Source organism: Amycolatopsis decaplanina DSM 44594, from assembly GCF_000342005.1.
In the GTDB taxonomy this organism is placed as follows: domain Bacteria; phylum Actinomycetota; class Actinomycetes; order Mycobacteriales; family Pseudonocardiaceae; genus Amycolatopsis; species Amycolatopsis decaplanina.
In genome coordinates this window covers 224083-274135 of record NZ_AOHO01000019.1, presented here as the reverse complement: position 1 = coordinate 274135, position 50053 = coordinate 224083, and the positions used below count along the sequence as shown (strand labels likewise).

Genomic DNA, 50053 nt, shown 5'->3' with positions numbered 1-50053 from the left:
CTTTCCGGGCCAGACCCTGCAAGGTCTCCGTCCACACACATCATCATCACTGTGGCTTTCGCGACGTTGGCGGAGCCGGTGGCGGTGGCGGGGCGCATGGCCGACCACCTGAGCGGCGGACCGTGGTGGGCCTCGTGAGTGGTAAAGACGGTTAGAACCGTCCTTACCACTCNGGGGAGCCGGTCGCGTTGGTTGCTGGATCGTTGAACGATCTGGCACTATCGGCGGGGTGCCTGCACCCACCGGAGCCCAGCATCTCGTCGACGCGCTGACCGCTCTGGGGACCGAAGTCGTCTTCGGTCTCCCCGGGGTGCACAACCTGCCGTTATGGGAGGCGCTGGCCGATACGGACATCCGGCTCGTCGGGGTCCGGCACGAGCAGACGGCCGGGTACGCGGCCGACGGTTACGCCCGCGCGACGGGGAAGCTCGGCGTCGCCCTGGTGACCACGGGGCCCGGCGCGGCGAACACGCTCGCCGCCGCCGGCGAGGCCATGGCTTCGGCCGCGCCCGTCCTCATCATCGCGACCGACATCCCGTCCACGCTGCGGCGGCCCGGGGTGGTCCGAGGCGTGCTGCACGAGACATCGGATCAGCAGGCGATGTTCGCGCCGGTCACCAAGGCCGGGTTCACCGTCCCGAGTGCCGACCAGGTCGCCGCCACCCTCCACCGCGCCGCCCGGCTCGCGCTCCAGCCGCAGAGCGGGCCGGTCTACCTCGGCATCCCCACGGACTTCCTGTCGGAGCGGACGCCCGCGCGCCGTCCGCCGAGGTCGCACGCCCGGCCGTCCGAGATCCCGGATCTCACCGAGGCCGAGGCCTTGCTGGCCGCCGCCGACCGGCCGCTGATCTGGGCGGGAGGCGGCGCGCTGCGCGCCGAGGCGGGCGAGGCGATCGGGAAACTCGCCGAACGGCTGGCCGCGCCGGTGCTCACCACGTTCGGCGCTCGCGGGCTCCTGCCGGTCGATCATCCCTGTCTCGCCCCCAATCCGGTGCACGCGCCCGAGGTCGGCGCGCTGTGGGACGAGGCCGACGTGGTTCTCGCCATCGGCACCGACTTCGACGGGCTGATGACGCAGAACTGGCTGATGCCGCAGCCGAAGAAGCTCATCGCGATCAACGTCGACCCGGACGACGCGGCCAAGAACTACCGGCCGGACATCACGCTGGTCGGGGACGCCCGGGTGCTCGTCGAGGCGCTGAAGGTCGAGGAACGGCCGGGTATCGCGGCGCTCGTCGGCAGGCTCGCCAAGGTCTCCGCCCGGGTCCGGCGGCGGATCAAGGAAGAAGAACCGCAAGCCGCGGACCTCCTGTCCACTTTGGATGAGGTGTTGCCGCCGGACGCCGTCGTGGTCGCGGACATGTGCGTGGCCGGGTATTGGATCGGCGGGTTCCATCGGGTCCGCGCGCCACGCAAGCTCGCGTATCCCATGGGCTGGGGCACGCTCGGTTACGGCTTCCCCGCCGCGCTCGGCGCGGGTGCCGCGGGCGCCGGCCGGGCGATCTGCGTCACCGGTGACGGCGGCTTCCTGTTCGGCTGCGGTGATCTCCACACGCTGGCGCAGGAACAGCTGCCGGTCACGACGATCATCGTCGACGACGGCGGCTACGGGATGCTCCGGTACGACCAGGACCGCGCCGGGCTGCCGCGCCGGGGCGTCGACTGGGACAGCCCCGATTTCGTCGGCCTGGCCAGGTCTTTCGGGGTGCACGCGGACCGCGTCTCCGGATTCGGGCGCGCGTTCCGGCGGCTGCTCGGCGAGTTCGTCGAGTCCGACGAGCCCAATGTGCTGGTCGTCCGCGCGAAGATGGCGCCGCCGCTGAACACCTCGCCGCGCTGGTATCGCAAGGGTCCTTCGTGACCGGGCTCCGCGTCGGCGTGGACATCGGCGGCACGTTCACCGATCTCTGCGTGCTCGACGAGACCGGGGTCGTCGCCGTCGGCAAAGTGCTGACGACGCACGACGAACCCGCTCGCGCTGTCGAGGAAGGTCTCAAAAGGACACTCGCCGAAGCCGGGCTGGACGCGGGCGATGTCGAGCAATTCGTGCACGGCACGACACTGGTCACGAACGCGCTGATCGAACGCAAGGGAGCGCGCACCGCGCTGCTCGCGACCGCCGGGTTCCGTGACGTGCTGGAGATGCGGCGCGAGCACCGGTACGAACTGTACGACCTGCTCATCGAACTCCCCGCCCCGCTGATCCCGCGTCACCTGCGCTTCGACGTCCCCGAGCGGATCCTCGCCGACGGAACCGTCCACACGGGACTGGACGAGGGATACGTCGCGCGCCTCGGCCGCGAACTCGACACCCGCGGGATCGACGCGGTGGCGATCTGTTTCCTGCACGCCTTCACCAATCCCGCGCACGAACGGCGGGCCGCCGAGGTGCTCCAGGACGTCGCGCCGAGGCTGCGGATCGCGCTGTCCAGCGAGGTCGTCCCCGAGATCCGCGAGTTCGAACGCGCGTCCACCACGGTCGCGAACGTGTATGTCCAGGACCTCACCGAACGCTATCTGCGTGATCTGGAAAGGCGCCTGCACGAGACCGGGGTGCGGCCGTCGCCGCACATCATGCTGTCCAACGGCGGGATCGCGACCGTCGACACGGCCGCGCGCTACCCGATCCGCATCCTCGAATCCGGTCCGGCCGGCGGCGCGCTGGCCGCGGCCGCGATCGGCGCGGGCGCCGGTGTCGAGGATCTCCTGGCCTTCGACATGGGCGGCACGACGGCGAAACTGTGCATGATCTCCGGCGGCGCGCCGCTGGTAACGCACGAGTTCGAAGTGGACCGGAAATACCGGCTGCTGCCGGGATCCGGCCTGCCGGTCAAGGTGCCGGTCACGGACATGATCGAGATCGGCGTCGGTGGCGGCTCGATCGCGCGCATCGACGCGCTCGGCCTGCTCACCGTCGGCCCGGATTCGGCGGGGTCCGAACCCGGCCCGGTCTGTTACGGACGAGGCGGCACCGAGCCGACCGTGACCGACGCCGACCTCGTGCTCGGGTATCTGGATCCGGGGTATTTCCTCGGCGGCGGAATGACTTTGGACGCCGAGGGCGCGCGTGAGGCGATCCGCTCGAAGATCGCCGGGCCGCTCGGCGTCAGCGTCGAAGAGGCCGCCTGGGGCATTCACACCAGCGTCAACGAAGACATGGCCAACGCCGCACGCGTCCACGCCGTCGAACGCGGCAAGGATCCGGCGAAGCTGCCGATGTTCACTTTCGGCGGTGCGGGACCGGTGCACGGCGTCGGCGTGGCGCGGGCGCTCGGCGCGCCCGAGGTGGTCGCGCCGCCCGCCGCCGGGGTGCTGAGCGCGGCGGGATTCCTCACCGCACCACTGGCTTTCGACTTCGTGCGTTCGGCGCGCTCAGCGGTACTCGATCTCTCCCGGGAACAGGTCGACGCGCTGTTCGCCGAGATGGAGGCCGAGGGTGCGGAACTGCTGGAGAAGTCCGGTGTGGACGGTGCGGAGGTGACGCACCGCCGGATCGCCGAGATGCGGTACTCCGGGCAAGGCTATGAGATCCGTGTGCCGGTCGAGCCGGGGGAGTGGCCGGAGTCGCTGATCGACGCGTTCACTGAGACCTATCGGACGCTGTATCGGCGGACCGGACCGGACGTCGGGATCGAGGTGCTCAACTGGCGGGTCGTTTCCAGCGGTCCGGTACCCGAGGTCACGCTGAAACTCGCGGGCGCCGAAGCCGAGGGCGACGCGCGCAAGGGGAGCCGTCCAGCGTACTTTCCCGCCAAAGGTGGCTTTGTCGACACGGCGGTGTTCGACCGGTACCTGCTCAAGCCGGGTGATCGCGTCGAGGGCCCGGCCATCGTGGAGGAACGAGAGTCCACTGTGGTCGTTCCACCGGGTGCGCACTGTGTCGTCGGCGACGACGCCAGTCTGGTGGTGACGGTGTGAGCGTGGACCCGATCCTGGTGGGGGTGCTGGGAAACCGGCTGCACTCGATCCTCACTGAACAGCAGAACGCGCTCGTCAACACGGCGTTCTCGTCCGTGGTGCGGGAATCGCTCGATCTGGCCTGCGCGGTGTTCGACTCGCGCGGTGAGATGATCGGCCAGTCCGTCGGCGGGACTCCCGGCCACATCAACGCGATGGCGACCGGGATGCACCAGTTCGTCGCCGCGTACCCGCCGGAGACGCTCGTGCCGGGGGACGTCCTGCTCACCAACGACCCGTGGCAGACGGCCGGGCAGATCAACGACATCACCGTCGCGACACCGGTGTTCCTGCGGGGGCGGCTGGTCGCGTGGTTCGCTTCCTGTTGCCACGCCCCGGATATCGGTGGGCGACTGGTCTCGGCCGAGGCGAACGAGGTCTTCGAAGAGGGACTGCGGCTGCCGATCATGAAGTTCCTCCGCGCGGGCGAGGTCAACGCGGATCTCGAACTGCTGATCCGCGCGAACGTCCGCACCCCGGAGGAGACCATCGGCGATCTGTACGCCCAGGTCACCGGGAACGAGGTCGGTGCCGCCGGCCTCTTGCGGTTGCTGGAGGAGTTCGAGCTCGACTCGCTCGACGACGTCGCGGCGGAGATCATGAACCGGTCCGAACGGGCGCTGCGGGACGCGCTGGGGAAACTGCCGGACGGCACGTACACCAGCGAACTGATGACGGACGGTTTCGACGACGAAGAGGTCGTCCTCAAGGTCGCCGTGACCGTCGACGGCGAGGAGATCCACCTCGACTTCGCCGGGTCTTCGCCGCAGAACCGACGCGGGATCAACGTCGTCCTCAACTACACCAGGGCGTACGCCTCGTTCGCCGTCAAGGCGGCCATTTCCCCGGAAGTGCCGCACAACGCGGGTTCGTTCCGGCCGGTGCACGTCACCGCGCCGGAGGGATCGGTGCTCAACTGCACGCCGCCCGCGCCGGTCGCGTCCCGGCACCTGATCGGGCATTTCCTGCCCTCGCTGCTGATCACCGCCCTGCACGAAGCGTTACCCGGCAACGCTTTGGCGCACAGCGCGGACGCGTTGTGGATGACGATCTGGCGCGGTGCGGACGCCGGGGGCCGCGAGTTCATGCTCAACGTCTTCCAGACCGGTGGAGTCGGTGCAAGGGCGACCAAGGACGGACTCAACACCACCGGATTCCCCAGCGGCTTGCGGTCCACGCCGACGGAGATCATCGAAACGATGGCGCCGTTGATCCAGCGCGAACGTGTCCTGCGTACGGACTCCGGCGGCGCCGGGCGGTGGCGCGGTGGCCTCGGCCAGTGCACGTCGATGGCCGCCCGCGGCGAAATCTCTTGGAGTGTCAACGGAAACGTCGATCGGGTGCGCCGACCGGCGTCCGGTGTGGACTCGGGACACGACGGGGCGGTGGGCCGGTTCGAACTCGCCCGCGGTGCCTTGCCTTCGAAGAGCCGGGTGAACCTGCGGCCGGACGACGTGGTGAACGTGATCCTCCCGGGCGGCGGCGGTTACGGCGACCCGCGGGAACGGGATCCGGAGGCCGTGCTCGCCGACGTCGTCGACGGATACATCTCGGTGGAAGCGGCGCGCGAACTGTACGGCGTCGAAGTCACCTATCACGGAGATCCCGAGGCGCTGGTGCGCCTTCCGGAGGACTACACGGCGGTTTCGTCGAGAGGGAGGAAATGAGCATGGGTCGGCTGGCAGGCAAGGTCGCGGTGGTCTTCGGCGGTGCCAGGGGCATCGGGCTCGCCACCGTGAAGGAGTTCGTCGCCGAAGGCGCGACCGTGTTCTCCAGCGACATCCGCGAGCCCGCGGAATCCGTCGACGGTGCCGCATACTCCCTTGTGGACGCCACCGACGAAGGACAGGTCGACGAGTTCGTGCGCGGCGTGCTCGCCGAAACCGGCCGGATCGACGTGCTCTTCAACAACGTCGGCATCCACCTCGGGAAACCCCTGGCGGACACCACACTGGCGGAATTCGACAACATCTTCGCGCTGAACGTGCGGGCCGCCTTCCTCGGCACGCGCGCGGTGCTGCCGCACATGATCGCGAACAAGGCGGGCAGCATCGTCACGACGTCGTCCAACGGCGGGGTGATGGGCCGACCCGGCGACCCGGTGTACAACGCCACCAAGCACGCGCTGGTCGGCATGATGAAGTCGATCGCCGTCGCGCACGCGCACCAGGGGATCCGTGCGAACACGGTCAACCCGGGCGCGATCGACACGGACATGCTGCGCGGCACGCTCGCGTCGCCGGAGGACTTCGAAGCCAAGCAACACCAGCTGGTCGCGAGCACGCCCGCCGGGCGGGTCGGCGAGGCGTGGGAGGTCGCGAAGGCCGTGGTCTTCCTGGCCAGTGACGAATCCAGGTTCGTCAACGGGGTCGCGCTCCCGATCGACGGCGCCAAGGCCGCCGGTGCCATGCCGGGGAACCGGTACAGCCTCGACTTCGAACTCGGTGTCAGGTAGCGCCGTGTCCACTCCTGCCGACGAGGAAACGCCGGCCCGCGACAGGCCCCTGCTCGAACGGAACGGGACCGCGGAACGGGTCGCCGAGATCCTGCGCCAGCGCATCACCGAAGGCGTCTTCCCGCCGGGGTCGAGGCTTTCCGAACCGTCGATCAGCGCCGCGCTGGGCGTTTCGCGCAACACTCTGCGCGAGTCCTTCCAGCTGCTGGCGCACGAACGGCTCGCGGTGCACGAACTCAACCGCGGCGTGTTCGTACGGGAACTGACCGCGCAGGACATCTCTGATCTCTACGTGATGCGGCGGGTCACCGAATGCGGTGCGCTGCGGCGCGCTTCCGAACTGTCCACTGTGGATCTTTCGGAGATCGCGATCGCGGTGCGGGATGGCCGTGGCGCGGCAGGCGAAGGCGACTGGCAGGCCGTCGGGACGGCGAGTATCGCGTTCCATCAGGCGGTGGGAGATCTGGCGGGCAGCGAGCGGGTCAGCACGACGATGCGCCAGGTGCTGGCGGAGACGCGGCTCTTCTTCGTGCTGGCGGAGAACACACGCGCGTTCTTCGAGCCGTTCCTGGAACGGCACGAGCGGATCCTGCGGGATCTGGAGCGAGGCCGGTTCGGGGCCGCCGAGACGGCGCTGGAGAAGTACCTGCGGGACGCGGAAAAGCAGCTTCTGGCCGCATACGACCGCCGGGGCTCGTGAGTGGTAAGGACGGTTAGAACCGTCCTTACCACTCACGAGCTTCAGCAGGTCAGGGAGGCGCCTGCCCAGTCCGCGTGGTCGGAGTCGACGCCGTCACCGCCGTCCGTGACGACCAGGTCGAGCACCTGAACCCCGCTCAGTGGCACGGAAAGCTTCTCAGCGGCCTGGCCCCGCTTGAGCACACCGGTGTTCGCCAGCCGCTTTCCGTCACCGACGATCTCGAACGCCACACTGCCCCCGGCCTTCTCGTCGTCGACCCCTACGAACGAAGTGAACGACGCGCATCCGCCGCCGAGGTAGAGCCGGACCTTCGACGGCGCGTGGACGCCCAGCCCGTCGTCGTAGGGCACCCCGCCGATGCTCATCCGGTGGCCGTCACCGGTACTCGATTCACCATTGCTGGTCCCGCGTTCCACCGGCCCGTAGCCGTTGTCCGCCGTCATGAACGCCGCCTTCGACAACGCGCTCGTCCCGGCGACCGGAGGTTTGACGAGGGGAGCGCTGCCGTTCGTGGACAACGATCGCGCACCCCAGGACGTCCGGTAGTCGAACCGTCCGGCGACCTCGACGCGGTCGCCACCGGGGGACGACGGGCGTACGGTCCAGGTCCGCTCCCACGACTTACCCGGCGCGACAGCGGGAATCCGCACTTCGGTGCCGCCGTCCGGCTTCCAGCCCGCGCCGACCGTCAGCTTCACCATGCCCGACCGCACCGGCGTCCGGCCGTCGTTGAAGACCCGCAGCGTCGCGGTGAACGGTTTGTCGACGGCGGCGTATTCGGGTGACCCCAAGGAAAGCGTCGTATGCGGCGCGGCCTTCGGCTGGTTCGACGGCCAGACGCGGAAGACCGCGGAGCCATGACCGGGCACGCCGGCCCGCAGGGTGCCGGCGGACTCGGTCTCCGCGCCGGTCCACAGATCCCGGACCCGGTAGCCGGACGCCGCGGGGGCGCCGATCTCCCCGGTGGTGGCGGACAGGGTCGCCGGCGCGCGGCCGCGATTGAACAGCACGACGACTTCAGAGCCGTCGGACATCGGCTTGGCCCACACCTCGGTGTCGCCGTCGTCGCGGATCTTGCGGCCCTGCTCGCCGCCCCAGTCCTGGTCGACCGCGAGAAGATCCTTGTTGAGCAAGATCTTCTTGGTCGCTTCGGACATCGAACGCAGGTCGTTGCCCGCCAGCAGCGGGGCGTTGAGCAGCGACCAGAGCGCGAAGTGGGACCGGTATTCCGCGTCGGTCATGCCGCCGTTGCCGACTTCGAGCATGTCCGGGTCGTTCCAGCCGCCTGGTCCGGCGTAGCCTTCGAGGCCGACCTGCTGGTCGAGGAGGTTGGTCATGCTCGACCAGGTGTCGCTGATGTCGCCGGTGGTGCGCCACAACTGCGCCCCCGCGGCCTTGCCCCATTCCCAGGGCTTGTTCTCACCCCATTCGCAGAGGGCGTAGACGATCGGGCGGCCGGTCTTCTTCAGTGCCTCGCCCATTTTCGTGTACCGCTCCAGCGCGGGGCGGCCCTGGTTGTGGCAGTTGTCGTATTTGAGGTAGTCGACTCCCCAGTCCGCGAACGTCTGTGCGTCGACCTCCTCGTGATCGAGTGAACCGGGCATGGTCCGCGCGCAGGTTTCCGTGCCCGCGCTGGTGTAGATGCCGAGTTTCAGGCCCTTTCCGTGCACGTAGTCGGCCAACGCCTTGATACCGCTGGGAAAGCGGGTCCGATGTGGCTCGTACTTCCCGTCGGGGGTGCGGTTCTTCTCGGCCCAGCAATCGTCGATGTTGACGTACTGGTAGCCCGCGGCCTTCATCCCGGACGACACCATCGCGTCCGCGGTTTCCCGGATCAGCTCTTCGGTGATGTCGCAGCCGAACTTGTTCCAGCTGTTCCAGCCCATCGGCGGGGTCGCGACAGGTGGCGGTGGACTCTCGTCGGCGGCCGCCGGAACGGCGCAGAGGGCGGTGAGCGTGCAGGCGGCGACGAGCGCGCCAGCGAGACGACGCATAAGTTCCTCCAGAATGCTCAACTTTGAACAAACTCACTCATCAAACAACAGGACTGATCGGCGTCGGTCAAGCGCCGAAGGGATGGTGTTGGAAATTCACCGGAGGTCGCGCCGACGGACCGGACAGGTACGCGCCGCGAACTGTGCACGATGGAGTGTTCGCGTCCCTGCCGGATCCGGGTGAGGATGGGGGCACGAGCACGAGGAGGAAGATCATGGTTTCGTCGGCGTCCGCGCGCAATCCGCTGTGGCATCCCTTCGCGGACATGGGAGCGGTCGACGGCGACCGGCTCGTCATCACCCGCGGCGAGGGTTCCTACGTCTGGGACGACGAGGGAAAGCGGTACTTCGACGCGACCGCGTCGCTCTGGTACGCGAACTTCGGGCACGGGCGCGAGGAGATCGCGCGGGCCGTCGCGGACCAGTTGCGGACGCTCGATTCGTACAACCTGTTCGGCTACAACGCCAACGAGCCCGCGCTGAAGCTCGCCGAGCGCGTCTCCGCGCTGACCCCCGAACCGGGCTCGAAGGTGTTCTTCGGCTCGGGCGGCGGTGACGTCATCGACACCGCGGTCAAGATCGCCCGTTCGTATTTCGCGCACACCGGGCGCCCGGAGAAGGTGCACGTCATCGGCCGGGTGCAGGGTTACCACGGCACGCATGGTTTCGGCACGGCCGTCGGCGGCATCGCGGCCAACGCGGCGGGCTTCGGGCCGCTGCCGGGCGACATCTCCCACGTGCCCTACGACAGCGCCGAAGCGCTCGAAGCGGAGATCCTGAGGGTCGGACCGGAGCGGGTCGCGGCGTTCTTCTGCGAACCGGTGATCGGTGCGGGCGGCGTCCTGCTTCCGCCGGACGGGTACATCGAGACGGTCGCCGAGATCTGCCGCAAGCACGACGTGCTGTTCGTCGCGGACTGCGTGATCGCCGCGTTCGGGCGGCTCGGTACCTGGTTCGGGATCGACCGGTGGGCCGTGAAACCGGACATGATCACGACCGCGAAGGGCATCACCGGCGGGACCATCCCGCTGGGCGCGCTGATCGTCGCGCCGAGGGTGGCCGAGCCGTTCTTCACCGGCGCGCCGGGTGCGCCGGTGCTACGGCACGGCGCGACCTACGCCGGGCATCCGGTCGCCTGCGCCGCGGGAAACGCGACGCTGGACATCTACGAGCGCGACGGCCTCATCCCGCGCGGGCGGGAACTGGAGAAACCGCTGGCGGACGCGCTTTCCGGGCTGGCTTCGCATCCGTTGGTCGCGGAGGTCCGGGCCGGGCTGGGATTCCTCGGCGCGGTCGAACTGAAGGCGGACGTCGTCGCGGCGAACCCCGGCGCGGCGAACCGGCTGCAACGGCTGGCGCGGGACGAAGGCGTCCTCGTGCGGAACCTGGCCAAGGGGATCGCGGTGTCGCCGCCGTTGATCGCCGGGGAGACGGAACTCGACCTGCTCGCGACGGCTTTGCCGCGCGCGCTCGACCGGCTGGTCTGAGCCAAAGCCTCGTGAGTGGTGAGGACGGTTCTAACCGTCCTCACCACTCACGAGGTGACGCGCACCCCCAGTGGCGGCCCTCGTGGGCCCGCCTCAGGAGAGGCAGAGTTCGTTGCCTTCCGGGTCGGCGATCGTGATCCACTCGGCGGGTCCCTGCTTGCCGCGGTACAGGAACGTCGCGCCGCGCGCGGTCAGCCGTTCGAGTTCGGCCTCGATCTTGTCCGCCCCCATCCGGATGTCGAGGTGCAGGCGGTTCTTGACCGTCTTTCCTTCCGGCACCAGCTGGAAGAGGAACCGCTGCTTCGTCTCCGGGTGGACGATCGCCGCGCCGTCCTTCCACACCAGGACACCGTTGTGCGTGGTCGTCGCTTCCTCGGGGGCGTACCCCTTGGCGAGCATCTCGCGGATGAACTCCTCGTTGCTCCGCTCGACCTGCCAGCCGAGCATCTCGGCCCACCAGTCGGCGAGGTCGTGCGGATGAGCGGAGTCCACGGTCACCTGGAAGTCATACGCCATACCGGCACGTTAACGACCCGCCCCGACAATTCCGGGCGCTCATGCCCGCTGACCACGGTGAACCGCCATTTGTCGACCCCGCCGCCGATGATCTCGGCGTAACGCCGGGCGCCGTCCGCGTTGGCGAAGCGCACCTGCTGCCCGTTGGTGAGATGGGTGATCTTGACCGCCATCCGTGCCTCCCTGAAGTCCGGTGCCGGCCCGCGGAGCTTCCCCCTCCGGGGCCGGCGCGGACAGTAGAACACATGTTCGACGGCCGCCGCCAACCCAACCCCCCGCGCGGGTCATCGCCGCATGGTCACCCGCGGCCACTTGTCCAGGCCGCGGGCGATTTCGTGCGCCCGGACGGCTCGCAGGCCCTCGGTGAGGCTCTCCTCGTCGAGTGTCGCGAAGCCGAGCCGGGCGTAGTACGGCGCGTTCCACGGCACCTCGGCGTACGTCGTCAGCGTCAGCCCCGCGAGCCCTTCGCGCGAGGCCCACTCCGCGGCGTGCTCGATCAGCCGCCGCCCGATGCCCTGTCGCGCGTGATCCGGATGGACGGACACCTGCTCGATGTGGCCGTGGCCGTCGACGACCTCGGCGAGCAGGTACGCCACCGGGCCGTCGCCCGCGTCCCACACCCAGGCCCGGCCCTCGCGTCGGAATGCCGTGAGGGCCGCGATCGACGGTGGGTCGTCGTCGGCGATCGCGGCCATGCCGAGCGCGCGGAACGGTTCGCCCGCGGCGCGTTCGATGTCCTGGAGCACGGGCAGGTCTTCGGGGACGGCGAGTCGGATCACGGATCGAGTTCTACTCGTCGCGGGGAGCGGACGCGCGCGAATTAGAGGGCGAACGACGAAACGGCCCGGTGGATCCTGCCCGCGTACGCCTTGAGCGCGATGACGGCGGCCCGTTTCGCGTCGTCGCCGATCCGGGTCGCGGGGGCGGCCAGTGTCAGCACCGCGGGCCGGTGCCCGGTGCTCGGGATCGGCACGGAGCACGACCAGACACCCTCGTCCAGCTCACCCCAGCTGACCGCGTACCGGTTCATCCCGGCGCGTTTGACCTCTTCCCGCACGCTCGGGCCGCGGCGCTGGACGATCGTCGAAAGCCGCCTCTCGCGTTCGCCCTCCGGCAGCATGGCGAGCAGCATCTTGCCCGACGCGCCGGTGCCGAGCGGGACGGAATGCCCGGGCTGGAAGGTGAAGCGCATCGCGCGTTCGCATTCGACCCGGTCCGCGCAGACCGCGGAATCGCCGAAATGCTGGAACAGCAGCACGGTCTCGCCGAGGTCGCGGGCGGCCGCCTCCATCACCGGACGGGCCAGCCGGGCGAGGTCGTTGGCCAGTTGCGCGGCCCGAGCGAGCGGCATCACCTGGCTCGTCACGTGATAGCGCCCCGTCTTGCCCTCCTCCAGGAGCTGGAGTTCCTTCAGCAGCGCGACATAGCGATACGTGGTGGCGACCGGGGTGCCGATACTCGCGGCGAGCTCGGCGACGCTCGCGTCCCAGCGGCGTTCGGAAAAGGAGAGCAGCAGCTGCAGGACTTTGCGTGAGCTGCTCGCGCCGGGGGTGCGTTTCGGCGGGGCGGTGGTATCCAGGGATCGTGCGGCAGGCGTCATCTCGACCTCTCGCCGGGGAATCACGAAGAGTCAAGAACGTAGCACATTGTGTGAATGCGGACCAGGGTCTTTGGTCCACGAACAAGCGGACTTCTTGCCGGTTTCGGACCGTAGATCGGAAATGAATCTCCCGGAGACGATCGAGGAGACGTCGGCGCACTGGTCGAGCGTATCGACGCCGAACAGGGCGCGCTGAACGTGCTGGTCGACGACATCTATGGTGCGCCCATCGAATGGGGCAAGACGGTTTTGGAGTCCACTTTGGACACCGGGCTGCGGGCACTGTGGCTGGTCATCGACGTTTCGTTCTTCCGCGACCCCGCCAAGACCGCGGTGAACCGAATGGCGTCCGCACCCGGCCACGAATTGGAACCGCATGGCGGTACCGCGGTGGCGGTCACGCCGGGCCGGTTGCGTTCCGAAGCGAGGCTCGACGCCTATCGGGTGACCGAAGAGAATTGACGCGACGAAGACGCGGCCGCATTTCGCCATTTCTGAAAGCCCGGCTTTCGTCGGCAGGGCGGTCGCGGCGCCGGCGGGTGACGCCGGAATCGCCCGCTGGAACGGGAAATCGGTGTCCAGTGGCGAATGGGCGAAGGAATACGGATTCACCGACCTCGACGTCAGCCGCTCCTACTGCCGGCGGGCGTCACCGGCTACCGCCGAGTCTCCCGGCGAAGGAAGGGCGTGAGCAGGCCGGGCGCGGCCTGCTCCGCCATCGCCAGCCCGGCGGATTCGCCGACGTCGACGACCTGGTAGCCGCCCTTGCCCGCCGCGATCGGGACCGTCACGGTGATCAATCCGGCGCGGCGCTGGAAGAACGAGCGGCTGACGACGATGCCGGTGACCCCCTCACGCCGGACCGCCACCGTCGCCCGCGCCAGCGAACCGGAACGGTTGACCAGATACCGCCCGACGATCGCGTGGCCGAGGTTGCGGTAGCGGTCCCAGCCCACCAGCGCGGCGAACGGCACCAGGCCGAGCGCGACCTGCCACATCCACGCCGGCAGGAAATCGATCCAGGCCAGGCCGGACAGCGCCGCCGCCAGGATCAGCACGCCGCCGATCGCGCGGGTGAGCCGCCGGGTCAGCGCCCGCCGCGGATGCCGGTTCAGCGGTACGGTGGCCGGGTCGAAGTTCTCCCGCAGCACCTCGGTCGCGACCTCGTGGACCCGGCCGACGGGCGCGGGCGGCAGCAGGAGCCCGCCGCCCTTGTCCCCGCCCTTGCCTTCGCGCAGCCCGCCCGCGATCGCGGTGAGCCGCGCCCCGCCCGCGATCCGCAGCGGCAGCGGTTCCTTCACCTCGACGCCGCGAAGCCGTTCCTCTTCGATGGACACCGAACGCGTGGTGATCAGCCCGCGCCGGACGTGCAGGGTGCCCTCCGTTTCGCGGGTGAGCTTGAAGTTCCAGAACGACAGCACGTAGCCGCCGACGGAAAGCAGCGAGACGACCACGAGCAGGGCGACCGCCGCGACGACGACGATCAGCCACACCGCCGTGTTCGCCAGGTCGTCCATGAGGTCCCGCAGCGGCCCGACGTTCTCCGGGGCGATGTTCAGCTGGTGCGCGAAATGCCAGACGGCGGCGAACACCGCGCCCACCACGGCGAGCCCGGACAGCGTGAACGGCGCGTACCGCACCCACTTCCGGTCGACCTCCGCCACGACCTGCTCCGGCGGCGCGGCCTCGGCTTCCGCGGAGACCTCCTTGCGGTGCAGGAGAACCGTGCGCAGCCGGTGTGCCTCGGTCTCGCTGACGGCGTCGAGCACCAGCTGGTCGCCGTTCGCGCCCTGGCCCGGCGAATGCCGTCCGGTGCCGATGCGCACGGCGCTGAGGGAGAACAAGCGGTGCTTCGGTTCCGAGGTGACGTCGACCGTGCGCACCCGGTCCAGCGGGATCGCGCGATGTTTGCGCAGCACCAGGCCCGTGGTCCATTCCACCTGGCCGCCCTCGATGCGGTACCGCGAAGTGAGCACGTGCGAGACACCGACGAGCACGGTCAGTGCGGTGATCCCCAGCCCGAACCACTCCCAGCCGTTGCCCCGGCCGAGGATCACCGTCCCGATCAGCACCGGCAGCGATTTGACGACGTCGAGCACCGGCCGGATCAGCAGCATCCGGCGATCGAGCCGGTGCCATCGGCCGACGTCGGCGTCCGGTGGTGCCTCGGTGCTCATGTCGCGTCACCGGGGGTGGCCTGCGTGGTCTTGGTGAGTTCGGCCGCCAGCGCCAGCGCGTCGGCGTGGTCGAGACCGGAGATCTTGACCGGGCCCGCGGCCGACGCCGTCGTCACGGTGATCTTCGCCAGCCGGAACAGCTGCTCGACCGGGTCGCGTTCGATGTCGACGGTCTGGATCCGCGAGATCGGCGCGATCCGCCAGTCCTGTTTGAGCCAGCCCTCCTGGGTGTACACGGCCTCGCCGGTGACCTCCCAGCGGTGGATCCGGTAGCGCCACTGCGGCATGACCAGCAGATGCAGTGGCGCGAACACGCACGAGATCGTCAACGTCACCGTGAGCCACGTCGGCGCGTCATCGCTCGTGACCACGAACACCGTCTGCGCGCCGACGAGCACCACCCAGCCGACCGCGGCCCACACCGTCCAGTAGCCGATGGCGCGCCGACTCACCCGGTTGGCGGGCGGACGCAGGCCGAGTGTCTCTTCTGTCACCTCTCCACCCTGCACCACCTCGGTGTGGACCGCCCACGACAACTGTCACTTCCCGATAGGATTTCGGCCACGGCCGGCGGAATGGATACCCCCTATCGGGGCGTTGCCACCCGTAGACGGTTGCACGCACGAAACCTGGAGGATCTGGTGGCGCTGGACCCGGAAGACCTGTACGAGGTGGACTCGGACGTCCCTGACCTCGGCGGGGCCGTGCTCCTGCACTACTTCGACGGCTTCATGGACGCGGGTTCGGCGGGCAAGCTCGTCGCCGAGCAGCTCCTGAACTCTTCCGAGCACCGGGTGATCGCGCGGTTCGACGTCGACCGCCTCATCGACTACCGCTCGCGCCGCCCGGCGATGACCTACTCCATCGACCACTGGGAGGCCTACGACGCTCCCGAACTGGTCGTCCACCTGCTGCACGACGCCGACGGCGTGCCGTTCCTGCTGCTCACCGGGCCGGAACCGGACCACGACTGGGAGCGGTTCTGCGCGGCCGTGCGCGGGCTGGTCGAACGCTGGGACGTCCGGCTCACCACCGGTTTCCACGGCATCCCGATGGGCGCGCCGCACACCCGTCCGCTCGGCGTGACCGCGCACGCGACGCGGAACGAACTGGTCGGCGAACACCGCCCGCTGCCCAACCGGATGCAGGTGCCGGGCAGCGTCGCCGGGCTGCTCGAGTTCCGCTTCGGCGAGTGGGGGCACGACGCGTCCGGGTTCGCCGCGCACGTGCCGCACTACCTGGCGGACTCGACGTACCCGAGCGCCGCGCTGAACCTGCTCGGCGCCGTCGCCGCGGCGACCGGGCTGAATCTGCCGGACGGCGATCTGCGGGAAGCCTCGCACGAGGCGGAAGCCGAGATCGCCCGTCAGGTCGCCGGATCGGAGAAGGTCGCCGACGTCGTGCGCGCCTTGGAACAGCAGTACGACACGTTCATGGAGGCGTCCGGCAAGGAAAGCCTGCTCGCGGAGTCGGTCGAGCACATGCCGACCGCCGAGGAACTGGGCAACCAGTTCGAGCGGTTCCTGGCCGAGCAGAACGGTGGCGACACCCCGGAGCGCTGAAGCACGCCTCGTGAGTGGTGAGGACGGTTCTAACCGTCCTCACCACTCACGAGGCGGTCAGTGGTCGACGGCGACCATCGCCCTCGAATGCTTCGGCCGTTCGACCTCATCGACCAGCGCGACCGCTAGGTCCGCATAGGAGAACGGTGCCGCGTCGGCCGCGCGCGGCAGTACCCGGTGGTCTCCGCTGCGGTACTCACCCGTGCGGTCGGCGTGTTCGTCGAGGATCACGGGCGGCGGCGCGATGATCACCCAGTCCAGCCCGTCGCCGGACGTGCGGAAGACCTCCAGTTCCGCCGCGTGCCCGAGCGAGAACTCGCGGTGCTCCGACGGCTGGCCCGGCTGGTCGTGGAACGCGACGCCCGGCGCGATCTCCAACGTCGATCCGATGCCGACGACGACCAGCCTCGCGACCCCGGCCCGGCCGAGGCCGTCGATCAGCGCGTGCGCGGCGGCCGGATAGAACTCCCGTGACGGGACATCCGCGCGGTAGGGGGAACTGATCGCGGCGTCGTGCCCGGCGGCGGCCTTCGCGACGTCGTCCGCGACCGTGACGTCGGCGGCGATCAAGGTGACGTTGTCCCCGGCGAGATCCGCGTGACGACCGGGATTCCGGACGGCGGCGGTGACCTGGTGCCCGCGGCCCACGGCTTCGGCGACGGCGCGTCGCCCTCCGCGTCCGCCCGCCCCGAAGATGACGATCCTGCTCATCGTGCTCCCTTTTTCCGTGCCGGTTCCCGATCACCGGCGGCGAACGCGATGCTAGGAGCGGACCCCTCGGTTACCGCAACGAAACCGGCCCCGGAAGTTCTGCACCCGTTCACTCGAACGGTGCTGGTGTATCGTCCCGGAATGCGTCACCTGGCACCCCGTTCAGCCTTGAAGACCTTGGGCCGATCCGCCCGCGGCACACTCGGCCGGGGCTTGCACCGGCTCGCCCGGCGATTCCATGATCCTTATACGGAGGAATTGGAACGGGTCGCCGCGGAACTGCGCGCGGAGATCGTCCGGCAAGGGGATCGTTGTTTCGACCGTGTCGTCGAGTTCGAAATCCGGAGCCGCCGCGACATCATCTACGCGGGCGATCAGGACGCGGCGCGGGACAGCAACCGGTTCGCCCGCGAGCAGCTGACCGGGACCCGGCACTTCGCGCGTCCACAAGAGACTCTCGCGTACGCGCTTTCCCTTGCCCCGTCAGGAGGAATGGCCCTCGAATTCGGTGTCGCGAGCGGGAACACGCTGCGCGTGATCGCCAAGGCCCGTGGCGGTGTCGAGACCTACGGGTTCGATTGGTTCCAGGGCCTGCCGGAGAACTGGCTCAACGGGATGCCCGCCGGTTCGTTCGCGCGTGACGACCTGCCGGACGTCCCCGGCGCCGAACTCGTCGTCGGTCTTTTCGCCGACACGCTTCCCGGCTTTCTGGAGCGGCACGAAGGCGTCGTCGATTTCCTCCACGTGGACGGCGATCTGTACAGCTCGGCGAAAACCGTCCTCGATCTGGTGGGCCCGCGGCTGCGGTCCGGCAGCATCGTGCACTTCGACGAGTTCTTCAATTACCCCGGCTGGCAACGGCACGAGTACAAGGCGTGGCTCGAGTACGTCGAACGCACCGGCGTCGAATTCGAGTACGTCGCCTATACCTATGCCGACAACCAGGTCACCGTGCGGATCACCTGAAACAGCTCGCGGATCTCGATCGTGCTCGGGCGGGTGCGGGCCCAGCCCGTTGACGCGCAGACCGCGCCGGGTCATCTCTTCACCCCATGAACAGGTAGCGCACCGGACCTCCTAGGTCAGTCCGTCTTCGTAGGCGCGCAGGGTGTCGATGAACAGGCGCCGTTCGGCCGGGGTCAACGGCGTGAGCGCCTTCTGCCAGGCGCGGGCACCCCGCGCGAGCCAGCCGTCGATCGCGGGCCGCATCCGTTCGGCGATGGCGACGATCCGCCGCCTCCGGTCCGCCTCGTCCTCGCGCCGGTCGAGCACGTCCTTCTTGGTCAGTTCGCCGACCATGAGGCTCACCGTGGTCGGGGCGACCTCGAGCCGTCCGGCCAGTTCGTTCACCGTCATCGGCCCGTCGAAGAGCAGGTACGACAACAGCGACAAGTGACGCGGAGCCAGCGACAGAGACTGGAGTTCGTCGGGGATCTTGATCCGCTTCGCGCGCCCGACCATACGTGGCATGAGCAGCAGCAAGGCCCGCACGGCGTCGTCGACGTCCATGTCCTCGGTTGACACCGGCCACCCTCCCGGATACCTTTGCAAGCAAAGAGGCTTTGCATGCAAAGCAAAATAGCTTTCATGATGATGCTACCTGGGGAGTGTCGTTGCTGATGACCACCGCGGACGCCGAGACGGGGCGTCCTCGCATCACCCGTGTCGCCTGCCGTCCTTCCGGAAGCCGGTATCTGGCGTACGCGCCCGACGGCGATTCGCCTTGGTACCGCGACCTTCTCGTCAGTCCACAAGCGACACTCGAGATCGATGGGGTGCCACATGCCGCGCGTGCCGTGCCGCTCGAAGGCGAAAAGCGGGGGTTCGCGCTGCACCTGCTGGAAGTCGATGCCGCCCGCGGCCGGGCGATCGCCGATCAGTTGCTCGTCCACCACGGCGAACTTCGCAAGACGCTGGCGGCCGCGCGGGCCGAACTCGACGGTGGGCCGGTCGCGGACCGCTCCGGCCTGCGGCGCGAACTGCTCGGCCATTGCGTGACCTTCTGCAACGACCTGCGCATGCATCATCTCCGCGAGGACGGCGCGTTCACCGCGATCGAGAAGGCTCATCCGGGACTCGCTCCGGCGCTGAAGCGGCTGCGCCAGGAGCACGAAACCGTGTCCCGCGCGCTGCGCGACCTCGATGAGTTGCTTCAGGGCGGGGGCGAGGTCGAAAGCGCCGCGCTGCGTGAGGAGTTCGAGCGTGTCGTGAATGGACTCGAAGAGCATTTCGCCTACGAGGAGGCGAATCTGCTCCCGGCGCTTCGTGGGACCGGCACGATGTCGCCGTGATCGTCGCGTTTTGTCACAGCTTGGGAACGAGGCGCCCGGCCGACCTGGTAACACATGACCGGGTTAGTCCGAGCGGGTGAGAGCGACGGGCCACCTGGGGGCGACACCGGTAACGAATGTCCGTTACTGGGCGACTGATCGTTGTCTGCACCGATCGGCGCGACGCCCCCGACCGGAATAGTGAGAACCGATGAAGCTTCGAAGAGCCTCACTTTTGTCTCTGGTGGCCGCTGTGGCCACGATCATGCTCGTGGCTCCCACCTCCGCCCTCGCGGCTCCGCCGACCAGCGCGGTGGAGGTCTCGCCGACAACCGTCCAACGTGGACAGACGTTCACCGTCACGCAGACCGTCTACAACGCCGACGCGACGTCGACGATCGAAGGCGGCAAGGCGACGCTCTACGGCAAGGAATCCTCGCTGCCGGGGATCGTCGATCTGGTGTCCTGCCCCGGCGCGTTCGCCTGTGACATGCTCGGCGGCAGCATCCGCGGTGGCGTCGGCACCGTGGCCCCCGGTGAGAGCAAGACCGTGGTGTTCACCTTCCGGGTCAAGGACGACGCCCCGCTGGGCAGCGTCACCCTGCAGCACCAGTTCGTCGGTGACAACTACAGCTTCGAGATCCTCGACGGCCCCGTGCTGACCATCACCGACACGCCGAGCGCCGCCGACCTCGGGGTCAAGCTGACCGCGTCCCCGCGCGGGATCCTGACGTCGTCGATCGACTACACGGTCAAGGTCACGAACGCGGGCCCGTCCGCGGCGTCGGGGATCCGGGTGGTGTCGACCCTCGGCAACGGGCTGCGCTTCACCGGCTCGTCCACTTGCTCGAACCCGAGCGGTACGAAGGTCGTCAACTGCGACTTCTCGTCGCTCGCTTCCGGAGCCAGTGCCACGGCCAAGTTCTCGGTGGCCGCGGGACTGCTGACCCTCGGGCCGGTCACGACGACCGCGACGATCACGCAGAGTTCCGTCGCCGACCCGAACGCGGCCGACAACACCGCGTCGTCGACCTGCACGGCGGTCACCGGCCTTCTGCTCAGCTGCTAGAACCGCAAGTAGCGCAAGCGAAGTACTCGTGAGTGGTAAGGACGGTTCTAACCGTCCTTACCACTCACGAGCCGCGCCGTCCGGCCCCATCCTCGCCGGACGGCGCGCGTCTGTGAGCAGCATCAGCGAGAGCAGCCCGGTGACCTCGCTGTCGTCCGGCGACAGCCGGTGGACGATCCTGGCCGGCCGGATGGCCTCGGCGGAAAGATCGCTCCGCACCAGTTCGGGGCCGGACGTGCCGGCGTAGTCCTCGTTGAAGACCAGATACAGCACGTGGAGCATGTCGTCGATCGTCGCCTGGGGAATGCCGTGACCGACGACCTGCAGGAACCCGCCGCGCGTCAACGCCTCGTCGACGGCGTGCGCGAGCTGCGTGTGGTCGCCGTCGTCCGAGGTGCTCAGGTCGACCTTCGGTACGAGAGCCATGACGCGGCGGTAGTCAGTGATCACTCCACGAGAAAGGCGGTGGAGCCGGGAACCGAGGACGACCTCTCGACGACTTGTGGGGCTGAATCGTGCGGCCCGGCGAGCGGAGAGAGATGCACTGGTACGAGGACGACGACCTGTGGGTCGGCTTCGCGGACGTGATGTTCCCGCCCGGCCGGGCCGAAGAGGCCGAACGCCTGACGGCCACGTCATCGCTGCTCGAAGTCGCAGACGGCACGAAGGTGCTCGATCTGGCGTGCGGCCCGGCGATCCACATCGTGCCGCTGGCGAAGAAGGGCGCCGACGTGACCGGCGTCGACCTCAGCCCGGCGATGCTCGAACGCGCGCGCGAGGCCTGTGAAAGCGCGGGAGTCGCCGCGAAGCTGATCCAGGCCGACATGCTCGAATACACCGAGCCCGGCGCGTACGACCTGATCATCAACATGTACACGTCGTTCGGCTATTTCACCGAGCCCGGCGACAACTTCACCGTGCTGCGAAACGCCTACGCCAGCCTCGCGCCCGGCGGCAGGCTGCTGATCGACGTGCTCGGCAAGGAGGTGCTGGCCGGCTGGGTCGGCCGTCCGAAGGCGGTCGACGTCGACGGCGGGACGGTGTTCATGCGCGACACCATCCTCGACGACTGGACCCGGCTCAAGACCGAGTGGACGCTGGTCCGCGACGGTGAGGCGAAGCGGGCGTCGATCCTGTCCTTCCTGTACAGCGCCGCGGAACTGAAGGCGCTGTTCGAGACGGCGGGCTTCACCGGCGTCGAATGCTTCGGGGATTTCGACGGCTCGCCGTACGACAACCACGCGCGCCGCCTGATCGTGCGTGGTGAACGTGCCGTCTGAACCACTCCGCCTGTTCGCGGAGCCGGACGACGAGACCGCGCGCCCGCTCCGGCTCACCGGCCCGGTGCTCCTGCTGTCGGTCGCGCTCCTGATCTCGCTGATCGCGGGCATCGCGCTCGGCCCGTCCAACGTCGCTCTCGCGGATGTCCTGCGCTACCTGGGAAAGGCGATCACCGGCGGCACCATCACCGGCGACGAGGTCACCGGGTACTCGATCGTCTGGCAGGTCCGCACGCCGCGGGTGCTGCTGGCGGCCGTGGTCGGTGCGGGGCTCGCGGTGGTCGGGGTCGCCGTGCAGGCGCTGGTCCGCAACGCCCTCGCCGATCCGTTCGTGCTCGGGATCTCTTCGGGCGCCTCGGTCGGTGCCGCCGCCGTCGTGGTGTTCGGGCTGTTCGCCGGGCTCGGCGTGCTGGCGTTGTCGACGGCCGCCTTCCTCGGCGCGCTTGGCGCGACGGCACTGGTCTATCTGGCGGCCCGCAGCAGATTCGGGCTGACGCCGTTGCGTCTCGTGCTCACCGGGGTCGCGCTCACCTACGCCTTCCAGGCCGTGATGAGCGTGCTCGTCTACCTCTCGCCCAACGGTCAGGCCGCGCAGACCGTGCTGTTCTGGCTGCTCGGCAGCCTCGGCGCGGCGACGTGGGCGTCCCTGCCGCTGGCCGCGCTCGGGGTGGCCGTCGCGATCGCGGTCCTGCTGCGGTACGGCACCGCGCTCGACGTCCTGTCCATGGGCGACGAGACCGCGATGAGCCTCGGCACCGACGCGGCCGCGTTGCGCCGCTGGCTTTTCCTGCTCACCGCGGTCGTCACCGGGTTGCTGGTGGCGGTCAGCGGCTCGATCGGGTTCGTCGGACTGGTCCTGCCGCATGTGGTGCGGATGATCGCCGGTTCGGGGCACCGCCGCGTGCTGGCACTCGCGCCGCTGGTGGGCGCGGTCTTCCTGGTGTGGGTCGATCTGCTCGCCCGCACCCTCGTCGCGCCCGAGGAGCTGCCGCTCGGGGTGATCACCGCGCTGATCGGCGTTCCGGTGTTCCTGGTCGTGATGCGGCGCCGCGGCTACGCGTTCGGAGGTCGCTGATGCTGTCCCTGCGCGAACTTTCCTTCGAGGTGGCCGGATCGACGCTGATCCGCGAGCTGCGCCTGGACGTCGGCGCGGGCGAGGTCGTCGGCCTCCTCGGTCCCAACGGCAGCGGCAAGTCGACGGCGTTGCGCTGCGTCTACCGGGCGCTGACCCCGTCCGGCGGTGCGGTCCTGCTCGACGGGGCCGACCTCGCGGAGCAGGGCCTGCGCGACACCGCCCGCCGGATCGCCGCGCTCACCCAGGACAGCAGGGCGGATCTGGACTTCACCGTCGAGGAGGTCGTCGCGCTCGGCCGCTCACCGCATCAGCGCGGCAATCTCCGGCTGTCCGCCCGCGAACGCGCGCTGTGCCGGGAAGCGTTGCGGCGAATGGACATCACTCATCTCGCCCAGCGCAGTGTGCTGACGCTTTCGGGTGGCGAACGGCAGCGGGTGCTGGTGGCGAGGGCGCTCGTCGGAGAACCGGAGGTGCTGGTCCTCGACGAGCCGACCAATCACCTCGACGTCCGCCATCAGGTGGAACTGCTGAAATTCCTGCGTGACTGCGGGCTCACCGTGTTCGTCGCGCTGCACGATCTCAACCTCGCCGCCGCCGTCTGTCACCGGATCGCGTTGCTGCGCGGCGGAACTCTCGCCGCCTGCGGCACCCCGGCCGAAGTGCTCACGCCGGAAACGGTCCGCGCCGTGTTCGGCGTCGAGGTCACGCAGGTGACCCATCCCGTGTCCGGTGCGCTCCAACTGCTTTACGACCTTCCCGCCGACGAAACCGAGGGGATCTCACGATGAAGCCGTCCAGGGTGACCGCGCTCTTCGCCGCGGCACTGCTCCTGAGCGCCTGCGGTGCCCAGGTCGAGGCCGGACCGGCCGCGCCGGCACAGGCCACGGTGACCAACTGCGGCGCGCAGGTCACCTTTCCGGCGCCGCAGCGTCCGGTGGCCTACGACGTCTCCGGTGTGGAGAAGATGTTCGCGCTCGGGCTCGCCGGCCGGATGCGCGGCTACGTGATGAATTCGCTCGGCGACCCGTCGATCGCCGGTTCGCCGTGGAAGGACGACTACGCCAAGGTCGAACGGCTGGGCACCTCGCGGGTCACGCGCGAGATCCTGGTCAACGCCAAGGCGGATTGGGTGATCGCGGGCTGGAACTCCGGGTTCAGCGAGGAACGCGGGATCACGCCGAAACGGCTGGAGCAGGTCGGCATCTCGAGTTACCTGCACACCGAGAGCTGCTGGGAGTATCCGGCCGCGAAGGCCGATGTGACACCGTTGGAGGCGCTTTACGCCGACCTGCGCAACCTCGGCGACATCTTCGGAGTTCGCCAGCGGGCCGACGAACTGGTCGCGGAACTCAAGGGGCGCTTCGACAAGGTCCGCTCCGGAGCGCCGAAGACGCCGCCCGCCAAGGTGTTCGTCTACGACTCCGGCACCGACCAGCCGTTCACCTCCGGGAAACACGCCGCTCCCAACGACATCATCGCCGCCGCGGGCGGGACGAACGTCTTCCGCGACCTGCGGGACGGCTGGGGCAGTGTCGGCTGGGAAGCGGTGGTGAAGGCCGAACCCGAGGTGATCGTCGTGGTGGACTACGCCGACCAGCCCGCTCAGGACAAGATCGCGTTCATCAAATCCGCGCCACAGCTGAAGAACACGTCGGCCGTGCGAGACAACCGGTTCCACGTCATCTCTTACGGTGACCTCGTGAGCGGCCCGCGCAACGCGGCCGGTGCCGAGTCGCTGGCCGCGTACCTGCGCTCGATCGGCCGGTGACCGCGATGTCCGCGCTGGTCCACGAACACGTCACCGACGCGATCAAGACGCCGGCGTTGATCCGGCTCGAACCGAACGTCGTGCTGATCCGCTTCGAAACCCTGAAGGTCTACGCGGCGCTCGGCGCGGTCCGGTCGCTGCTCGCCGACGGCGTCGTCCGAAAAGGACAGACCCTGATCGACAGCTCCAGCGGGATCTACGCGCTCGCGCTGGCGATGGCCTGCCACCGCTACGGCCTGCGCTGCCACATCGTCGCGTCCACCACCGTCGACCTCACCATGCGTTCGCAGCTGGAGATCCTGGGCGCGACGGTGGACCAGATGCCGCCGTCGGACGACCTCCGCCTCGACCAGCGGCGCCGGGTCGCGCGCGTGCACGACCTCCTGGAACGTCATCCGGACATGCACTGGATGCGCCAGTACCACGATCCCGTGCACTACCTGGGGTACGCCGAGGTCGCCGACCTCGTCTCCCGCGCGCTGCCGTCCGGGCCGCTCACCGTCGTCGGCAGTGTCGGCACCGGCGCGTCGACCGGAGGGATCGCGCGTTCGCTGCGTGAACGCGATCCGGATGTCCGCCTGACCGGGGTCCAGCCGTTCGGCAGCGTCACCTTCGGCAGCGAACGGTTCACCGATCCGGACGCGATCATCGCGGGGATCGGCTCCGCCATCCCGTTCGGCAACGTCGATCACGAGCTGTACGACCGGATCCACTGGCTGGACTTCGTGCACGCCATGGCCGCCACCGTCGGCCTGATGCGCGATCACGCCGTCTTCGCAGGTCTTTCCACCGGCGCCGCGTACCTCGTCGCGGGCTGGGAGGCGGCACGGAATCCGGACCGGACCCACGTCGTGATCGGTGCTGACACCGGACATCGTTACACCGCAAGGGTCTTCGCCCGGCATCGGGAGGCCGTCGACCCGGCCGGGCTCGCGCCGCGTGAGATCGCGTCGCTGGACGACCTCGCCCTGCCGTGGGCGGCGATGGACTGGCGGCGCCGCCGATTCGGGAAACCTTCGCCGCCGTTGTACCGGAAGGAGCGGGCGTCGTGACCGTCGTCCTGTTGGAAGCACTCACGTTCGGCCTGGGCAGGCTGGCCGACGCGGCGGCGGAGGCCGGGCGGAAACTGGTGCTGTTCACCGGAAACCGCGACATCTACCGATACGAACTCGGCATCCTCGGGCCGGACAGGGTCGAGGTGGCCGACATCGACACCACCGACATCGCGGCCTGCGAAACCGCGTTGCGCGCGATCCCGGACCTCGCCGGGATCATCAACTCGACCGACACCTGGGCGCTGCCGGGCGCGGAACTCACCGCCCGGCTCGGTCTGCCCGGCCCGGACGCGGCCGCAGTGCGTGTGTTGCGGGACAAGGGCGCGGTGCGCGATCTGCTGTACGAGCACGGGCTCACCCGCGGCAGGCCGGTGCCCGTCATGGTCGCCGAAGAGCTCGGGTTTCCCTTGGTGGTCAAGGATTCCTCGGGAACATCGTCACGCGGGGTGTGGCTTGTCCGCGACGAGGCGGAACTCGAACGGGCCAGGCTGGAGGCGAAGGAAACTCCGCTCAAGGGGCATCTGATCGCCGAACCGTATTTCCCGGGACCGCTCTACAGCGCGGAAACCATCACCTGGCAGGGCAGGACCCGGTTGCTCGGGATCCTCTCCCGTCAGCTGTCGCCCGAACCGGTGCGGCGTGAGGAAGCCGCCGCGTTCCCGGTGGCCTTCCCCGAGGCCGAGTACGCCGGACTGGCCGACTGGATCGGCCGGGTGCTCAAGGCTGCCGGACACGAGCAGGGCTTCGCGCACACGGAATTCGTGCTCACCGCCGACGGTCCGGAGGTCGTCGAGATCAACATCCGGATCGGCGGGGCGATGCTCGGCGAGGCGTTGTGCCGGTCGTTGGGCACCAACGTCTATTCCGCGATGATCGCCATGGCGCTGGGCGAGGAGCCCGCCTTGCTCACGCAGGAAGTCGGCGGGGGCCCTGGCGTCGGGTTCGTCCTGGCGTATCCGGCCGCGGAAGGCGTGCTGAAGGGCTGGTCAGGGCTCGACAGGCTGCCCGGTCTGCCCGGCGCGCCGGAGTGGTATCCGACGGCGAGCCCCGGTGACGAGATCCGGCACCTCGCGGATCAGCGGTCGTGCACCGGGATCGTCCTGGCCGAAGGGCCGACGGCGGAACTGGCGCTGCATCGCGCGCTCGCCGCCGCGGGCGGGATCACGCCGGAGATCGGTTCTTGAGAACTCTCTCAGATGGATAGCTCTACTTTCTGTTTTGGAAAGTGAAGCTATCCATCTGGAGGGAACTGTGGGCGAAGCAGTGGGCAGGCGTGCGGTGCTCGGGGGCGCGGCGGCGGCCGGTGTCGCGATGCTGGCCGCGAACACGGCCACGGCGCGGGAAGACCGGCGGCGGTTCGCGGGCAAGGTCGTGATCATCACGGGGGCGACCTCGGGGATCGGTCGCGAGACGGCCATCGCCTTCGCCGCGGCGGGCGCCAAGGTCGGTTTCTGCGGCAGGCGGGAAGAACTCGGCCGCGATGTCGAGCGGGAGATCCGCCGCGCGGGTGGGGAAGCGGCGTATTTCCGGGCGGATGTCCGGGTCCCGGAGCAGGTGCAGGACTTCGTGGACGGCGTCGCCCGCCGGTACGGCAGGCTCGACATCGCGTTCAACAACGCCGGGATCCACATCGGCAAGCCGCTGCACGAGATCTCTCTCGACGAGTGGGAGGACGTGCAACGCACCAATGCGCGCGGCGTGTTCCTTTCGATCAAGTACGAGGTGCCGCATCTGCTGAAGACGGGCGGCGGGGTGATCGTCTGCACCGCGTCGGCGCAGGCCGACCAGACCAGGCCGGGGCACGCCGCCTACACCTCGAGCAAACGCGCCGTGCAGGGGCTGGTGCGCGCGGCCGCGCTGGACTACGGCGCGAAGGGGATCCGGGTGCTCTCGATCGACCCGGGGACTATCGACACCCGGCTGGTGCGCCCGCCGGGTATCCCGGACGACCTGTGGGCGCAGTTCAAGAAGGCTTGGGGGCCACTGAACGTCCACGGCCTGCCGAGGATGGGCGAAGCAACGGAGATCGCTTCGGCCGTACTCGCGTTGGCGTCACCGGATTTCGCCTATCTGAGCGGGACTTCCGTTCTTGTCGACGGCGGTCTGAACACCGGGCGGCCGATGGTCATGCCGCCCGGGTTCACCCCGCCTGCCTGAGGTCTCGCCGGGCCTCGTGAGTGGTAAGGACGGTTCTAACCGTCCTTACCACTCACGAGACCCAGCAGTCAGGGGGTGGACACGCACCGGAGGGCTCGACGGTTGCCCTCAGCCGCAGCCGCCCATGATCCGGGCCAGTTCCCCGGGCAGCAGCGGGGGCTCCGGCAACGGGTTCGCGGCGGGCGCCCGCATCCCGTCGAACAGCAGCGCTAGATGGCGGCGCCAGACCTCCGGCCGGACGGCCGCGGTCGCTTCAACGGTGCGCGCGATCCCCCAGGTCACGAAGGCCATGTCCTCGAGGGTGAAGTCGGCGCGCAGGGCGCCGCTCTCCTTGGCGCGTTCGACGATCCGGGTCATGAGTTCGTAGCCGCGTTCGAGGTCTTCGGTCTGCGGGGGCCGCGTCGAGGCCAGTTCGTTGTAGCCGCGATCGGCGGCTTGCAGTTCGCAGACCCGTTCGACGAACGACGTCAACCCGGCCCAGGCGTCGTCCAGGGACAGTGCGTGTTCGGCGAGCTTCGCGACGGTCTCCGTCCGGTCGGCGAACACGGCGTTCACCAGATCCGCGCGCTGGGGGAAGTGGTTGTACAGCGTGCCGATGCTGACGCCGGCGGTCTTGGCGATCTCTTCGAGCGCGACGTCGAGGCCGCGCACCGCGTAGAGCCCCCTGGCGGCCTCGATCAGCAGGTCGCGGTTGCGCTGGGCGTCCTTCCGCAGGGGTTTGGTCATGACGGCATCGTAGCCAAGTTGAAGGTGGCCTCAAGTTGTGTGTACCTTCGAAGAAGTTGAGGGCATCCTCAAGTTAACTTCCTGGGAGGACACATGACCAAAACGCTCGCGATCTTCGGTGCCGGACCGGTGCTGGGACTCTCGCTCGCCCGTCGCTTCGGCCGCGAGGGCTTCCGTATCGCCCTCGTCGCGCGCACCACCGAGAACCTCGACGCGCTCGTCGCCGAACTCGACGACGACGGCATCGAAGCGAGCGGGTTTCTCGCAGACGTCTACGAACCGGCTCAAATCGCCGCCGCCGTCACCGCCATCGGCCGGATCGACGCGGTCGCGTTCAACCCCGGCGGCGGGACCATGGGAGAGGGCATCGTGCCGGTGCTCGAAGTGGATCCGGAGAACCTGCGGCTCATCCTGGACCGGTTCCTGGTGTCCGCGGTGGCGCTGGTGCGGGCCGTACTGCCGGGCATGACCGAGCGCGGCGACGGCGCGATCCTGTTCACCGCCGGGCAATCCGGCCTGCACCCGGCGCCGTTCCTCGGCAACGTGGGCATGGCGCAGGCCGCGCTGCGGAACTACTTCCACAATCTGAACGCCGTGCTCTCGGAGAAGGGCGTGTATGCCGGGGCCGTCAACGTCGGCGCGCTGATCGAGGGAAGCGTGCCGCATCGGGCGATCACCTCGAGCCCGTTGGACTTCGAGCCCGAGGTGATCCACCCGGACGTCTTCGCCGACGCCTTCTGGAAGCTCTACGCGACGCGTGAAGCTCCCGAGGCGCTGGTCGGTTCTTTCGGGAAGTAGCCAAGCAAGTTGGCGTGTCGGGTGGGGTGCAGGGGACTGCTGGTACGCGGCGCCGTAGAGCGGTCGGCCAAGGGGGTCGTGAGTGGCAAAGAGGGTAAGCGCCGAGGGTGTGTCTTAGGTACCTACTTGGATTCTGGCTGCGGTTGACCGCCGGGGACCGGTCCGTGAAGGCCTCCTTGAGGGACTCAGAGTCCCTCAAGGAGTCCTTCACGGACTTGGGAACACGGGCAAATGATACATAATCGGACAATTCGACGTAGTGGGCGTCCTTTATGGACGGTCGGAGAAACCTCAGGCACTGCCGCTCAAGTTCCTGGCATTGAACTTGAAGGTAGTGAAGGAGGCCTTCACGGACACCCGGACGGCACCTGCGGCCCCAGGCACACCAGTGGTCACAGCGGTGCCGCGTGAGGGCCTTGCGAGTACATGATGGCCCCCTTCCTTGCGCCTAGCGCAAGGAAGGGGGCCATCATGTACTTCGCCAGGGTGTGAAGGTCGAGTTTCCTCGGCCGAGCCGAGGGACTGGGCCCTTCACGGACTTGCCACCCTGACATGACACCTTTGACTTCCGGCTCAATAACCGTCCTTACCACTCACGACGGTGACCCCTGGTCGGTTCTTGCCGGGAAGTGACTACTTCTCGACGGCGTAAGCCTCGATCTCGACCTTCATCTTCGGGTCGAGCAACGCCGAAACCTCGACCATCGTGGCCGCGGGCAGCACATCACCGAAGGCTTCCCGGTGCGCCCGCGCCACCAGTTCGGCGTCCTTGATGTCGGTCACGTAGGTGACCGTGCGGACCACCGCGACCATGCTCGAACCGGCGTCCCGCAGCGCGGTCTCGATGATCGAAAGCACGGCCACGGCCTGTTCGTACGCGTCACCGGAACGAGCGGGCTCCCGCGCCGTCGTCCCGGAAACGTGGATGTGCTCGCCGACGCGCACCGCCCGGCTGTAACCGAATACCTGCTCGAAGTCCCCGCCGGAGGAGATGTTCACCCGCTCAGTCATGCCCCGAACGAAAGCACATCCGAGTGGGCTCGGGTGACACTGGCGCCCCGCACCGGTTCCGGTACGGGGCGCCAGTCGCCGATGCTTACTTCTCTTCGTCGCTCGGAGGCTTCTCGTTCGCGGCGGGCGGGATGGCCTTCGTCATCTCGACGATGGTCTTCCCGGCCAGGCCCGACGCGCCGTAGGTCGGGTCGCTGAGGATCTTGGTGGTTTTCTCGATCGCGTCCGCCACCTTGGGGAACCTCTTGTGCAGGTCGCCGATCGGGAAGCTGTTCCAGTAATCGAACCGCTTCAGGATGTCCGCCGCCTCGGGACGCCCCTCCAGCACCTTGGTCAGCTTCTCGCGCACCACCCTGAGGGGCATGTCGCCGAGCTTCTCCGGCTTGGGCTTCGGAGCGTCGGGCTTCGCGTCCGGGGTGGTGTCGCCCGGCTTGGGGGGCGGGCCTTCGATCGGCTTCTTGCCGCCGGGCATCGGTGTGCCACCACTGGGTTTGGGCTTGGGCAGCGTGACCTTGCCGCCGCCGAGCGTCAGCTTGACGACGTCGTCGGCCGCCCCGCGTGTCTTCGCCAGGATCTTGATCATCTCGGCGAGCTTCTTGGCGGTGTCGGCGATCTGCTTGGCGATCTTGGCGATCGCCACACCGACCGTGGTCATGATGGAGGTGATCGCCGCGATGATCGAACCGCCGAAGGTGACGGGCGCCAGCGCCACCGCCACGATCGCGGCCTTGAGGATGCCCGCCAGCGTCATGGCGATGATGTCGCGGACGATGCCGCGCACGGCGCCGATCATGGCACCGGCGATCCCCATCTGCTTGCCCGCGAAATTGATGTACTCGGCGAGCGCGTCGATCTGGGCGGCGACGCCTTCCATGTCGGCCCGGAACTTGTCGGCGGCTTCGCCGTCCCACTTCTCCATGAACTTCTTGGTGGCGGCCGCGTGGTCCTCCGACCACTCCTTCACGGCCTTGCCCTCGTTGTAGATCGCCGTCTTGGCCGCCTCGATGCCCTTCGGGTCACCCAGCAGGAAGTCCAGTGGCCAGCGGAAGATGACGATGTGCTCGATCAGCCAGCCGATCCCGGCGGTGAGCAGCGACCCGATCGGGTCGACGACCATGCCGAGGATCTCGATCGCCATTCCCGCCGAGGCCAGCCCGATGCTGAGGCTGTCACCGTCGTCGACGGCTTTTTTCAGCGAGAACGCGGAATCGAAGAAGCCCGCGCCCGCGGTGTCACCACTGCCCGCGAGGAAGCTGCGGTTCTCGTCCTTGAAGTCGTCGGCCTTGATGCCACTGCCGTTCGCGAAGTCGTTCCGGTGGTACTCGTCGCTCACTTGACCTTCACCTCGTCGATGCCCTTGCCGGCGTCGGTGATCAGCTTCTCCGACTCCTGTTCGTTGGCGTCGTACTTCTTGGCGGCCTCGCGCACCCTGTCCGAGAACTCCTGCACGTTCTCGGAGTACTTGTTCAAATGGTCCCGCGCCTTACCGCAGTGCATGCTCGCGCCGGCACCGTAGATCTGGCCGCCGAAGATGCCGAAGATGCCGGGGTCGGCCACGCAGCTGCCCACCATGTCGGCGCTCTTCCGCAGCGCGTCCTCGAGCTTGTCGAGGTGACCGGCGAACTCGTTCAGGGCTTCCGTCTTGACACCGAATCCGCTCACCACGGGCTCATTTCATCGTCGTCGGGGGCGGCAGGCCGCCGGGGTCGCGGCGCCGGCGGGTTCGGCGGCCGCACGGGGCGGCCCGGCTGCGGCGGCATCGGAGGACCGGACTGTGGCGGCGGCGGCCGGTACCCCGCCTGCGGACGCGAGTCCTCGTTGTGCGCCTCCGGAGCCCACTTGTCCTGTTCCGGGTTTTCCGGCGCGTTTTCCTCGTCCTCCACCTTCGGCAGGAACGTGCGGACCAACCGCGCGGCCTCGTCTTCGCCGTTGATCTCGGTGTACGACTCCGTGACCTTCTCGACGGTCTTGCGCTGGGCCTGGCGCACCGTCTGCATGACGAGGGAGGACAGCCGGGCCGGTCCCAGCGCGGTGGCCCGGTTGCCGAACTCGATCGCGCTCAGCGAGCCGTTGGCCTCGACCGTCACCGTCACCGAGCCGTCGGGAGAGCTCACAGTGGAGGCCGAGGCGGTGAACGCGGCTGTCAGGGCATTGGCTTTTTCTTCGAGTTTCCTGGCTTCTCGCTCCAAAAGGAGTGCGAAGTCCTCACCTGCATCGAAATTGGGTTGCATGCGTCGCCTTGGCTCGGTTGGGATCGGATCACGAGGGGAGAAGGGGAGAGGTCGACGAGGCGGAACACCCCCAGCTTCCCATCACGGAGGGTAGACCGGCCGTCCCGGCCCCGCAGGGAACCGGTAGGTCGCGAGCTGGTTCGCTGCGTATCGTTACCACCGGCCGGACACCGGGACAAGCCCGATGATCAGGGACTGCCCGAAAGGTCTGCGGGCGCGGGCGGAGGGACAAGGCGATGGAAACCGGACCGATCGTGCGGAACGCCGATCGAGACGACGTCATGGCCATCTGCCGCTTCGGCGAGGAACATGTCCGAGCCCACTACGCGCCGTTGATCGGCGAAGAAGCCGCTGCCCAGCAGGTGCGGATGTGGTGGAATGAGACGAACATCGCCGGGGCCGTCGCACGCGGTTCGGTCGTGGTCGCCGACGACGGCGGGCACCTCGCCGGTGTCGGGCAGCGCGGTCTCGACGGTGTCGAGCACGTGATCTACAAGCTCTACGTGCATCCGCGGCATCGCGGTGGCGGGCTGGGTCCGCGGCTGCTCGACGTCCTCATCGGACAGTTGCCCGCGGACGCCGGGCGGGTGTTCATCGAGCACTTCGTCGCGAACGAGCGTGCGGGGGCCTTTTACGAGCGTGAAGGTTTCACGGTGGAGCGGATCGAACCGCATTCCACAGGGGACCCTCGGCTCGGTGTGGTGTGGCGCGTCCGGGATCTTCGCTAGCGGAGGTTCCGGGCGAAGGTCCCGTCGAGCCAGCGGTCGACCTGGTGCTGACCACGCAGACGGACGACGACGAGGTCCGGATATCGGTTCTCGTCGATGACCTTGCGGACGCGAGCCCGGATGACCGGGTGATACCGCCAGGCGAGCTTGACGATGTGGTCGCGATCGGTGAAGAACGTGTGCAGCGGGCCCTCGACGTTGCCGCCCGCGATCTTCGAGCCGCGCCCGGCGCGACGTTTCAGCGTCCGGACGATGGTGCGGGCGACGGTCATGGCACGCGGATGATCGAGCCAGACCAGCACGTCCAGCCGTTCGGTCATCCGCTCCCGGACCTCTTCGCCCTGCCATTCGATGGCCCATTCGTCGCGGGCGAGGAATTCCAGGACGTCGGCCTGCCAGGTCTCCCGCACCGTCCAGCCCGGCGCGTGGAAGAAGGACTCGAACTCGACGAACGGCAATCCCATGCGCTCGCAGAGGGTCCGTGCCAGCGTCGACTTGCCGGATCCGGCGGGGCCCGCCACCGCGACCCGCCGGATCCGCCGCCCGGGAAGGGCGTCGTCCGGCCCGATGATCTCCATGCGGGAAGCATAGGAACCACCGCTACCGGTTTTCGGCGGCCTTCTTGAGGTCCTTCAGCCAGATTTCGAGGCCCTGTCCGAGCATCGCGGTGGAGTCGGGCACGTCGTTGTCGACCTGGGGGCCGGTGTGGCTCTCTTCGGTGCGGACGATGACGCCGCCGGGGACCTTGACGAAGTTCCAGACGTGGACGCCGTCGATGTGCATGCCGCCGGGGCCGTCGAGGGGACCGGTCCAGCGGACGCATTCGCCGGGCTGGAGCTGGCGGACGGTGGAAACGATGGTCACGTCACCGGGCGGGTAGGGCATGCCGGGCGGGACGGGAATGGTCCACTGGAACCGGGAATGTTTGCGCAGCGGACCGTGGTCCAGGCGTTTCATGGTGACGGGGATGACGGGGTTCTGCCAGGACGGCCAGGCCTCCACGTCGGTCTGCAGGTTCCAGATGGTGCGCAGCGGCGCCTTGATGAAGGTCTCGGTCCGGTAGTGCACCTTGGCCGACCGGTCGATGCCTTTGCCTTGGCAGGTAAGCGAAGTCGGTTTGGTGTGGTGGGCGGGGGCGGCCTGGGCGGGCGCCGTGGCGCCGAGGACGCCGGCGAGGGCCAGCGGGACCGTGAGCAGGGCGGCGCGTGTGCTGATCCGGCGGCGTGAGGTTCGTGAGGTGCCGAACATGATCCTTCTCCTTCGCTCCTGGTTAGTTAGTGCTTGTCGCTATAGTTAGAAGGTATAGCGCAAGCATGGTGAACGTCAAGAGGAAGCGTGAGAGGGTCTAACTCGGTTCGAGAAGTACGTGATGGCCCCCTTCCTTGCGCCTAGCGCAAGGAAGGGGGCCATCACGTATTTCAGGCGACCTGAGCGGCGGACCGTGGTGGGGCTCGTGAGTGGTAAGGACGGTTCTAACCGTCCTTACCACTCACGAGACTCAGGCCGACCGGCCGAGGAAAGCCAGGAACCGCGTCTGCGGGTCGGCGTCCGCCGGCGGTTTCACCCGGGGGCCGAAGGTGCCCGGCGTGCGGCTGATGATCAACCGGGCGAGCGAGAACGACGGCGCGACGATGTCGGGCTCCATGCGCACGTCCACACCGAGCGCGGAGCCGATGTCCCAGGTGTGCACCAGGGTGTCGAACGTCAGCAGCGCCAGGTAGTCCGTGACCGTCGCATCAGGACGGTTGGTCACGTACCACGCGGGAGCGGGCCGGTCGAGCATCTCGTCGGTGACGGCGGCGCCCGTCGCTTCCCGGGTCGCGCGCCATGTGGCGAGCGGGTCCGCACCGGTCAGCTCGCCGGGCTTCTCCGAACCCGCGGGCCCGTTCTCCACCGTGAATTCCCGGCCCGACACGTGATGGCGCAGAACCTCCAGCCCCCAGATGACGTGACCCGTCACGTCGCGCACCGTCCAGTGTTCGCACGCCGACGCCGCGTCCCATTGGTCCGGCCGCACGGTAGCGAGCACGGCGTCGAAGGCGTCTTGTGTCCGCAGGTAGCGATCCAAGGTTTCCATGGTTCCTTACTTCAACGTCGCGTTGATGGCGGCCGTCAGTTGTTCGGGACCCGGCACCAGGGCCTTGTCGAGCGCGAGGGCGTACGGGATGACGGTGCCGTCCGGCCTGCACACCCGCCTCGGCGGTGCCACCAGGTCGAATTCTTCGGCCGCCGTCGCGACGATCTCCGCTCCCAGCCCGCACATGCGGTTCGAGTCGTCGATCACGACCAGCCGCCCGGTCTTGTCGACCGATTTGCGCAGGCACTCCCAATCGAAGGGGTAGACCGTGCGCGGGTCGATGATCTCGATGTCGGCACGGTCGCCGAGGCTCTCCGCGACCTCGATCGCCGTGCCGACGTGCTGGCCCACCGCCACCACCGTCAGGTCGCCGCCCTCCCGGACGACATTCGCTTGCCCAAGCGGGACGATGTCCTCCTCCCCGGCGTAGGACACATCCGTCGCCCCCAGCAGTGACGAGGGAGCGAACACGGCCACCGGGTCGGGATCCTGGATCGCCGACCGCAACAGTCCGTACGCGTCCGCCGGCAGGCCCGGGACCACCGTCTTGACGCCCGCGTGGGCGAGCAGACTGTACGGGTTGTCCGAATGCTGGCCCGCCCAGCCGAAGCGCGAACCCGATCCGGACACGAGATACGTGACCGGGATCCGGACCTGGCCGCCGGTCATCAAGGAGAACTTGTGGGCCTGGTTCACGATCTGCTCGAAGACCAGGTAGATCAGCGAGGAGATCTGGAACTCGATCACGGGCTTCTTGCCCGCCATCGCCGCGCCGGTCCCGAAACTGGTGAAGGCCTGTTCGGACAACGGCGTGTCCAGCACCCGCTCCGGGCCGAATCTGGGCAGCAGTCCCGAGGTGACCCCGCTCGCTCCGACACCGACGTCTTCGCCGAGTAGGAAGACGTCTTCGTCGGCCGCCATCTCGGCGTGCAGGGCGAGGTTCATCGCGTGCATGTAGCCGAAGTTCTCCGGAGAGGGCAGCTCGCTCACAGGATCACCCCCGGCCGGACCGCGGCCGTTCCCGCGTACAGGTACATCAGTGCGTCCTTCGGATCGGGCGACGGGGCGTTCTTCGCGAACTCGACCGCCTCGTCGACGGTTTCCTTGACAGCCGCGTCGATCTCGGCGACGACGTCGTCGCCCAGCTGGTCGCCCAGTAAGGGGATCGGATCCCGCGTGCGCCAAAGGGCCACTTCGTCGGGATCGCGGAACTCGACGCCCAGAAGTTCCAGCACGGAGTGATGTCCGAAGAACCGGTACGTCCGGCATTCCAGGAACGCCGGACCTCCGCCCGCGCGAATCCCATCGAGCAGTTCCGCCGCGGCACCTGCCACCGCCTCGACGTCCATGCCGTCGACAGTGCGCGAGACCATCCCGAAGCCTTCGGCGCGCCGGGCCGCGCCCCCCGCGAGGCCCGACTCGAGTTTGAGGCTCGTCGCGTACTGGTTGTTCTCGCAGACGAACAGCACCGGCAAGGACCAGATCGCGGCCAGGTTGAAGGCTTCGAGCAGGACACCCTGGCTCATCGCCCCGTCGCCGAAGAAGCTGACGACGACCTCCGAGTCGCCGCGGGCCTTGGCCGCCCACGCGGCCCCGGAGGCGATCGCGCCGCCCGCGCCGACGATTCCGTTGGCGCCCAGGATGCCCAGCTTCATGTCCGCGGCGTGCATCGATCCGCCGCGGCCCTTGTTGAAGCCTTCGAGGGTGCCGAGGAGTTCGGCGAGCAGACGGCGCGGGTCCGCGCCCTTCGCCAGCACGTGTCCGTGTCCCCGGTGGGTGCTGGTGATGAAGTCCCGCTCGGTCAGGTTCGCGCAGATGCCGACGGCGACGGCTTCTTGCCCGATGTACGGGTGGATACCGCCGTCGATCTCCCCGGCGATGGCCATCGCCAGGCAGCGTTCTTCGAACTCCCTGATCAGTTTCATGGACCGGTACAGGGCCATCCGGTTTTCACGGGTCATTTTCGAGACAGCCCTTCTGTGGAGGTCCGGACGAGCATTCGGTCGACGTAACGAAGCAGCGCGCCGTCGTCGGGGCTCGGTACGACGATCGGGTCGAATTCGCTGCTCGGCCGTCCGGTGGGAGTAGCGGACCCGAAGAGCAGCTTCAGGATGGCGTGTTCCTCGGGGGAGTGGGCTTCGAGAGCCGAGAGCCAGTCGGCCACCGGCAGGGTGCCGATCCCGGTACCGGTGCTCCGCAGGAGTTCCACCAGGTACGTGAGGCGCATCGGTCGTTCGCCGGCCAGCACGAACCGGCTGCCGTCCCGCCGCTGTTCCAGACCGAGCCGGGCGAGCGCACCCGCCGTCTCGTCCACCGCGATCCACGGTTCCTCGATCTCGGTGTCGGGCGCGGCGCCGAGTTCGAGGATGATCCGCAGCACCCGCAGCATGATGTCCCGCGTGTTCCCTTGCCCGGTGCGCGAATCCCCGACGATCCGGGGCAGCCGGTAGATCGCCGACGGCATCCCGCGCTCGTACGCGGTGGTGATCAGCTGCTCCGCGTGCGACTTGGTCTCCGCGTATCCGCTGCGGGAACCGTTCTCCTCACCGGCGGAAATGGTCGACACGAACTGCAGCCGTTTGAGCCGGGTGGTGGCCGCCAGCCGGATCAGTTCGCGGGTGCCGCCCACGTTGGCGCCTTCGAGCTGTTCGTAGCTGGAGAGCGCGTCGACCCAGGCGCCGTTGTGGCAGATCAGGTCGATTTCGCCCGCGAGCCGCTCGAAAGCCGCACTGGTGAGCCCGAGTCCGGGCGCCGCGAGATCGCCGGGTACAACGGTGATCCGCTTTTCGTCGACGTCGTCCCACAGGCCGTAGCGGTCGAGATTCTCGCGCAGCCGCTGCCATCCCGAGTGTTCGTCGGCCGCGCGGACGAGGCAGTGCACCCGCACGTTCTCGCGCGTCAGCAACTCGCGGACCAGGTACGCCCCGACGAATCCGGTGGCCCCGGTGAGCAGAATCTCCGAGACGGCAACGGATTCACGTGGCGGCAGCGGCTCCGGGAGGACGCCGCGCAACATGGCCTCGGGATCGAACGAGCGCACGTCGGTCCGCCGCTCGCCGTTGATCTCTTCGGCCAGCTTCGCGATCGTGGGTCGCTCGAACAGCGTTCGCAGTGGCAGGTCGATCCGCAGGGTCTCCCCGATCCGGACGGCGAGTTGCGCGGCCTTCAGGGAGTGCCCGCCGACGTCGAAGAAGCTTTCGTCCCGGCCGACGGTTTCGCGGCCGAGGACCTGGGCCCAGATCGTCGCCAAGGTCTCCTCGGTCGGGTTGCGTGGTGGAGCGGTCTCGTCCTGCCGGATGTCGTCTTCAGGCTCCGGGAGTGCCCGGACGTCCAGTTTTCCGTTGATGGTCAACGGAAGTTCCGGAAGCGACACGAACGCCGCGGGCACCATGTACTCCGGCAGTTCGCGGCGCAGTCCGGCGCGCAGGGCTGTGTCGTCGAGAACGCCCGAGACCTTGAGATAGGCGACGAGCCGCTTCTGCCCGGAGCCGTCTTCACGGGCGATGACGGCGGCCTGCACGACGTCCGGACGGGCCAGCAGCGCGGCTTCGATCTCGCGGGGTTCGATGCGGAAGCCGCGGATCTTGACCTGATCGTCGACGCGTCCGAGGTACTCGAGATCACCGTCGGCGTTGTGCCGCACGATGTCTCCTGTCCGGTAAAGCCGGTCACTGGTGGTGTCGTGGTGATTGGGGACGAACTGTTCATCGGTGAGTTCCGGCTGTCCCCGATAGCCCCGTGCGACACCGGGCCCGGCCACGTGGAGTTCTCCCGGTACCCCGGTCGGCGTGAGCCGGCCGCGTTCGTCGAGGACGTACACACGCGTGTTCCCGAGCGGGCGGCCGATGGGGATTCCCTTGGCGTTCTCGGGAACAGGAGCGGGGATCGGGTGACAAGTGGCGAACGTGGTGCATTCGGTGGGGCCGTACCCGTTGAAGAGCCGCGTGCCGGGCAGCGCGGCGACGGCGCGGCGGACATGGGTGACGGACAGCGCTTCGCCGCCGACGAGCAGATGGCGGAGCCCCGTCAGCGCCGCGGTGTCCTCGTCGACGATGTGGTTGAACAACGACGAGGTGAGCCACGCCGTGCTGATCCGGTGCCGGGTGATTGCGTTCGCGAGCGGCCGGGCGGTGAGCACCCGCTCGGTGGAGATGACGCAGGTCGCGCCGGTGAGAAGGGCGCCCCAGATCTCGAAGGTCGCCGCGTCGAAGGAGATCGCCGACGCGTGCAGGACCACCTCGTCCGGGCCGAGGATTCCTTCCGGCAGCCCGGTGACCAGGCGGATGATCGCGCGGTGCTCGATCTCGACGCCTTTGGGGCGGCCGGTCGAGCCGGAGGTGTAGATGACATAAGCCAGGTCGCGCGGCTCCACTCCGGTCCCGAGTGCGGTCGGCGGTTCCTCGTCGAGTGTGGGATCGCCGATCAGGTCGGTCGCGATCACCAGCCGGGCTCCACCGTCGGCGAGCAGGAGCCGTTGGCGTTCCTCGGGATATTCGGGGTCGATCGGCAGGTACGCGGCGCCGGTCTTGAGGATGGCGAGCAAGGCGGTGATCAGCCCGATGGAACGCGGCAGGCACACGCCGATGACCGTTTCCGGTCCGGCTCCCAGTGTGCGCAACCGGTGCGCGAGCCGGTTGGACCGGACGTCGAGCTCCGCGTAGGTCACGGAGTCTTCGCCGCAGACCAGCGCTGTCGCTTGTGGACGGTGGCGGACCTGCTCGGCGAACACCGCGGGCACGGTCGCCGGGGCGGGCAGCTCCGTGGTCGTGTCGTTCCAGTCCTCCGTCAGCAGGCGGAGCTCGGAATCGTTCATCATCGACCAAGCGGAAAGCGGCCGCTCCGGCTCGGCCCCGGCGGACGCGAGCAGATGCCGGAAGTGCCGGGCGAAGCGTTCGATCGTGACCGGGTCGAATACGTCGGCGTTGTAGTCGATCCGCGCTTCCAGCACGCCGTCCCGTTCCGCCACGAGGCATTCGAGGTCGAACGGCTCTGATGGAGTGCCGGCCGGCGCGACGTCCGGCAACGGCCCGTCCACCAGCCGGAGGACGACCTGGGCGAGCGGATTGCGGCTGAAGTCCCGCCGGGGCGCCAGTTCCTCGACAAGACGCTCGAAGGGGATGTCCTGGTTCGCGTACGCGCCGAGCGTGGTCTCCCGCACGCGGCCCAGCAGTTCCGCGAAGGTGGGATCGCCGGAAAGGTCGGTGCGCAGCACCAGCAACTTGGCACCGGCCGCGGGTACTCCGACCGTGACGTCGGTGGTGCGCGCGTAGCGGGACAGGACGACGTCGAAGACCGCCAACAGCGTCATGAACAAGGTGACGTCGTGACGGCTGCTCACTCCGCGAAGTTCCTCGGCGACGACAGGGTCCACGGTGAAGGAGAGCGAGTCGGCGCGATAGGACGCCAGCGGCGGGCGTGCGCGATCCGCCGGCAGTTCCAGCGCCGCCGGCACGTCGTCGAGCTGCTTCCGCCAGTAGTCGAGTTGTCCGCGCAGTGCCTCGAAAATCGGCTCGTCGGGGTGCTCCAGCGTGTGTTCGACCAGCCGGATGAGCCTGCCGACGAGCCGGGTGGCGGTGGACCGGTCGAAAAGACCGGTGCGGAACACCAAGGAGCCGTGCAGCTTGCCGTCCTGCAGATGGGTGACCAGCTCCAGATCGAACCGGGTCGCCACACCCGCCCAGGGCACGCTGGAAATCGCGCCTTCGCCGGGCGTGGGGATTTCCCCGTTGTGCACGACCACGACGTCGAAGATCGCGTTCCGGCCGGCGTCCCGTTCCGGCCGGACCTCCGCGACCACCTGGTCGAACGGCGCCTGCTGATGCGCGTAGGCGTCGACCATCTTGGTACGCGTCACCTTCAGCAGCTCGCGGAACGACATCGACGGCGTGATGTGGGCGCGCAGCACCACGGTGTTCACGAAGAAGCCGAGGACGTCGGCGAACCGGCGGTCGTCACGACCGGCCAGCACCGTTCCGATCGTGATGTCCTCCTGTCCGGAATGGAGGGACAGCAACGCCTGGAACACCGCGGCCACGGCGCTGGACAGCGCACATCGGTTCCGCAGCGCGAAGGAGCTGAAAGCCTTCGTGAGTTCGGCGGGGAGTTCGAAATCGACGTGGTCGCCCGCGAAACCGGGATTACCCGATCGCGGCCGGTCGGTCGGCAACCGCAGCGGTTCGAAGCCGTCGAGCTCACGCCGCCAGTAGTCGATGTGTTCCGCCACCGAACCGACGCCCGCGCGCTGCGCCGCGACGTACTCCTCGTAGGTCACGTCGAGCGGCGCTGGAGTCTCCGACCGGTAGAGCGTGACGACGTCCTCGGTCACGATCTGGATGGACCGGCCGTCGGTGATGATGTGGTGGTTCACCAGGCACAGCACCGCCGATCCGTCGGCGCACTCGACGACCATCGCCCGGATGGGCGGCGCCGCCGCGAGGTCGAACGGTTCGCGGACCAGGTCGGCCGTGTGCTTCTGCCACTCGTTCTCACCAGGGCCCGCGGTCCGCCGCGCCACCGGGATGCGGAAGCCCGGGGTCGGTACGGCGGCAGGCGTCCCCGACTCGTCCACGACGAACCGCCAGCGGAGCACCGGATGCCGTTCGACGAGCGCGCCGAGCGCCCTGTCCAGCGCCTCGAAGTCGACGCCATCGTGGAACCGGAACACGATCGGGATGTTGTACGCGGCGCTGGTCCGGTCGAGTTGCTGCACCAGCCACAGCCGCTCCTGCCCGAGCGACAACCTCATCGATTTCTCCTTCATCGGGCGTTCGCGATCAGGGCCTGTTCGTCGACTTTCCCGTTGCGGGTCAGCGGGATCTCGTCGACCACCACCCACAGGGCGGGTATCGCGTAGCTCGGGAGCAGCCGCGACAGGAACGCGCGCAAGGTGCGGGGTTCCGTGTCCTCGCCGGGGTTCACGACGATGGCCGCCACGAGCTGAGGGCTTTGGTCCGCTTGCCGGGAAACGACGATCACGGCGTCGCGGATACCGGGGTGGCCGGCGAGGATGGTGCCGATCTCCTCGGTTTCGATGCGATGGCCGTCGAGTTTGATCTGCTTGTCCGCGCGGCCGAGGAAGACCACGTTTCCGTTCGGGTCGAGCCGGACCAGATCGCCCGTGCGGTACAGGCGTTCGTCCACGTCGGGGGAGAAGTGGCCGAAGCGCTGCTTCGTTTCGGTCTCGTCGTCGAGGTACCCGTCGGCCAGACCCGATCCGGCCGCGTAAAGTTCGCCGATCGCGCCGGGCGGGACGAGACGGGCGTTCCGGTCGAGCACGAAGACCTTCGTGCCGGCGATCGGCCTGCCGATGGGGAGGGGACCGTCGATCTCCGCGCTGCCGCGCACGGTGTGCGTGGTCGTGAAGGTGGTGTTCTCGGTGGGCCCGTAGCCGTTCGTGAGCACCAGGCCGGGGTGGGCATCGAGCACCTGCGCCGCCGCGTCGTGAGGTACGACTTCGCCTCCGCTCAAGAGCCAGCGGAGTCCGGCGAGCGCCTGCGGCCGGGACTTGGCGACCAGCCGGAACAGGCTGGCGGTCAGCCAGGCGACGGAGACCTTTCGCTCGCTGAAGAACTTTTCGAGCCCCCGGACCGACGGAAGCCGTCCGGGAAAGGCCTCCAGTGTCGCGCCGTTGAGCAAGGTCACCCAGATCTCGTACGTCGACGCGTCGAAGGCCAGCGGAGCCATCCGCAGGACCCGGTCACCCGGGCGCATCCGGAGCTCCGTCGTCCGAGCGAGCCGTGTCACCGCGCGGTGCGGGACGACGACGCCCTTCGGCTCGCCCGTGGATCCCGAGGTGAACGCGATGTACGCCGTCCTTTGTGGATCTTCGTGGTCGGACGCCGTCGGCTCGGGAGCCGCGTCGATTTCCTCGCCCGGGAACCAGATATCGACTCGGGTGAGCTCGCGCAGGACGGGATGGCCGGCAGTGGTGGCGTCGACCACCGCCGCCGCGGGCGCCAGCTTGCCGATGATCCGCGCCAACCGGGCGTCCGGCGCGTCGTCGTCGAATCCCGCGTAGGCGGCGCCTGCCCGGATGATCGCGAGCAGCGCCACGATCTCGCCGACCGACCTCCTGGTGGCGACGAGCACCGTGTCACCGGGCCGGACCCCGGCGCGCCGCAGGACATCGGCGTACCGATCGGCGGCCCGCGCGAGTTGCCCGTAGGTCAGCTCCGCGCTCGCGTCACGGACCGCGACCTGCTCCGGGTGCAGCCGCACCTGTTCCAGGAACAGGGTTTCGATGCCGGCCGGAGGAAGATCGGCACCGGCCAGCGCGTCGAGGATCCGGCGGCGTTCCGGCGCGATACAGCGCACGTCCTGCAGGGAACCGTCGAGGAAGGCCAGCTCGCCCACCGCGGCGGCGACGTCGGCGACGAACCCGTGCCCGGCGTCCGGTACCTCGGTGACGAACCGGACCTCCCCGGATCGCAGATCCGTGTGCAGGGAAGCGAGCACGAGATCCACCGGCCCTTCTTCGGCGACCCCGACCGGGTGGACCGACGCCAGGAAATCCTCGACGCGCGCCTGGTCGTCGAGCTGGACCCGGATCACCCTCCCGGCGACCGAGATCGCGGCCTCGCTCGCCGCCGTCCACCGGCACAGGGTCACCGCGAACGCGGCGAGCACCACCTTCGCGCGCTGGTACTCGGACGGCTCGGCCGCGAGCTCGGTCGTCAGATCGTAGGGAGTGGTGAGCGCATCAGGCATCGGCCTCGCTGCTCCCCGCGCGCTTGCGCTCCAGCCGGACATGGAGGTGATCGGGCCGCCGGAAGATGTGGCCCCGTTCCCGCAGCCGCCAGAAACCCGGCCGGACGCCGTCGAGCGAACCGCTGAGCCGGACGCCGCCGAACCGCTGCGACAAGCGCTCGAACAGCGTGTCGAACTCGGCCAAGGCCAGCTGGATGCCCAGACAGGTGTGCGGGCCGGACGAAAACGCCAGCAGCCGCTGATCGGTCCGCTCCGGGCGCCAGGAGTCCGGGTCCTCGAAAGCGTTCTCGTCGCGGCTGGCGCTGCCCAGCGACAGCAGGAGCGCGGACCGGCGCGGAACGTCGACCCCGTGCAGGTTCAGGTCGGTGGTGGCGTACCTGAGGATGGTGTGGCTCGGCGGCTCCCAGCGGAGCGTTTCGCGTACCACCTGGGTCCGGTACTCCTGGTCCGCCAGTGTCGACAGATCGACATTGTGCGCCAGTACGGCGTACATGATCTTGCCGATGGTGGCGACGCTCGTCTCGGTCCCGGCCAGCAGGAACAGTGTGGCCGTGCCCAGCATGGACTCGTCGAGCGGTTCGCCCGGCGGGAAGACGAGATCGAGGAACGGCATCCGGCCACCCTCGCGGCGGTCGGCGAGCTTGCCCTTGAGGTAGTCGATCAGCTCCGCCTTCGCCGCGAGCGCCGAGTCCAGCGAGGTCGCCGGGAACTCGATCGCGCCGGCCAGCGGCAGGACCCGGGGGCGCAGCCAGGCCGCGTCCTCCGGCGGCAACCCGAACAGCCGGGTGACCATCGCGTAGGGCACGCCGACCGCGACCCGCTCCATGAACTCGACATCGACCTCGTCCTTCGAGCCCATTTCGGCCTCGATCGAGTCGAGGACCTGGTCCACCGCGGGGATGAGGATCTCGGTGCGCAGCCGTTTCACCGACGCGCCGGCGAACAGCGGCATGAACAGCTTCCGCAGATCGCGATGACGGGGTCCGTCGGTGTCCAGCAACGTCCGGCCGAACAGCCGCCTGCTGCTGCGCATCGGGAACCCGCTGCCGACCTCGCGGTCCGCCAGCAGGGCTTGGACGTCTTCGAACCTCGTGACCAGGAAGGCGTTGAACGCCGCCGACCAGTGCACCGGATCCGAGCGCCGGAGTTCTTTATAGATGGGCCAGGGATCGGCGAGGAATTCGTCGGAACTGAAGTCCAGTTTCACCGTGGCAGAGCTCATTTGTCGCCTCCGTTGCCGACCAGTTCGGTCCGGGACTTCAACTGGCGCGCGGCCTCTTCCGAGGTGAGCCGGATGGACTCGGTGGTCCCTTCGAATCCGCCGACGAGGGCGGGCACGACCTCGTGCGCGAGCGCCGTCAGCTGGTCGAGGGTCGCGCGGTGCGAAATCCACCTGGGGACGAAGAAGTTCAGCGATACCGGGTCGCCGACACGGTCGATCAGATCGCGGATCCGGGCGGCGCACGTCGCGGCGTCCCCGACGATGAACCCGCCCGTGTCGACGAGGTTCTGCAACGTCTTGCGATGCGCGACAGGCGAATCGGGGATGGGCATGCCCAAGGTGTTCCGGTACAGGCCCCGGCGCAGCGCGGAAAAACCTTCGAGCAGTTCTTCGACACCCGCGGCGGGGGAGTCCGCGATGTGGACGAAGACGTTGCACCGGATCCGCGTCCCGCCCGCGGACTTGTTCCGATAGGACTGGACGCGCTCGATCAGCGCGCCGACCGGGTCCGGATCCATGCCCGGCCGGATGGAGCCCCAAGGCGGTGCCACGTGGACGGTCGGGGTCGTCGCGGTGTCGGTCAGGAGCTCGATACCGGCCGGGCTCAGCGATGACGCGACGACGGTCTCGATGGCTCCGGGGCCCCTCAGCGGCTGGAGCTGGAGCACGGCCTTCTTCACGGTGAACCACGGTGTCGTGGTGTTGACCGTCTCGCCGTTGAGGAGCGCTTGCACCGTTCCCAGTGCCGCCCGGAAGTGATCGCGGACCGAAGCCGGGTCCACCCCGATCATTTCCATGTCGTGGACGTAGGTCCCCGTCCCGACGCCCAGGATCGCCCGGCCGGCGGTGAGGTGGTCGAGCAGCACGATCCGTTCGGCGACATGCAGGGGGTGGTGATAGGGCAGCGGTATCACGCCGGTGGCGAAGTGAATACGACGTGTCTCGCGGGCCAGCGCCGCCATCAGCATTTCAGGTGAGCTGAGCGTGCTCCAGCCGCTGGAATGGTGCTCACCGAGCCAGATCTCGTCGAAACCCAGGTCGTCGACGAGCCCGCACAGTTCGATATCGCGGTGCAGCGACGCGTGCGGGCTGACCGAAGGGTCGTGAAAGGGAGGCAGGAAGCAGCCGAAGGCCTTTGCGTGCATGATGACTGGAACCCCTTAATCGGTTGTGCGGGGAGAGATCGACGACGGCGTTGCCTCAGGCGGACGGCACCTGCTCCAGCAGGTAGTCGCAGAACTTGTCCACAGTGGTCAGATCTTCGTTCTCTTCGAGGTCGATGAACACATCGAGCTTCGTCTCGATCTTCTCGATGAGCGCCAGGTACTCGATGGAGCTCATGCCCGTCTCGGGGAACTCGGTGTCCGCTTCGATGGTCTGGTTCTCCAGAACGCCGCCCGCGACCTCGGTCAGGAGGGAGAAGATCTGCTGACGCAATTCCGCTCGCGCGTCTTCCGCGTGCATGTTTCCCCTTTGCTGAATCCGCGCGCGAAGGCGCGGATGGATGAGTGCTGAATGATGATTTCGCCGCATTCGAACGCGGCGATTCATTCGATGATCAAGACAGCGAAAGTCACACCAGTGTGCTCGCTGTCGTGCCTCCCAGTGCGCCCGGATGTCCATCCATGCGGGCGATTCCACACCATTGTGTCCCGAAGCGTCCGCGATCCGCAACAGTCCGCGACGCCGGTCTCCCTCATCATTCGGCGGGTTAGGTGACGAAAAGGCTTCGCGTGGAATGAAGTGAAGGGGACTTTCCGTGCGTCGTTCGCACGGAAAGTCCCCTTCGGGCAGGCTCGGCTCAGCGCTTGCGCTTCTGCAGCAGTTCCGCGAACTGCCGCCAATCTTCCGCTCGTGCCCTGGCGAGTTCGGAGATCAATTCCAGCCGGTGTTCCGGGATGTTCCTGGCCACTTGATCCCACTCGTCCCGGTCGTTCAGATGGCCGTCCAGCAGCCGTACCAAGGTTCGTCCCGACTCGGTGTAGCGGATGGTGGGGTCCGATCGGAGCCGCTCCACCGCCGCTTGAGCGTCGGCTCCCGTGGTGTGGGGATCGACGCCTTCGGCCTGTCGAGAGCGTGGCCTCGTCGAGGCGCGTGCCTGGTCCTCGCCGTGGCGGTGCCGATGGCGTACGTCGTGCGCCGTCGCGAGGGAAATGCCCGCGCCACGCGCGATTTCCCGGATCGAAGCGGACGGGTTGCCGGTGAGCAGCTCGTGAGCGCGACGCCGCCCCTGTGCCGGATCCAGCGCGCGGACGCGGCCGTCACGGCCGACATGGGCGTTCGACTGGGGAACTTCCCCACTCGAACGCCGGCGCAGTTTGCCGACCGTCTTGTGCGACAGGCCGGTGACCGCCGCGATCGCCCGGTCGGACCAGTGGGGGCGGACGTCGAGGATCCGGCAGGCGGCGGTCTTGCGGTCGGCGAGGGAAAGCGGCAGCCCGTGTGCGGTGTTCGACTTCACCGCGAGGATGAAGGCGGCTTGTTCGTCCCCGTCGAAGAACTGAACGTTGATCGACGTGGCGTTCTTCAGCTTCGCGGCCTGCAGCCGATGCGTCCCGTCGATCACCCGCATCGTGGGACGGTGCACGAGAATCGGCGGAAGCGGGGCCTCCGTCTCCGCGAGCACCTGCGCGTACGCGGGATCCACGCCCGCCGCCCTCGGGGAGCCTTGCACGGACAACTTGTCGAGCGGGACCTCGACAACCTCGCCGAGCGGCGGATCCGAGCTGACGGCGGCCCACTCGTCTTCCCTCCTGGCTGCGGGGATCTGCGTGCCGTCCGCAGTTTTCTCCTTATGCCAGTTTAACATCCTCTAGCCCCCAGAGCACTTGGTGAATATCAAACCTTTTCAATATTCGAGCTGGTGCGAGTCGTTGTCAAGGTCCGTGAGTCGTAGTCGGTGAGGACTCGGCGTCGCCTGGGTGTTCGACCACCGACTCGGCGTGCGCGGGTCCAAGGTGACTTTCGCCGGGTACTGTGGAGTTCTCAGCTACTGTCCGTCGTCGCGCTGCCGAACGGAACCGAATCACTTGACGGGAGCGCGTCGCCACGCAACCTCTCCAACGAAATTCCGGCGGCGGATAGCGGGACAATTGCTTTCGTGATCGCTTTTCCGTATTTCGCGGCGCCAGTGACGATCCAAGAGATACTGATTATCATGGAAAAGGTCGAAGTCGTCGTCGCACATCATGATTGCGCGACTCTGCGTGCCGGTGACGTGTTCCTGAAGATCGACGCGGGTCGAACACGCACCGACGTCGAGGTCGAGGCGATGGCCATGGCGCCTGTCCCGACTCCGGAGATCCTGTGGCGAAAGCCGCCCGTGCTCGCGCTCGCCGCCCTGCGGGGCAAAGCGCTCGGCCGTCTCGGCGAGCCATCGACGGCTTCCCCCGCCGCGTGGGCCGCGGCGGGCGCCGTCCTGCGGATGCTGCACGACGCGCCACTGCCCCCGTGGCACAGCCTTGATCAACGGAGGATGGGGGACGTTGAGTGTCCCGGATCCTCCGTTGATCATGGTCCGGGACGGGGGCACCTCGCGTCGATGAAGGAGTCGGGACGTTGAGTGTCCTGATTCCTTCATAGACGATCCCGACTACCCGCTGGGGATCGTCGCCCTCGTGTAGATCGGCAGCAGGTAGGCAAATGCCGGTCCGTTCTAACGCGACTTACCACTCACGACCACCGCGCAACGCCACTGGTCACTCCAGTCGCGCAAGCCGCGTTGTGGCGGGTGGCGTGGAGGCGGTGATGTCGCGAAAGCCACTTTCGGGACATCAGACGTCGCGAAAGTGGCTTTCGCGACGCTTCCCCGGGGCCAGGTGTCCGGTGGGGGTGGTCGTGAGTGGTAAGGACGGTTCTAACCGTCCTTACCACTCACGAGCGATCGCGTGCTCTCCAAGCGGTCAAAGCCATTGGGCGTCGGTGGCGATGCGGATCGCGTGTACCCGGTTGCGGGCGTTGAGCTTGGTGACGATCGCCGCCAGATAGTTCCGGACCGTGCCGGGAGACAGGAAGAGCTCGGCCGCGATTTCGGCGACGGTGCGGCCGAGCGCGGTCACCCGCAGGATCTCGATCTCGCGTGTGGTCAGCGGGCAGTCGTCGGATTCCCAGGCGGTGAGCGCCAGTTCGCTGTCGATCACGCGTCGCCCGATCATGACCGACCGCACCGCGTTGGCCAGTTTGTCCGACGGCGCGTCCTTGAGCAGGAAGCCGTTGACCTTCGCGTCCAGCGCGCGCCGGACCGTGCCGGGACGGCCGAGGCTGGTGAGGATCAGCGTGTGGCAGCCGGGCAGGCTTTCGCGGATCTCCAAGGCCGCGGTCAGCCCGTCCTTGCCCGGCAGGTCGATGTCGATGACCGCCACGTCGGGCTGGACCGACTTCGCCGTCGGGAGGATCTGGTCGCCCGAAGCGACTTGGGCGACCACTTCGATGTCGGATTCCATGTTCAGCAGCGCGACGAGCGCCCCGCGAACCATGTGCATATCTTCGGCAAGCAGCACTTTGATCACCACGAAGCACCTCGCACCCCAGTTCAGTGGCTCCGTCGTTATGCTACGGCATTCTCACCCGGTGCGGTGATTTCACGGAATACGCTTTCCGGAAACGTAACTGAAATAGGCCGGTCGCGTCATTGCCCGCAGCCGGATGCCGCAAGGGATCGCCGTCGCGGAACGTGGTTCACAGCGTGTCCAGCTCCCGCGGCCAGCGGACGGTCCGCCGGG

Annotated in this window: 48 protein-coding genes and 1 pseudogene (1 of these 49 cut by a window edge); 21 read left to right on the top strand and 28 right to left on the bottom strand. The window is 68.3% G+C overall.

All coding sequences use genetic code 11. The features are described from left to right. Positions 1–229 precede the first annotated feature (229 nt). Genes H074_RS02550 through H074_RS02530 form a run of 5 tightly spaced genes read left to right on the top strand, consistent with a single transcriptional unit; the run spans position 230 to position 7112 of the window. Entirely contained in the window at positions 230–1861 is a 1632-nt protein-coding gene (locus H074_RS02550) for a thiamine pyrophosphate-binding protein (protein ID WP_007028451.1), read from the top strand. After that, complete coding sequence (locus H074_RS02545; RefSeq protein ID WP_007028450.1) at positions 1858–3918, top strand: hydantoinase/oxoprolinase family protein; 2061 nt, start codon at positions 1858–1860, stop codon at positions 3916–3918. Before H074_RS02550 ends, H074_RS02545 begins: the two co-directional genes overlap by 4 nt. Next, complete coding sequence (locus tag H074_RS02540; protein WP_007028449.1) at positions 3915–5624, top strand: hydantoinase B/oxoprolinase family protein; 1710 nt, start codon at positions 3915–3917, stop codon at positions 5622–5624. The genes H074_RS02545 and H074_RS02540 overlap by 4 nt, the downstream gene beginning before the upstream one ends. Positions 5625–5626: 2 nt before the next feature. Next, positions 5627–6412: an SDR family NAD(P)-dependent oxidoreductase gene (locus tag H074_RS02535; protein ID WP_007028448.1), complete on the top strand. Its 786-nt coding sequence runs from the start codon at positions 5627–5629 to the stop codon at positions 6410–6412. A gap of 4 nt (positions 6413–6416) precedes the next feature. Beyond that, on the top strand, positions 6417–7112 hold the full coding sequence (locus H074_RS02530; RefSeq protein ID WP_007028447.1) for a GntR family transcriptional regulator: 696 nt from the start codon (positions 6417–6419) through the stop codon (positions 7110–7112). A 41-nt stretch (positions 7113–7153) separates the two neighbouring features. Here H074_RS02530 and H074_RS02525 read toward each other — a convergent pair whose 3' ends face one another. After that, positions 7154–9106 (bottom strand): NPCBM/NEW2 domain-containing protein, encoded by a 1953-nt coding sequence (locus H074_RS02525; protein ID WP_007028446.1) that lies wholly within the window; start codon positions 9104–9106, stop codon positions 7154–7156. A gap of 215 nt (positions 9107–9321) precedes the next feature. On the opposite strand from H074_RS02525, the gene H074_RS02520 reads away from it, so the two are divergent. Next, positions 9322–10593, top strand: a complete 1272-nt coding sequence (locus H074_RS02520; protein ID WP_007028445.1) for an aminotransferase family protein — start codon at positions 9322–9324, stop codon at positions 10591–10593. Between the two features lie 93 nt (positions 10594–10686). Here the strand turns inward: H074_RS02520 and H074_RS02515 are convergent, their stop codons facing one another. The 4 genes from H074_RS02515 to H074_RS02500 form a co-directional block, all read right to left on the bottom strand. Further along, positions 10687–11109 (bottom strand): VOC family protein, encoded by a 423-nt coding sequence (locus tag H074_RS02515; protein ID WP_039921244.1) that lies wholly within the window; start codon positions 11107–11109, stop codon positions 10687–10689. Beyond that, entirely contained in the window at positions 11088–11282 is a 195-nt protein-coding gene (locus H074_RS02510; RefSeq protein ID WP_007028443.1) for a hypothetical protein, read from the bottom strand. Before H074_RS02510 ends, H074_RS02515 begins: the two co-directional genes overlap by 22 nt. Positions 11283–11393: 111 nt before the next feature. Next, entirely contained in the window at positions 11394–11888 is a 495-nt protein-coding gene (locus tag H074_RS02505; protein ID WP_007028442.1) for a GNAT family N-acetyltransferase, read from the bottom strand. Between the two features lie 41 nt (positions 11889–11929). After that, positions 11930–12709, bottom strand: a complete 780-nt coding sequence (locus H074_RS02500) for an IclR family transcriptional regulator (protein ID WP_007028441.1) — start codon at positions 12707–12709, stop codon at positions 11930–11932. 198 nt (positions 12710–12907) lie between these two features. Here H074_RS02500 and H074_RS41375 point away from each other — a divergent pair, with 198 nt between their 5' ends. Further along, entirely contained in the window at positions 12908–13171 is a 264-nt protein-coding gene (locus H074_RS41375; RefSeq protein ID WP_007028440.1) for an SDR family oxidoreductase, read from the top strand. Between the two features lie 194 nt (positions 13172–13365). On the opposite strand, the gene H074_RS02490 is transcribed toward H074_RS41375, so the two are convergent. Continuing rightward, positions 13366–14886 carry a PH domain-containing protein gene (locus H074_RS02490; protein WP_007028439.1) on the bottom strand — a complete coding sequence of 507 codons (1521 nt, stop codon included), beginning with the start codon at positions 14884–14886 and terminating at the stop codon, positions 13366–13368. Next, positions 14883–15422 (bottom strand): PH domain-containing protein, encoded by a 540-nt coding sequence (locus H074_RS02485; RefSeq protein ID WP_007028438.1) that lies wholly within the window; start codon positions 15420–15422, stop codon positions 14883–14885. The genes H074_RS02490 and H074_RS02485 overlap by 4 nt, the downstream gene beginning before the upstream one ends. A gap of 105 nt (positions 15423–15527) precedes the next feature. Here H074_RS02485 and H074_RS02480 point away from each other — a divergent pair, with 105 nt between their 5' ends. Next, positions 15528–16448: a proteasome assembly chaperone family protein gene (locus H074_RS02480; RefSeq protein WP_007028437.1), complete on the top strand. Its 921-nt coding sequence runs from the start codon at positions 15528–15530 to the stop codon at positions 16446–16448. A 57-nt stretch (positions 16449–16505) separates the two neighbouring features. Here the strand turns inward: H074_RS02480 and H074_RS02475 are convergent, their stop codons facing one another. Continuing rightward, on the bottom strand, positions 16506–17159 hold the full coding sequence (locus H074_RS02475; protein WP_007028436.1) for an NAD(P)-dependent oxidoreductase: 654 nt from the start codon (positions 17157–17159) through the stop codon (positions 16506–16508). Between the two features lie 177 nt (positions 17160–17336). Between H074_RS02475 and H074_RS02470 the strand changes: the two genes are divergently transcribed. Then, positions 17337–18125, top strand: coding sequence for a class I SAM-dependent methyltransferase (locus tag H074_RS02470; protein WP_085940870.1), 789 nt, complete (start codon positions 17337–17339; stop codon positions 18123–18125). Positions 18126–18236: 111 nt separating this feature from the next. Here H074_RS02470 and H074_RS02465 read toward each other — a convergent pair whose 3' ends face one another. Continuing rightward, entirely contained in the window at positions 18237–18668 is a 432-nt protein-coding gene (locus H074_RS02465; RefSeq protein ID WP_007028434.1) for a MarR family winged helix-turn-helix transcriptional regulator, read from the bottom strand. 110 nt (positions 18669–18778) lie between these two features. Between H074_RS02465 and H074_RS02460 the strand changes: the two genes are divergently transcribed. Further along, positions 18779–19450: a hemerythrin domain-containing protein gene (locus H074_RS02460; protein WP_039921303.1), complete on the top strand. Its 672-nt coding sequence runs from the start codon at positions 18779–18781 to the stop codon at positions 19448–19450. Positions 19451–19694: 244 nt separating this feature from the next. After that, positions 19695–20498 carry a hypothetical protein gene (locus H074_RS02455; RefSeq protein WP_235096642.1) on the top strand — a complete coding sequence of 268 codons (804 nt, stop codon included), beginning with the start codon at positions 19695–19697 and terminating at the stop codon, positions 20496–20498. Between the two features lie 75 nt (positions 20499–20573). On the opposite strand, the pseudogene H074_RS41370 reads toward H074_RS02455, so the two are convergent. After that, positions 20574–20924: pseudogene (locus H074_RS41370) on the bottom strand (2-oxoglutarate and iron-dependent oxygenase domain-containing protein); the annotation flags it as partial. A gap of 113 nt (positions 20925–21037) precedes the next feature. Here H074_RS41370 and H074_RS02445 point away from each other — a divergent pair. From H074_RS02445 to H074_RS02415, 7 genes are all read left to right on the top strand, one after another. After that, positions 21038–21778 carry a class I SAM-dependent methyltransferase gene (locus H074_RS02445; RefSeq protein ID WP_007028430.1) on the top strand — a complete coding sequence of 247 codons (741 nt, stop codon included), beginning with the start codon at positions 21038–21040 and terminating at the stop codon, positions 21776–21778. Next, complete coding sequence (locus tag H074_RS02440) at positions 21759–22853, top strand: FecCD family ABC transporter permease (protein ID WP_007028429.1); 1095 nt, start codon at positions 21759–21761, stop codon at positions 22851–22853. Before H074_RS02445 ends, H074_RS02440 begins: the two co-directional genes overlap by 20 nt. Beyond that, complete coding sequence (locus H074_RS02435; protein WP_007028428.1) at positions 22853–23641, top strand: ABC transporter ATP-binding protein; 789 nt, start codon at positions 22853–22855, stop codon at positions 23639–23641. Before H074_RS02440 ends, H074_RS02435 begins: the two co-directional genes overlap by 1 nt. Next, entirely contained in the window at positions 23638–24621 is a 984-nt protein-coding gene (locus H074_RS02430; RefSeq protein WP_007028427.1) for an ABC transporter substrate-binding protein, read from the top strand. Before H074_RS02435 ends, H074_RS02430 begins: the two co-directional genes overlap by 4 nt. Continuing rightward, positions 24618–25673 carry a cysteine synthase family protein gene (locus H074_RS02425; protein WP_007028426.1) on the top strand — a complete coding sequence of 352 codons (1056 nt, stop codon included), beginning with the start codon at positions 24618–24620 and terminating at the stop codon, positions 25671–25673. Before H074_RS02430 ends, H074_RS02425 begins: the two co-directional genes overlap by 4 nt. Continuing rightward, positions 25670–26860, top strand: coding sequence for an ATP-grasp domain-containing protein (locus tag H074_RS02420; protein ID WP_007028425.1), 1191 nt, complete (start codon positions 25670–25672; stop codon positions 26858–26860). Before H074_RS02425 ends, H074_RS02420 begins: the two co-directional genes overlap by 4 nt. 67 nt (positions 26861–26927) lie before the next feature. After that, the gene (locus H074_RS02415) at positions 26928–27833 is read left to right on the top strand and encodes an SDR family NAD(P)-dependent oxidoreductase (RefSeq protein WP_007028424.1); all 906 of its coding nucleotides are present in this window, start codon (positions 26928–26930) and stop codon (positions 27831–27833) included. A 108-nt stretch (positions 27834–27941) separates the two neighbouring features. Here H074_RS02415 and H074_RS02410 read toward each other — a convergent pair whose 3' ends face one another. Beyond that, positions 27942–28559: a TetR/AcrR family transcriptional regulator gene (locus tag H074_RS02410; protein WP_007028423.1), complete on the bottom strand. Its 618-nt coding sequence runs from the start codon at positions 28557–28559 to the stop codon at positions 27942–27944. A gap of 93 nt (positions 28560–28652) precedes the next feature. Here H074_RS02410 and H074_RS02405 point away from each other — a divergent pair, with 93 nt between their 5' ends. After that, complete coding sequence (locus H074_RS02405; protein ID WP_007028422.1) at positions 28653–29357, top strand: SDR family NAD(P)-dependent oxidoreductase; 705 nt, start codon at positions 28653–28655, stop codon at positions 29355–29357. 633 nt (positions 29358–29990) lie between these two features. Here the strand turns inward: H074_RS02405 and H074_RS02400 are convergent. The 4 genes from H074_RS02400 to H074_RS02385 form a co-directional block, all read right to left on the bottom strand. Next, positions 29991–30368 carry a RidA family protein gene (locus H074_RS02400; protein WP_007028421.1) on the bottom strand — a complete coding sequence of 126 codons (378 nt, stop codon included), beginning with the start codon at positions 30366–30368 and terminating at the stop codon, positions 29991–29993. Positions 30369–30453: 85 nt separating this feature from the next. Beyond that, a complete protein-coding gene (locus tag H074_RS02395; protein ID WP_007028420.1) occupies positions 30454–31701 on the bottom strand; it encodes a type 1 periplasmic-binding domain-containing protein in 1248 nt (415 codons plus the stop codon). Continuing rightward, positions 31698–32030, bottom strand: a complete 333-nt coding sequence (locus tag H074_RS02390; RefSeq protein ID WP_235096639.1) for a type VII secretion target — start codon at positions 32028–32030, stop codon at positions 31698–31700. The genes H074_RS02395 and H074_RS02390 overlap by 4 nt, the downstream gene beginning before the upstream one ends. Beyond that, the gene (locus tag H074_RS02385) at positions 32027–32599 is read right to left on the bottom strand and encodes a YbaB/EbfC family nucleoid-associated protein (protein WP_007028418.1); all 573 of its coding nucleotides are present in this window, start codon (positions 32597–32599) and stop codon (positions 32027–32029) included. Before H074_RS02385 ends, H074_RS02390 begins: the two co-directional genes overlap by 4 nt. Positions 32600–32835: 236 nt before the next feature. Here H074_RS02385 and H074_RS02380 point away from each other — a divergent pair, with 236 nt between their 5' ends. Next, positions 32836–33327, top strand: coding sequence for a GNAT family N-acetyltransferase (locus H074_RS02380; RefSeq protein WP_007028417.1), 492 nt, complete (start codon positions 32836–32838; stop codon positions 33325–33327). On the opposite strand, the gene H074_RS02375 is transcribed toward H074_RS02380, so the two are convergent. From H074_RS02375 to H074_RS02325, 11 genes are all read right to left on the bottom strand, one after another. Then, positions 33324–33905, bottom strand: coding sequence for a P-loop NTPase family protein (locus tag H074_RS02375; RefSeq protein WP_007028416.1), 582 nt, complete (start codon positions 33903–33905; stop codon positions 33324–33326). The two genes, H074_RS02380 and H074_RS02375, sit on opposite strands and share 4 nt — an antisense overlap. Positions 33906–33927: 22 nt before the next feature. Next, positions 33928–34575, bottom strand: coding sequence for an SRPBCC family protein (locus H074_RS02370; RefSeq protein WP_007028415.1), 648 nt, complete (start codon positions 34573–34575; stop codon positions 33928–33930). Positions 34576–34825: 250 nt separating this feature from the next. Beyond that, the gene (locus H074_RS02365) at positions 34826–35404 is read right to left on the bottom strand and encodes a TIGR03086 family metal-binding protein (protein WP_007028414.1); all 579 of its coding nucleotides are present in this window, start codon (positions 35402–35404) and stop codon (positions 34826–34828) included. A 6-nt stretch (positions 35405–35410) separates the two neighbouring features. Next, positions 35411–36394: an alpha-ketoacid dehydrogenase subunit beta gene (locus tag H074_RS02360; protein ID WP_007028413.1), complete on the bottom strand. Its 984-nt coding sequence runs from the start codon at positions 36392–36394 to the stop codon at positions 35411–35413. Next, positions 36391–37365, bottom strand: a complete 975-nt coding sequence (locus H074_RS02355; RefSeq protein WP_007028412.1) for a thiamine pyrophosphate-dependent dehydrogenase E1 component subunit alpha — start codon at positions 37363–37365, stop codon at positions 36391–36393. Before H074_RS02355 ends, H074_RS02360 begins: the two co-directional genes overlap by 4 nt. Then, positions 37362–42149 (bottom strand): non-ribosomal peptide synthetase, encoded by a 4788-nt coding sequence (locus H074_RS38685; protein WP_007028411.1) that lies wholly within the window; start codon positions 42147–42149, stop codon positions 37362–37364. The genes H074_RS02355 and H074_RS38685 overlap by 4 nt, the downstream gene beginning before the upstream one ends. An 11-nt stretch (positions 42150–42160) precedes the next feature. Then, a complete protein-coding gene (locus H074_RS02345; RefSeq protein ID WP_007028410.1) occupies positions 42161–44110 on the bottom strand; it encodes an amino acid adenylation domain-containing protein in 1950 nt (649 codons plus the stop codon). Beyond that, complete coding sequence (locus tag H074_RS38680; RefSeq protein WP_007028409.1) at positions 44103–45332, bottom strand: cytochrome P450; 1230 nt, start codon at positions 45330–45332, stop codon at positions 44103–44105. The genes H074_RS02345 and H074_RS38680 overlap by 8 nt, the downstream gene beginning before the upstream one ends. Next, entirely contained in the window at positions 45329–46477 is a 1149-nt protein-coding gene (locus H074_RS38675; RefSeq protein ID WP_007028408.1) for an LLM class flavin-dependent oxidoreductase, read from the bottom strand. The genes H074_RS38680 and H074_RS38675 overlap by 4 nt, the downstream gene beginning before the upstream one ends. 55 nt (positions 46478–46532) lie before the next feature. After that, positions 46533–46796 carry an acyl carrier protein gene (locus tag H074_RS40615; protein ID WP_007028407.1) on the bottom strand — a complete coding sequence of 88 codons (264 nt, stop codon included), beginning with the start codon at positions 46794–46796 and terminating at the stop codon, positions 46533–46535. A gap of 337 nt (positions 46797–47133) precedes the next feature. After that, a complete protein-coding gene (locus H074_RS02325) occupies positions 47134–48141 on the bottom strand; it encodes a ParB/RepB/Spo0J family partition protein (RefSeq protein ID WP_007028406.1) in 1008 nt (335 codons plus the stop codon). Between the two features lie 291 nt (positions 48142–48432). Here H074_RS02325 and H074_RS41365 point away from each other — a divergent pair, with 291 nt between their 5' ends. Further along, the gene (locus H074_RS41365; protein ID WP_235096638.1) at positions 48433–48894 is read left to right on the top strand and encodes a hypothetical protein; all 462 of its coding nucleotides are present in this window, start codon (positions 48433–48435) and stop codon (positions 48892–48894) included. Positions 48895–49234: 340 nt separating this feature from the next. On the opposite strand, the gene H074_RS02315 is transcribed toward H074_RS41365, so the two are convergent. Both H074_RS02315 and H074_RS02310 read right to left on the bottom strand, forming a co-directional pair. Then, positions 49235–49840: a response regulator transcription factor gene (locus H074_RS02315; RefSeq protein WP_039921284.1), complete on the bottom strand. Its 606-nt coding sequence runs from the start codon at positions 49838–49840 to the stop codon at positions 49235–49237. A 169-nt stretch (positions 49841–50009) separates the two neighbouring features. Further along, positions 50010–50053, bottom strand: the 3' end of a protein-coding gene (locus H074_RS02310; protein ID WP_007028403.1) for a DUF6235 family protein. Its footprint extends 238 nt past the window's final position; the window shows 44 of its 282 coding nt (coding positions 239–282); its start codon lies beyond the right edge, outside the window — the gene reads right to left on this strand; it ends in the stop codon at positions 50010–50012.

Bases quoted from the DNA above. Each gene is read 5' to 3' on its own strand.
- H074_RS02345 (WP_007028410.1), bottom strand. From the start codon at position 44,110: ATGCCTGATGCGCTCACCACTCCCTACGATCTGACGACCGAGCTCGCG.
- H074_RS02375 (WP_007028416.1), bottom strand. From the start codon at position 33,905: ATGGAGATCATCGGGCCGGACGACGCCCTTCCCGGGCGGCGGATCCGG.
- H074_RS02460 (WP_039921303.1), top strand. From the start codon at position 18,779: ATGACCACCGCGGACGCCGAGACGGGGCGTCCTCGCATCACCCGTGTC.
- H074_RS02455 (WP_235096642.1), top strand. From the start codon at position 19,695: ATGCTCGTGGCTCCCACCTCCGCCCTCGCGGCTCCGCCGACCAGCGCG.
- H074_RS02355 (WP_007028412.1), bottom strand. From the start codon at position 37,365: ATGACCCGTGAAAACCGGATGGCCCTGTACCGGTCCATGAAACTGATC.
- H074_RS38685 (WP_007028411.1), bottom strand. From the start codon at position 42,149: ATGAGGTTGTCGCTCGGGCAGGAGCGGCTGTGGCTGGTGCAGCAACTC.
- H074_RS02500 (WP_007028441.1), bottom strand. From the start codon at position 12,709: ATGACGCCTGCCGCACGATCCCTGGATACCACCGCCCCGCCGAAACGC.
- H074_RS02430 (WP_007028427.1), top strand. From the start codon at position 23,638: ATGAAGCCGTCCAGGGTGACCGCGCTCTTCGCCGCGGCACTGCTCCTG.
- H074_RS40615 (WP_007028407.1), bottom strand. From the start codon at position 46,796: ATGCACGCGGAAGACGCGCGAGCGGAATTGCGTCAGCAGATCTTCTCC.
- H074_RS02435 (WP_007028428.1), top strand. From the start codon at position 22,853: ATGCTGTCCCTGCGCGAACTTTCCTTCGAGGTGGCCGGATCGACGCTG.
- H074_RS02525 (WP_007028446.1), bottom strand. From the start codon at position 9,106: ATGCGTCGTCTCGCTGGCGCGCTCGTCGCCGCCTGCACGCTCACCGCC.
- H074_RS02405 (WP_007028422.1), top strand. From the start codon at position 28,653: ATGACCAAAACGCTCGCGATCTTCGGTGCCGGACCGGTGCTGGGACTC.
- H074_RS02465 (WP_007028434.1), bottom strand. From the start codon at position 18,668: ATGGACGTCGACGACGCCGTGCGGGCCTTGCTGCTGCTCATGCCACGT.
- H074_RS02535 (WP_007028448.1), top strand. From the start codon at position 5,627: ATGGGTCGGCTGGCAGGCAAGGTCGCGGTGGTCTTCGGCGGTGCCAGG.
- H074_RS02365 (WP_007028414.1), bottom strand. From the start codon at position 35,404: ATGGAAACCTTGGATCGCTACCTGCGGACACAAGACGCCTTCGACGCC.
- H074_RS02475 (WP_007028436.1), bottom strand. From the start codon at position 17,159: ATGAGCAGGATCGTCATCTTCGGGGCGGGCGGACGCGGAGGGCGACGC.
- H074_RS02515 (WP_039921244.1), bottom strand. From the start codon at position 11,109: ATGGCGTATGACTTCCAGGTGACCGTGGACTCCGCTCATCCGCACGAC.
- H074_RS38680 (WP_007028409.1), bottom strand. From the start codon at position 45,332: ATGAGCTCTGCCACGGTGAAACTGGACTTCAGTTCCGACGAATTCCTC.
- H074_RS02520 (WP_007028445.1), top strand. From the start codon at position 9,322: ATGGTTTCGTCGGCGTCCGCGCGCAATCCGCTGTGGCATCCCTTCGCG.
- H074_RS02380 (WP_007028417.1), top strand. From the start codon at position 32,836: ATGGAAACCGGACCGATCGTGCGGAACGCCGATCGAGACGACGTCATG.
- H074_RS02445 (WP_007028430.1), top strand. From the start codon at position 21,038: ATGCACTGGTACGAGGACGACGACCTGTGGGTCGGCTTCGCGGACGTG.
- H074_RS02510 (WP_007028443.1), bottom strand. From the start codon at position 11,282: ATGGCGGTCAAGATCACCCATCTCACCAACGGGCAGCAGGTGCGCTTC.
- H074_RS02385 (WP_007028418.1), bottom strand. From the start codon at position 32,599: ATGCAACCCAATTTCGATGCAGGTGAGGACTTCGCACTCCTTTTGGAG.
- H074_RS02370 (WP_007028415.1), bottom strand. From the start codon at position 34,575: ATGTTCGGCACCTCACGAACCTCACGCCGCCGGATCAGCACACGCGCC.
- H074_RS02490 (WP_007028439.1), bottom strand. From the start codon at position 14,886: ATGAGCACCGAGGCACCACCGGACGCCGACGTCGGCCGATGGCACCGG.
- H074_RS38675 (WP_007028408.1), bottom strand. From the start codon at position 46,477: ATGCACGCAAAGGCCTTCGGCTGCTTCCTGCCTCCCTTTCACGACCCT.
- H074_RS02410 (WP_007028423.1), bottom strand. From the start codon at position 28,559: ATGACCAAACCCCTGCGGAAGGACGCCCAGCGCAACCGCGACCTGCTG.
- H074_RS02325 (WP_007028406.1), bottom strand. From the start codon at position 48,141: ATGTTAAACTGGCATAAGGAGAAAACTGCGGACGGCACGCAGATCCCC.
- H074_RS02400 (WP_007028421.1), bottom strand. From the start codon at position 30,368: ATGACTGAGCGGGTGAACATCTCCTCCGGCGGGGACTTCGAGCAGGTA.